The organism is Granulicatella sp. HMSC30F09, assembly GCF_001806915.1.
GTDB lineage: Bacteria > Bacillota > Bacilli > Lactobacillales > Aerococcaceae > Granulicatella > Granulicatella adiacens.
Map to the genome: position 1 here is coordinate 1 of NZ_KV786410.1, position 57671 is coordinate 57671.

53 protein-coding genes are annotated in these 57671 nt (G+C 36.9%); 11 read left to right on the forward strand and 42 right to left on the reverse strand.

Features of this window, described 5'->3' with window-relative positions; translation table 11 throughout:
* Positions 1–204: 204 nt before the first annotated feature.
* Both HMPREF3103_RS00990 and HMPREF3103_RS00995 read left to right on the forward strand, forming a co-directional pair.
* A complete protein-coding gene (locus HMPREF3103_RS00990; RefSeq protein ID WP_070436900.1) occupies positions 205–918 on the forward strand; it encodes a 16S rRNA pseudouridine(516) synthase in 714 nt (237 codons plus the stop codon).
* A 188-nt stretch (positions 919–1106) separates the two neighbouring features.
* Positions 1107–1475 (forward strand): EXLDI protein, encoded by a 369-nt coding sequence (locus tag HMPREF3103_RS00995; protein ID WP_049554753.1) that lies wholly within the window; start codon positions 1107–1109, stop codon positions 1473–1475.
* 100 nt (positions 1476–1575) lie between these two features.
* Here the strand turns inward: HMPREF3103_RS00995 and HMPREF3103_RS01000 are convergent, their stop codons facing one another.
* The 9 genes from HMPREF3103_RS01000 to HMPREF3103_RS01040 all read right to left on the reverse strand — a co-directional run bounded on the left by HMPREF3103_RS01000 (position 1576) and on the right by HMPREF3103_RS01040 (position 14404).
* On the reverse strand, positions 1576–2712 hold the full coding sequence (locus HMPREF3103_RS01000; RefSeq protein ID WP_070436901.1) for an acyl-CoA dehydrogenase family protein: 1137 nt from the start codon (positions 2710–2712) through the stop codon (positions 1576–1578).
* A 187-nt stretch (positions 2713–2899) separates the two neighbouring features.
* A complete protein-coding gene (locus tag HMPREF3103_RS01005; protein WP_070436902.1) occupies positions 2900–3832 on the reverse strand; it encodes a DUF4435 domain-containing protein in 933 nt (310 codons plus the stop codon).
* A complete protein-coding gene (locus HMPREF3103_RS01010) occupies positions 3832–5334 on the reverse strand; it encodes an AAA family ATPase (RefSeq protein ID WP_070436903.1) in 1503 nt (500 codons plus the stop codon). Before HMPREF3103_RS01010 ends, HMPREF3103_RS01005 begins: the two co-directional genes overlap by 1 nt.
* Positions 5335–5492: 158 nt before the next feature.
* Positions 5493–5867, reverse strand: coding sequence for a DUF6985 domain-containing protein (locus HMPREF3103_RS01015; protein ID WP_070436904.1), 375 nt, complete (start codon positions 5865–5867; stop codon positions 5493–5495).
* On the reverse strand, positions 5860–6561 hold the full coding sequence (locus HMPREF3103_RS01020) for an HNH endonuclease (protein ID WP_070436905.1): 702 nt from the start codon (positions 6559–6561) through the stop codon (positions 5860–5862). Before HMPREF3103_RS01020 ends, HMPREF3103_RS01015 begins: the two co-directional genes overlap by 8 nt.
* The gene (locus HMPREF3103_RS01025; protein ID WP_070436906.1) at positions 6561–10127 is read right to left on the reverse strand and encodes a helicase HerA domain-containing protein; all 3567 of its coding nucleotides are present in this window, start codon (positions 10125–10127) and stop codon (positions 6561–6563) included. The genes HMPREF3103_RS01020 and HMPREF3103_RS01025 overlap by 1 nt, the downstream gene beginning before the upstream one ends.
* A 3-nt stretch (positions 10128–10130) precedes the next feature.
* Positions 10131–12326, reverse strand: a complete 2196-nt coding sequence (locus tag HMPREF3103_RS01030; RefSeq protein ID WP_168132792.1) for a dynamin family protein — start codon at positions 12324–12326, stop codon at positions 10131–10133.
* Between the two features lie 122 nt (positions 12327–12448).
* Positions 12449–12703 carry a hypothetical protein gene (locus HMPREF3103_RS01035; RefSeq protein WP_070436908.1) on the reverse strand — a complete coding sequence of 85 codons (255 nt, stop codon included), beginning with the start codon at positions 12701–12703 and terminating at the stop codon, positions 12449–12451.
* 450 nt (positions 12704–13153) lie between these two features.
* A complete protein-coding gene (locus HMPREF3103_RS01040; protein ID WP_246826937.1) occupies positions 13154–14404 on the reverse strand; it encodes an acyl-CoA thioesterase/bile acid-CoA:amino acid N-acyltransferase family protein in 1251 nt (416 codons plus the stop codon).
* A gap of 238 nt (positions 14405–14642) precedes the next feature.
* Here HMPREF3103_RS01040 and HMPREF3103_RS01045 point away from each other — a divergent pair, with 238 nt between their 5' ends.
* Positions 14643–15185, forward strand: coding sequence for a TetR/AcrR family transcriptional regulator (locus tag HMPREF3103_RS01045; RefSeq protein WP_070436909.1), 543 nt, complete (start codon positions 14643–14645; stop codon positions 15183–15185).
* 112 nt (positions 15186–15297) lie between these two features.
* On the opposite strand, the gene HMPREF3103_RS01050 is transcribed toward HMPREF3103_RS01045, so the two are convergent.
* The 6 genes from HMPREF3103_RS01050 to HMPREF3103_RS09675 form a co-directional block, all read right to left on the reverse strand.
* Entirely contained in the window at positions 15298–15627 is a 330-nt protein-coding gene (locus HMPREF3103_RS01050; RefSeq protein WP_070436910.1) for a hypothetical protein, read from the reverse strand.
* Positions 15628–15766: 139 nt separating this feature from the next.
* Positions 15767–16333 (reverse strand): GrpB family protein, encoded by a 567-nt coding sequence (locus HMPREF3103_RS01055; RefSeq protein WP_070436911.1) that lies wholly within the window; start codon positions 16331–16333, stop codon positions 15767–15769.
* A 186-nt stretch (positions 16334–16519) separates the two neighbouring features.
* Positions 16520–16675, reverse strand: coding sequence for a hypothetical protein (locus HMPREF3103_RS09505; protein ID WP_168132794.1), 156 nt, complete (start codon positions 16673–16675; stop codon positions 16520–16522).
* Positions 16676–17490: 815 nt separating this feature from the next.
* On the reverse strand, positions 17491–18174 hold the full coding sequence (locus HMPREF3103_RS01065) for a Type 1 glutamine amidotransferase-like domain-containing protein (protein ID WP_070436913.1): 684 nt from the start codon (positions 18172–18174) through the stop codon (positions 17491–17493).
* Between the two features lie 16 nt (positions 18175–18190).
* Positions 18191–18733, reverse strand: coding sequence for a DUF4357 domain-containing protein (locus tag HMPREF3103_RS01070; protein ID WP_210387102.1), 543 nt, complete (start codon positions 18731–18733; stop codon positions 18191–18193).
* Positions 18730–18864, reverse strand: a complete 135-nt coding sequence (locus HMPREF3103_RS09675) for a hypothetical protein (protein ID WP_256365582.1) — start codon at positions 18862–18864, stop codon at positions 18730–18732. Before HMPREF3103_RS09675 ends, HMPREF3103_RS01070 begins: the two co-directional genes overlap by 4 nt.
* Positions 18865–19176: 312 nt before the next feature.
* Between HMPREF3103_RS09675 and HMPREF3103_RS01075 the strand changes: the two genes are divergently transcribed.
* From HMPREF3103_RS01075 to HMPREF3103_RS01090, 4 genes are all read left to right on the forward strand, one after another.
* Positions 19177–21048, forward strand: coding sequence for an Eco57I restriction-modification methylase domain-containing protein (locus HMPREF3103_RS01075; protein WP_070436914.1), 1872 nt, complete (start codon positions 19177–19179; stop codon positions 21046–21048).
* The gene (locus tag HMPREF3103_RS01080) at positions 21045–24293 is read left to right on the forward strand and encodes a DEAD/DEAH box helicase family protein (RefSeq protein ID WP_070436915.1); all 3249 of its coding nucleotides are present in this window, start codon (positions 21045–21047) and stop codon (positions 24291–24293) included. Before HMPREF3103_RS01075 ends, HMPREF3103_RS01080 begins: the two co-directional genes overlap by 4 nt.
* A gap of 380 nt (positions 24294–24673) precedes the next feature.
* The gene (locus HMPREF3103_RS01085) at positions 24674–26395 is read left to right on the forward strand and encodes an McrB family protein (RefSeq protein ID WP_070436978.1); all 1722 of its coding nucleotides are present in this window, start codon (positions 24674–24676) and stop codon (positions 26393–26395) included.
* Between the two features lie 3 nt (positions 26396–26398).
* Positions 26399–27700: a 5-methylcytosine restriction system specificity protein McrC gene (locus HMPREF3103_RS01090; RefSeq protein ID WP_070436916.1), complete on the forward strand. Its 1302-nt coding sequence runs from the start codon at positions 26399–26401 to the stop codon at positions 27698–27700.
* 290 nt (positions 27701–27990) lie between these two features.
* On the opposite strand, the gene guaA is transcribed toward HMPREF3103_RS01090, so the two are convergent.
* From guaA to coaA, 26 genes are all read right to left on the reverse strand, one after another.
* On the reverse strand, positions 27991–29544 hold the full coding sequence (gene guaA / locus HMPREF3103_RS01095; RefSeq protein WP_070436917.1) for a glutamine-hydrolyzing GMP synthase: 1554 nt from the start codon (positions 29542–29544) through the stop codon (positions 27991–27993).
* Between the two features lie 547 nt (positions 29545–30091).
* Complete coding sequence (locus HMPREF3103_RS01100; protein ID WP_070436918.1) at positions 30092–30826, reverse strand: MerR family transcriptional regulator; 735 nt, start codon at positions 30824–30826, stop codon at positions 30092–30094.
* Positions 30827–31493: 667 nt separating this feature from the next.
* Positions 31494–31820 carry an Imm59 family immunity protein gene (locus tag HMPREF3103_RS01105; RefSeq protein ID WP_070436919.1) on the reverse strand — a complete coding sequence of 109 codons (327 nt, stop codon included), beginning with the start codon at positions 31818–31820 and terminating at the stop codon, positions 31494–31496.
* Complete coding sequence (locus tag HMPREF3103_RS01110) at positions 31813–32142, reverse strand: Imm59 family immunity protein (RefSeq protein WP_070436920.1); 330 nt, start codon at positions 32140–32142, stop codon at positions 31813–31815. Before HMPREF3103_RS01110 ends, HMPREF3103_RS01105 begins: the two co-directional genes overlap by 8 nt.
* Before the next feature lie 3 nt (positions 32143–32145).
* Positions 32146–32484: an Imm59 family immunity protein gene (locus HMPREF3103_RS01115; RefSeq protein ID WP_070436921.1), complete on the reverse strand. Its 339-nt coding sequence runs from the start codon at positions 32482–32484 to the stop codon at positions 32146–32148.
* Positions 32481–34445 (reverse strand): glycohydrolase toxin TNT-related protein, encoded by a 1965-nt coding sequence (locus HMPREF3103_RS01120; RefSeq protein WP_083278685.1) that lies wholly within the window; start codon positions 34443–34445, stop codon positions 32481–32483. Before HMPREF3103_RS01120 ends, HMPREF3103_RS01115 begins: the two co-directional genes overlap by 4 nt.
* Positions 34446–34742, reverse strand: coding sequence for a TIGR04197 family type VII secretion effector (locus HMPREF3103_RS01125; protein ID WP_070436922.1), 297 nt, complete (start codon positions 34740–34742; stop codon positions 34446–34448).
* 12 nt (positions 34743–34754) lie between these two features.
* Entirely contained in the window at positions 34755–35177 is a 423-nt protein-coding gene (locus tag HMPREF3103_RS01130; RefSeq protein WP_070436923.1) for a YwqH-like family protein, read from the reverse strand.
* Between the two features lie 3 nt (positions 35178–35180).
* Positions 35181–35510, reverse strand: a complete 330-nt coding sequence (locus HMPREF3103_RS01135; RefSeq protein WP_070436924.1) for a DUF4176 domain-containing protein — start codon at positions 35508–35510, stop codon at positions 35181–35183.
* A 483-nt stretch (positions 35511–35993) separates the two neighbouring features.
* Positions 35994–36161 carry a hypothetical protein gene (locus tag HMPREF3103_RS09510; protein WP_168132796.1) on the reverse strand — a complete coding sequence of 56 codons (168 nt, stop codon included), beginning with the start codon at positions 36159–36161 and terminating at the stop codon, positions 35994–35996.
* Between the two features lie 14 nt (positions 36162–36175).
* Positions 36176–40567 carry a type VII secretion protein EssC gene (gene essC, locus HMPREF3103_RS01140; protein ID WP_070436925.1) on the reverse strand — a complete coding sequence of 1464 codons (4392 nt, stop codon included), beginning with the start codon at positions 40565–40567 and terminating at the stop codon, positions 36176–36178.
* Positions 40568–40581: 14 nt separating this feature from the next.
* Positions 40582–41703 carry a type VII secretion protein EssB gene (gene essB, locus HMPREF3103_RS01145; protein WP_083278686.1) on the reverse strand — a complete coding sequence of 374 codons (1122 nt, stop codon included), beginning with the start codon at positions 41701–41703 and terminating at the stop codon, positions 40582–40584.
* A gap of 17 nt (positions 41704–41720) precedes the next feature.
* Positions 41721–41975: a hypothetical protein gene (locus HMPREF3103_RS01150; protein ID WP_070436927.1), complete on the reverse strand. Its 255-nt coding sequence runs from the start codon at positions 41973–41975 to the stop codon at positions 41721–41723.
* Positions 41968–42429, reverse strand: coding sequence for a hypothetical protein (locus tag HMPREF3103_RS01155; protein ID WP_070436928.1), 462 nt, complete (start codon positions 42427–42429; stop codon positions 41968–41970). Before HMPREF3103_RS01155 ends, HMPREF3103_RS01150 begins: the two co-directional genes overlap by 8 nt.
* Before the next feature lie 3 nt (positions 42430–42432).
* Positions 42433–45666 (reverse strand): type VII secretion protein EsaA, encoded by a 3234-nt coding sequence (gene esaA / locus HMPREF3103_RS01160; RefSeq protein ID WP_070436929.1) that lies wholly within the window; start codon positions 45664–45666, stop codon positions 42433–42435.
* Positions 45667–45742: 76 nt separating this feature from the next.
* Positions 45743–46039 (reverse strand): WXG100 family type VII secretion target, encoded by a 297-nt coding sequence (locus tag HMPREF3103_RS01165; protein ID WP_039849004.1) that lies wholly within the window; start codon positions 46037–46039, stop codon positions 45743–45745.
* A gap of 115 nt (positions 46040–46154) precedes the next feature.
* Positions 46155–46454 (reverse strand): DUF4176 domain-containing protein, encoded by a 300-nt coding sequence (locus HMPREF3103_RS01170; RefSeq protein WP_070436930.1) that lies wholly within the window; start codon positions 46452–46454, stop codon positions 46155–46157.
* A complete protein-coding gene (locus HMPREF3103_RS01175; RefSeq protein WP_070436931.1) occupies positions 46454–47125 on the reverse strand; it encodes a DUF443 domain-containing protein in 672 nt (223 codons plus the stop codon). The genes HMPREF3103_RS01170 and HMPREF3103_RS01175 overlap by 1 nt, the downstream gene beginning before the upstream one ends.
* A 4-nt stretch (positions 47126–47129) precedes the next feature.
* Positions 47130–47912, reverse strand: a complete 783-nt coding sequence (locus tag HMPREF3103_RS01180) for a hypothetical protein (protein WP_070436932.1) — start codon at positions 47910–47912, stop codon at positions 47130–47132.
* Positions 47913–47914: 2 nt separating this feature from the next.
* Positions 47915–48610, reverse strand: coding sequence for a hypothetical protein (locus HMPREF3103_RS01185; protein ID WP_070436933.1), 696 nt, complete (start codon positions 48608–48610; stop codon positions 47915–47917).
* Complete coding sequence (locus HMPREF3103_RS01190; protein WP_070436934.1) at positions 48600–48935, reverse strand: hypothetical protein; 336 nt, start codon at positions 48933–48935, stop codon at positions 48600–48602. Before HMPREF3103_RS01190 ends, HMPREF3103_RS01185 begins: the two co-directional genes overlap by 11 nt.
* Positions 48928–49062 (reverse strand): TIGR04197 family type VII secretion effector, encoded by a 135-nt coding sequence (locus HMPREF3103_RS09725; protein ID WP_317629168.1) that lies wholly within the window; start codon positions 49060–49062, stop codon positions 48928–48930. Before HMPREF3103_RS09725 ends, HMPREF3103_RS01190 begins: the two co-directional genes overlap by 8 nt.
* Positions 49063–49382: 320 nt before the next feature.
* Positions 49383–49763: a methyltransferase family protein gene (locus tag HMPREF3103_RS01195; RefSeq protein ID WP_168132798.1), complete on the reverse strand. Its 381-nt coding sequence runs from the start codon at positions 49761–49763 to the stop codon at positions 49383–49385.
* A 286-nt stretch (positions 49764–50049) separates the two neighbouring features.
* The gene (locus HMPREF3103_RS01200) at positions 50050–50244 is read right to left on the reverse strand and encodes a helix-turn-helix transcriptional regulator (protein WP_005607997.1); all 195 of its coding nucleotides are present in this window, start codon (positions 50242–50244) and stop codon (positions 50050–50052) included.
* A gap of 6 nt (positions 50245–50250) precedes the next feature.
* Positions 50251–50580, reverse strand: coding sequence for a hypothetical protein (locus HMPREF3103_RS01205; RefSeq protein WP_005607999.1), 330 nt, complete (start codon positions 50578–50580; stop codon positions 50251–50253).
* Positions 50581–51120: 540 nt separating this feature from the next.
* Positions 51121–52044, reverse strand: a complete 924-nt coding sequence (gene coaA / locus HMPREF3103_RS01210) for a type I pantothenate kinase (protein WP_070436936.1) — start codon at positions 52042–52044, stop codon at positions 51121–51123.
* Positions 52045–52222: 178 nt separating this feature from the next.
* Between coaA and mvk the strand changes: the two genes are divergently transcribed.
* From mvk to fni, 4 genes are read left to right on the forward strand one after another with little or no spacing between them, the layout of a single operon-like run.
* Positions 52223–53194 (forward strand): mevalonate kinase, encoded by a 972-nt coding sequence (gene mvk, locus HMPREF3103_RS01215; protein WP_070436937.1) that lies wholly within the window; start codon positions 52223–52225, stop codon positions 53192–53194.
* The gene (gene mvaD, locus HMPREF3103_RS01220) at positions 53194–54216 is read left to right on the forward strand and encodes a diphosphomevalonate decarboxylase (RefSeq protein ID WP_070436938.1); all 1023 of its coding nucleotides are present in this window, start codon (positions 53194–53196) and stop codon (positions 54214–54216) included. Before mvk ends, mvaD begins: the two co-directional genes overlap by 1 nt.
* Positions 54194–55303 carry a phosphomevalonate kinase gene (locus tag HMPREF3103_RS01225; RefSeq protein WP_083278687.1) on the forward strand — a complete coding sequence of 370 codons (1110 nt, stop codon included), beginning with the start codon at positions 54194–54196 and terminating at the stop codon, positions 55301–55303. Before mvaD ends, HMPREF3103_RS01225 begins: the two co-directional genes overlap by 23 nt.
* A 9-nt stretch (positions 55304–55312) precedes the next feature.
* Positions 55313–56377: a type 2 isopentenyl-diphosphate Delta-isomerase gene (fni, locus tag HMPREF3103_RS01230; protein WP_070436940.1), complete on the forward strand. Its 1065-nt coding sequence runs from the start codon at positions 55313–55315 to the stop codon at positions 56375–56377.
* Between the two features lie 247 nt (positions 56378–56624).
* Here fni and HMPREF3103_RS01240 read toward each other — a convergent pair whose 3' ends face one another.
* Positions 56625–57611, reverse strand: coding sequence for a YeiH family protein (locus HMPREF3103_RS01240; protein ID WP_246826938.1), 987 nt, complete (start codon positions 57609–57611; stop codon positions 56625–56627).
* Positions 57612–57671: the final 60 nt, after the last annotated feature.

Consider the following 57671-nt stretch of genomic DNA (forward strand, 5'->3'; position numbering starts at 1 on the left):
TTCAAAGGTCAATCGTTGTTTTGCAACAACTTTGATATCATATCACGCGTTCATTTTCTTTGCAAGAAATATGATTCGATGTTTTTTAACATCTTGCGCGACAACGTTTAATAATTTACCACAGGAAGAAAGAGACGTCAACGAATAACTACTCGATTTTTGAAAAAAATTGTATAATCGAGAAAACGACTGCAAGGAGGGCCTATGAGACTCGAACATCTATTAATGAAACATCTGGTGCTGAGCCGCCGTGAAATGAAGAAACTCATCAAGAACGAAGCTGTCTTAATCGATGGTGTTTCGGCCACTCACGTCAGCAATAATGTCGACGCAACCCTGCAAGTCATCACGGTGAACGGTACTCAGATTCACGACGACAGCCAGAAGTACTACATGCTGAATAAACCTCAAGGCGTCATCTCCGCTACGACCGATAAGGAACATACGACCGTCATCGACCTCTTCTCAAAAGAGAACGTTGAAGGCCTCTACCCGCTTGGACGACTCGATGGGGATACCGAGGGACTGCTGCTTGTGACAAATAATGGTCCGCTGGGTTATCGCATGTTAAACCCCGACCAACATATCGAGAAGGAATATTATGTAGAAGTCAACGGCCCGCTTGACAAAGATTCCGTAGAAACCTTCAAACGCGGCGTCACTTTCCACGGTGGGTATCAATGCAAAACTAGTTCGCTTACGATAATAGAAAGTAGCGGCAGCTTAAGCCGTGCGACCGTCACAATCTCTGAAGGGAAATTCCATCAAGTGAAGAAGATGTTTCTATGCGTTGGTGTGAAAGTGACGTATCTTAAACGCATTCGCTTTGGAGAGTTTGTGTTAGATGAATCGCTGGCTCCTGGGGAATACCGAGAACTAAACGAAGCAGAACTTGAACTTGTAAAGACGTATTTCTAAAAAAGCAAAATGTAACATAAAAGTTACGTAACTTATATGTTACATTTCGGTTGTTCAACACTGAAAATTTCATCTTAGCCAATCTAACTACCCGTCTCATAATCATAAAGAGATAGACATCACTCTTAAAAAGTGGTTTAATAGAAGTAACAGCATATCATCCAGTTGACTATTTTGGAGGTAAGGTTATGGATTATGAAGTCATTAAACTTAACGTTTCAAAGGATAAAATTCGAGAATATAAGCAATTCGAGGGATTAAAATTATATTCAACTATTATTAAATCCCAAGATGAACGGACTCTGACGAATAAAAGAATTTACGTTACGAAAAAGAACAACTATGTTTATTACGAGCGAACCGATACGAATTGGAATTTTTGGTCAAATCCAAAAAATCATCAGTCTTCATTTATCCCAGTTGAAGAAAACCACCATATTCTCTTTGAAGTTGCACCTGACCTAAGTGCATTCTCCAAGTATTTAGGGGAAGAGCTGATTCAAAAAATTCAATCCAAACAACAGAATGGTGAAATCATCGAAAAATTAGATATTTAATAACAGTGGATTCACAAATACGGATACTCTCTCTGAACTTGTTTAAACACAAATAAGCTCGCCTGCACCACGCAAGCGAGCTTTTCTACTATATATAAAATTATTGGATAGGTCCTAAGAGAATATTCGCCCACGCATCATGCAATGACTCTTGGTCACTTGGTTGGAACAAGCCAGCCAACACGTCGCGGTATAAGCGAGATAATTCTGTACGGTTGAAGTACGAACTTCCGCCGCTTGCACGAACGATTTCTTCCACGGCTTTCTTCGACACTTCCACTGAACGGTTCTTAATAGAAGATAAACGAGGCAACCAGATGAAGCTGTATTCTGTGCTCGCTTCTAACGTATCACTCAACTCGTTAATTTGCGGTTGGATACCGTCTAGCATAATCGCCGCTTCCGCAATTCTCCAGCGAATGTTTTTATCGTTGGCATAAGGCGCATCATTGGATACAGAGTGACGTTTCTTCACTGTCTCTACCCCGATTTCTAGCGCACGTTTCCCGATACCGAAGTACGTTGCCGCCAGTAAAATTTCGAAGTATGCGAAAATACCGAATACCACTGGATCGAAGCTTGGTCCAGGAGCCACTTTCGTTAAAATTTGCTCTTCTGCTGCGAAGATGCCTTTCAACTCCACACTGTTTGATTGCGTCGCACGCATGCCCATTGTATCCCAGTCGTCTTTTACGATAAACGTTTCTTGGTCTGGTGTTAAATACGCGAACACTGATAATGGTGACTCCCCTGTATTATCTTGCCCAAATGAAACCAACTTGTCGCAATATTTTCCCATGGATAAGAAGACTTTCTTGCCGTAAAAACGATACGCGCCGCCCTCTTCTGGACGAGCCTCAGAAATCGAACCGAATAACACACGGTCGTTCGAAGGTTCAGAAATCCCAAACGCCAACAACTTTCCTTCTGCAGCATCGCGAAGGATTTGTTCCCCCTTCTTGTTGCCAAAACGAACCATGTGCTTGCCAAGGCCGACAATAATTTGGTGCATATTCACCCCAAGCGCTGTCCCTGGAGCTGCCATCGCTAAACGCGTTTGTTCTTGCGCAATCTCTTTCAGCGTGAGACCGAATCCTCCGTACTCTTTTGGCACGAACGCCTTCAAGTATCCCGCCTCTTTTAGCGCTGCATAGTCTTCAGCAGGCCACGCATTCTCTTTGTCGTAATGCGGTGCACGCTCATGAATTTCCTGTAATAACTCTTCCGATAAAAACATAAAAACCCTCCTTAATGGTTGTACATCGTTAGTATACGATTAGGGGCGGGTGGATGGCAAACGTAAGATAACGGTTGCAAGAAAATTTCGGCAATCAAAAAGCACATAACTTTTTCTTTAAGTTATGTGCTTTAATACATAGCAAATCGTTGGAAGTTTAGATAAATCATGCTACCTCAGCTATGTTTTAGCCCCCTATATTTTCACTTTCCTGTGTTACATCTCTAAACTTTACCTCTAAATATTCCAATAACTCCTTCGGTAACTCTGCATATGAGGACAAGTCCTGAAGCAACGTTAGAGCACTTGTATTCACCCTAAACTTCCTATTCTTGGAAAATTGACTATTTTCTTTTTTAGAAATTTCTGACCCTATTTCATTTATATATGATGGCATTTTTTCAAGAAAATATTTTCCTCTTATTAACCGTTCCGGGGAAGATTGGAGTCGATTACATTCAATATCAACTTCGTTTGCATCATCTAACTTGCAACTTTCCATTCTTTGATTGAAATCTGTCATATTTCTTATCATTCGTATATTGTTATATGTCTTTAACTCACACAACCCTTTTTCTTCTAATCCATTTTCCATAATCTTCTTTAACCCCAACGAATAACAAGCACAACCATAAATGATCTCATCAACAATTTGAGATCTTTTACTTTTTAAAAAATCTAACGCTATTTTTAAGTCCTTTTTATCGTTCTCATCCTCAAAGGATATTCCCATCTCGCATACTAATAATGCTTCTAATGCTTCGTCCGTAAAATATAAATTTTCTATGGAATATGTTGGAGTTATAAAGATATCCTTATCAATATTATTATTCATATCATAATCTTTATCTACGAAAAATAATGTAACTTCTCCTTCAACCTGCATTTTTTTGATCTGCTTTTGCAAGCGTAAAACACTTGTCTTACCATTACAAATAAAATTTTTATACCTTTTACTGCATTTTTTTAAAAATATTCTTATATGTTGATGATAGAACTTAGGGTCATCTTTACCTTCATAAAATATAAATACCATATTACTATTTCTATTCGTTAAGTAATCAGTAAGTATTGTTGCGTCACATTCCCCGCTTCTTTTCATTAGTAAAGGAGTAGTCATTACTTTCTCCCCCTCGTTAATGACGTAGTATACTCAAAATATTCATTATCAAATATAAACGGCGAATGAGTTGTAGCAATCAATAAATCTACTTTTCCCGACTCATATATATCTTTTAAAAATGTTCTTTGCCACTCTATAGACAATGATAATTCAGGTTCATCTATAATAAAAACGCATGGAGATACACATTCTAAATACACTTTAGAGAAAATTGAAATAATTTGTTTTTCACCAGAAGATAACCATTCTAAATCAATTACTCTATCATTGTTATCATAAATATTTAAACTTAATGAATTAACATCGTATTTCATAGTCTTGGATTCTAAATATTTAGTACAAATTTTGGCAAACTTCTCTAACTTATCATCTATTATTTTCTGATAATCATATATCTCTATTAACTTTGTAACGTAATATTCAAAGAAGACTTTTGTTTCATTGTTTTGTCTCTCGTAATAACTTTTCAACTCTCCTTCTTGCCATGCGTTATTCGGCATCGCTCGATTAACAATAACATCAATTTTATTAAAATCTATTGTATCCTCCTTACAAGATGAAATAGAAATTTTGTTTTTTATTAAATCTCTAAAGATATCTTCGCTCATTTTTCTATAACTAAAATTCGCTTCCATCCTTTGTTTATTTAATAAATTATCAATTGTACGCCTTACATCCCTCATCCCAAACTCTATGGGTTGCCCTGTAAAATTATAATTTTTGGATCTAAAATCAACTTTATAAATACTAGTATAATCATCTTCTACACGTCTATATGTAGGGCAAAAAATAATTTCCTTACCAAACGAAATATCATTTTTTATTGATACTAAAGATTCTTGTTTCTCCCTTAATTTTCTTAACAAAATCATTACTTCATCATGATAGTCTGTAGGAGCCTTAACGAACTTTTCTTCTATAAAATCTAATACTTCTAAGTCTAATATCAGGCTTTTTTTCAATTCATTCTCAACATTAATAAAATCCTCATAAGGTAACTTCCCTCTAAGTTTCAAAAATAGATTTTGAGACTGCACTCTCAAATCTTTAATATTCTCTTCAGTTTCAAAATCACTTTTATCGTAATAAATAAATTGTTCTCCTAACTTCAGACTTATTTTTTTAAACCTAACCGATCTTAAATATTTATAATTATTTTGAAGAAGCGCTATTAGTAGTTTCAATACTGTTGTTTTTCCAGCTCCATTCTCAGAAACTAAAATAGAAATATCATTCTTAAAATCAATCTCAATATCTTGATCCCCAAATAATCCCGTAATTCGAAATTCTTTAATATCTGAGTTATTTACATGATCTCCTTCTCTTTTCATTTTCAATTTTTCTATCGCAATTTTAACATCATTTTGCAACATATCAATTTTATCGTCGTCATTAAAAACCCACACTTTATTTTCACTCAAATGAATTTTTAATTGCTCGTTCGTAATTCCATATTCTCTAGCAATCTCGCTTATGCTCATTTTATTTACTTTATTCATTTGTCCATACTCCTATAATATGTTTTGTTTAATAATCCTTTTTAACCGTTCTAAATGCCTATCATTTCACAATCAATATCCCTTTTTATATATTTTCTGCACAAAAAGCTTAGAAACACGTAGTTTCTAAGCTTTCTCGCTTTATATCCCCCGTGTTCTTATAACACTAAGTCTTGATATCCGACTTCTTTGAATTTTTCGTTTTCAAAAACGATGGCTAAACCATTTTCCATGTCGAATTTAAAGTCGCACATTACGGCTACAACTCTCTCCTTAACTTGCGGAACAGAGATTGTTTTAGGAATAACATACTTGAAGATGTTATCTACCACTGTAATACCATTGTCCTTCAATCCGTTTTCTAAGATGTATTTCACAACTTCGGGTTTTGCAGCGTTAATCAATTGTAAGTTGTTCTTAAATCGTTCTACTGCTTCCTTTTGTGTTTCTGTACTATCTTCTCCACTAAACTTCTTCACGATGATTGGTAATTCAAACTCTCTACCCCAGATTTCAGCTTTAATCTTACTCATCGAATTCACCTCCGTTATTTTGAGCATCTCGAACTTTACATTCAGACACCCCACCTAAATGCTTGCAACACTGATGAATCTCACTAGGTACTAAATCCATCGTCTTTGTGTCACAGCGCTCATGCCAAGTGTATTTTTGCTCAGAATCTTTTCTGAAATTATAGACATCCTTGTCCGTCCAATCCGTTCTCCCATCTTTCCCTTGCGTATTCCATTGTTCGGCTAGTTTAGCATCCGCTTGAGAGAAGTTCCCGGCCTTCCATTCACCATCTTCTTGATAATCATTACGATTTGCCGTCATTTTATCGATTGTCACAGTAGCAGACGACACCTCAGAAAAATCAGGCTCAAGATTTTTATACTCAATCCCATCTTTGCCATATTCAGCGAGTTTCTCTTTACATGCCTCCCCGCGTTCTGTTGTATCTGATGGAACAAACTTAGAATGTCCTCGTTCTCCTTCGAAAGCTCCGTTTTCGCCGTTTTGCGGCACCTGATTTAGTCGAGCCTCATACGAATTATATTTCCCTCCAAATTCATACTCATCCGCTTCAATATTATCAACAGAAAACGACGCTTCTAAGATTCCTTTTGCTTCTTCTAAAGTCAGCCCTGATTGCGGTTCAATCTCAATAGATCTCTCGACAGCTGTCACTTTAATTTCTGCCGTTTCTAAAGATTTTATCTCATTCATTAGAACACCCTCCCTTTTTCTTGGTATACTTCCGTAAATCTCGTTAACACTCCATCGTAGGACGCATCCCGTAATTGTTGTTCATATAAAATTAACGCTACGGCTGTATTAATTTGCTTGTTTGAGTAAAGTTTTATCGACGGTTTTAACTGTTCAACAAGTTCACGTGTCCACTCAATAATATCGTTAGTGTGTTTTACTTTAATGATGGTGTTTTCTACAGAAAAGAAATCATAGACCAGCTGTCTGAAAGCAGCCCACGCCTCTTCTCCGTCTTTTTCAAGATAATCCATAAACTTGCACTTCACTTGTGTGTCTAAGTTTGAGTGAAGCATTTTCGATTTAATTGCCTTCAAATCTTCCTTATTCACTCTTCTGAAAATTCCTCGTTCCATGATGTAATCCAACAAGAACACTTCTACATCATTTCTGTAATTTCCATCAAGCTTCTTAGGAGTATATTGATATTTTTTTTCGTCGATATCGACTCTATCAACCTTACACAAGACAGGTTGCACCCATTCATTTTGGTATACAGCCCCGACCCCACAAGGAAGTTTTGCCAATTCTGTTATTTGATCTTCATTCAGATTCGCTGCTCTTCCGACCAACTCTCTATCCGTTTGGTCTGGAAGTCTGAGAATAATTTTCGTATTCGTATTTCGAATGACCGACATATCCATTAATCCTGGAGCCTGGTCGACAATAATAAATCCTTCTCCATACGTACGCATTTCCGCAATCGCATTCGAAAGCATCTCAACACTCTTTCCGAGTAAGTTGCTTCCTTCTGACGAACGTTCACTTGAAGTTCTTCTTAATAGATTATGCGCTTCTTCAAGGACTGTAATATGCTTCAACTCTGCATTCATTCCATTTGCTTGAGACATACGGTACTCTTGAAGTTTTAGCACCAGCATTCCCATAATTAGAGATTTTGTTTCACTAGATCCTACACGGCTTAGGTCAACAATGACATTTTCCTCAAATAATTGTGTCGCACTAATTTCATCCGAAACGAAAATCATTCCATTAATACCATTGCATAAAGACTCTAATCTTGTGAGCAATGAACCTTTATAGGCGCCTTTATTTTCCGCATCATATTCACTTGAATCAATAATGCTTTTCACATTTCTAGCTACATCCGCAAACGTTGGATATAACTCTTCATCATATTTGTTTTGGGATTTAACAAGATTCCAGCCACAATCTACGTATGACTTTTCAACAGCGCTCTTTAAAACCGCTGGCATTGCCGCATACATCGGCCAACAAACATTGAAGATTTCTACTAATCGATCCATATGTTCTAGAACATGAATGTTTTTAGGGAAACTGAATGGATTGATTCTTAGAAGTTGGCTGACAAGTGGATTCGTCCCCAACACTGTCACATCATTTCTATGACCAAACACATTCTTATATTCACCTTTAGCTGGCTCTACCACAAGGAACTTAACTCCTTGTTTTCTAGCGCGCTCAATCATCTGGTAGACTGTATTACTCTTACCTGAACCGGTACTACCTGTAATAAATGTATGTGAAGCTAATGATTGTTTAGAAAGAGCCACCTCAGTGTTTTCCATTCGATTCATATGGAATACATGACCGAGTTTAATTTCGGATTCACCTCGATAAACATCATCATACGTCACTACATTTCTTCCAAACTCAACACATTCTAGTACAGGAAGGCCTGCAACTGATTTTTGAGGGAAGTTCAATGAGTATGCCAATTCTTTGCCAGATAGACTCGTGGTTGCAGTTACAATCGGCGGATAAACGATAAATTCAGTTTCTTCGTCTACCTCAAGTTTCACTTCATTATCTTCTATCTTCCCTACCACTGCAGGATTTAATCCAAACACTGGATGACGAAGTGTCTTAATATACTCAGTGATTTCTTTTGCTTGCCCAGCCTCATCTTCAACATTTCCGCGCCAAGTATTGATGGCAGATTTAGACATATATGAATCTTCGCCAAGCGTTAATGCTAAATACGAATGAGCTACGTTATTCGCTACATTTGGATCTTCACTGATTACGTAAGCTGCAAAATCCCACATTCCAAGTGCCGTACTCTGTTCGAAACGTTTCATCTGTCCTTTAAGCATTTCCAACGCGTATTGAATATTAAAGTTCGTAAAGTTCTGTGTGATTCCTTCGTTTTTACCTAGCATAACTGTAGTCGTAGAAGAACGAGCAAAGTTCGCTCCAATATTCGCTCCAAATCCTACACTCTTAGTAGCGCCATTTGTCGCCGCAATCGAATTAGTCACTGCTCGACCTAGAGTGTTCGCAACCGCTGTTCCTACCGTTCTGCTAGTACTATCAGTCAAAGTCTTTGCAGTTCCTTTAGCAATCGTTTCGGCTGCAGTTTTTCCGAGAGATTTGGCTGTGCCACTATTCCAGCCTTCGCTATAGTTAACGTTGGTCCCGACATTCACACGAAATTCATCTTGCCCTACAGATACTCCTGCAGATCCTCCACCACCAATTGAATTAAACTGTCCCGTTGTATCTGTATTCGTTTCACTTGTACCTTCCGAAGTGCTATGCGTGTCACTTTCTGTATAAGATTCACCAGTCGTATCTGTATCACTTGCAGATTCGGTATCTGTACGGGCACTGCTATCTGACGTTCCTTGACTCTCTGTTATGGCAGTATTGACTCCGTTCTGCACTCCCGCACTGGCCCCAACATTGACACCAACAGTCGCAGATGAACTAACACTTTCGTTCTCTGTTCTTTGGAAATTTGTAGACCAGGAAGCATAAGGGGATAACCCAGAATAGAATTCTCCCAATTTAATTTTTCTATCTTCTACATCTAGAATTGGTGTTGCCAGAAGAATAATTGTATATTCTTTCTTTTTCGTTTCTGGAACAATTCCATCAATTAATTTTTCAATCGTCTGACTAATAAACTTCTCCGATTTTTCCGCTGGGATATTGGAAGCCGTTGCGACAGAATATTTTTTATCTTCGTTAAAGCAAGGTAATACGCCTAACCCCTCTTCCTTCCACTCAGCTCCAGGAAAATTACCTCTTATCGCTTCAACGATTTGATCCTTATAGTTATCAACATCAGTACTACTCGTTGAATTTTTATTGTTCACAACAGCCAGATACACATTAGTCGTATTCTGTTTACGATCAAAAACTAAAGCAATGTTGCAATCATCGTTAGAAAGCACTGCGTAGACATTAACCAGTTTCTCTAAGTTATTTTCTTTCTTATCTGTAACCCACTTTGTAATGTTGATATAGCGAATGTTATGCGCATCATCGAACTCTTTCCCAAATTCCGCCTCATTATTGAGTGGTAAATAAAGATCCTTAATCTGTGGAAGATAAGCATTGAAAATTTCGATACTACTTGCAGCCATCAAACGTTCCGTCAACTCACGCGCAGTAGCATCGTTTGGATTCGGAGTTTCAAGCAAGTATTTTTCACGAAGCAACTGTACATTTTCTAACTGCTCTGGACTCAAAGAAGATAACTTAGCAACTTGGTCTCCAGCTTTTCCAGCAATTTTCTTAATGGCATTTTTAATTCCCATATCCTATACCCCTTCCACTACTTCCCACGACATCAAACTTTTAATCGTTTCTAAAGAAGATCGTATCATCATTTGATTTTGCTCTAACGCGATAAGACTATCTGTCTCAAGACGAATTTTCTTAGTCAAATCTCTTAATTCTGGATTATACTCAGCAAGTCCTTCGTTAATTTCATCAAGAATTTTTTTCTCCCAATTTTTAAATTGCATAAAACAATATTCATTCATCTCTTGGGACATTTTCTCTACATTAGTCGTTATTTGATTATTATAGATTCTAGCTAGACGTCGAGTATTCAATTTTTCATCTTCAAAAAGATGAATTCCTAACACCATTCCTCTTAAGAATTTTTCTCTGACAAACACCGAATTAGCCTGCTCTTTAAAATTATTAACATCATAATTTTTTATTTTTTCCGCTATTTCTTCTCGCTGTGACTCTGTTAATGTATCCGATTCAGTCACTTTAAGAATTAGTTGTCTCTTAAACTCTCTTTCCTTTTCACGCCAATATTCGTCTAAATAGGTAGATAGTTTATTCTGGGCATCATCAATATTGTCTTGATAGGAATTGATAACGTATTTCATCGTTTTATTTGAAGCTAAATGATCAAGCATTTTCTCTTTTTCATTCTTTTTAGTTCTAGATTCTTGAAAATCTTTTACATCGCTTGCAAGATCATTTACCAACGTTTTTGCAGCATTTATAATATTCTGTTTGAACAACCCCTGGAAATTTTCTTGCCAATGTTCAAACCCTTTATCTGTAGCTTCTTGCAGTTCTTTTGCTGTAGTTTCATAATCATTTTGTTCAAAAATTTCTTTGCGGATATCGGCGTCTTTTTGCGCAAGTTGATTTTCGTCCATTGGATATAGAAGATTTTGATCAACGTACTCCTCTACAACCGTCTTAGAATCTTTTTCATTTGCTTTTTCCATATTTCTAGCAGACTCTTCGATTTCTTGCTTTAAAAGTAATGTTTTTTCATTTAATTTTTGCTCAAAATGCTCTCTTATTTCTTTTCTTGTCCGCTTTTTCTCTTCAATGCGCTCATTTGTCTTATCAATTACATTGCTAAGAAAAGATAACGCCATCTGACACTTGTTATATGCAGAGTGTTTACTTGCAAAAGTTTCAATTTCTTTTTCAATGCAGTACAGTCCACTATTCGAATAAATAAGATTTTCATTTTTCTGGGAATACTCAAGGGCATTTTGCTTCACTTGCGAAGGCATAATATTGTACTTGTATAGAGACATATAGTCGATATCTTCTGGATCTGAAAATGTTAAACTTTGTGTTCTAAATTTTTTTCCATAAAATCTGTCTACAAACTCTCCATGATTTTTTCCGCCTAAGCCAATGATCGATGAAACAAAGAAAATCCCGTTAGCATACATCTTTTCAATCGCACGATATTCTAAAATTTCGTTGACTTGTTTCTCGGTAAATCCGTCTTCTGGAAGGTCCGCATCATCTGCTTTGTTAAAAATAATCATGGTGAACCGTTTATCCAATGAATCAATTGCCAAAACATTATCACATAATTCGGCATTATCCTTTGTATCATGAGCGTCATACTGAGTAATCCAGAGTGGAATTCCGTTTGAAAATCCAGCAATCGCCTCAGCCAACACTTTTGAATGGTCCTCGTTTGAGTTTGAGTTTGACCCAGGAGTATCAAAAATAACAAATTTATTTTGAGACGTTCCAATTATCCCATTCGGAGAGAACGGAACGCTTAATGAAATGACGTTACCGATTTCAGTAACTTCTCTATCTCGCTTCTCAAAATTATTTATGATTTCCACCGCTATACGTACCATCGCGTATAACTCATACGTACCAGCGTTTGCGATTTCTTCCTTAATACTTTTGACGATTTCAAGCCCTGGATTGCCTTCGGATACTATTAATTCTTTACCTTCAATCGATAGTTTGATTCTTTCGTTATGAAATTTAAAAGTAATCTCTGCTTGATCCTGATGTTCAGACTTCGTAATTTCATAAATTTTAGCCGTAACCGGGTCACTTCCGCTCGGAAGAATTTCCACCCCTGTTAGGGCATTAATAAAAGTAGACTTTCCTGCACTATAATTCCCGAATACACACAGTGGAATCACATCATCTAAGGCTTTCGAAACTTTATTGATTCCCTTTATTACATCTTCGTCATCTTGCATAATCTGTTTAATCACTGGGTTCACTGTTCCAAATATCTCTTTGGTTTTCCCTTTAATAAAGCGGGCATTTTTAAGAATCGTATTCGAACGCATCAGGTCAATCTTTTCCTTAAATTCATCTGATTCACAAACTGAAGCTACTTCAACATACTCGTCCTGAGTTCCTTCAAATAGTAGTTGTACTTTTTCTCTTCCGACATAGTATTCTTTGACAATAATGCTAAGAATTTCCTTAATCTTAAAAGGTAAAAAAAGCGTTCTGAATCCGTCTCTCTTAGCCTACTTTTCTCATCGCTTTGTTTGATGTCAATCCAATCTTCAGTTGCTGCGTCAAATGTCTGATATGAAATCTCTCTATTATATGGATTGCTTTTAATCTTTATTTGTGTCATTCGCAGTACCTCCCAATTCTTCTCTATTACCAATGACGATTAGTGTCATTTTTTATCCTTTTCTTGACCTTAACCTTCTAAAACTATTTTATCCAGTCGCAAATTGCGACCATTTTTTTCATATTTTTACCACTTATTGAAAATTTATGAAGTAATTGAGTTCATTATATCATTTCCACTAATTAAATTTAAGCGTTTTTTGAAAACGATTTACTTTTTATTACTATCTACCTTTTTCTCTTTCTTAAATGATAGTTTTCAATATAAATTTCTCTTAAAATTGCTTAAAACAAAAAGACGCCCTATTCAGAGCGCCTCTCTTTCTTATACCCTTTTAAAGCCATTATAAAATCGAAGATAACAGGTAATAATGAATAGTAAAAAATTATCCCCCAAAAAATTTTCACTTTGTATTTTGCATTTCTCACTTTTTTGATAGTGTCAATACATTTATATCACGTTTTCCGTCTTAAATTCTTTCATTAAATGCTCAATAAACCAAGATACCGTACTTTCCCAAGATACTACTGCTTCCCCATATATTTTATCACTTCTATTATTATATCTTATATTTGGTAGATAGGAGATTGTGTTCATATGTCCTAGTTCTGTTGTAAGGACCAATTTTTTATTTAAAGAATTCACTTTAGTTAAGATATTCATTGCAGCATCAAAAGAATTCCACACTTCATCTCTAAATGAGCTAATCAATAATAACGGGCATTTCACTTTTTCTAATTCCATTATTCCCGTTTTATCCTTCATCGGAATTTTAAACAACTTATTTTTAATAACTTCAATCCATCTAAAAGGTTTATAAGGAACCTCCTTATCCTCATATGTCCAGGAAGAGTGTTTTGCATTCATTTTGCCTCTTATTCCTTCATAAACTCTATCGCTTGGTGAGTTTAAAACAGCACATTTTAACCCAGAATATTTTGTTAAGGATAATAAAGCTAACTCTGCTCCTTTAGATCGTCCATAAATCCCTATGTTTGATCCATCTACAAACTCCAATCGTTTTAAATACTGCACTGCTTCTTCTATACTTTCAATTGGAATTTGATTAAGATTCGAAGGTTGTTTACGCATTCCAAAGTAACTTATAGCCATAGTCACAAATCCGTAATTCGATAATAACATAGCAATATTTTGAGCTTTTTCAATCCCTCCATCACTTCCTGATAAAACTATAATTGCCGGTCTAGGATTATGGGGCTCCTCAAAAAACAGTCTTCCTTGCCATGTGTTTTTTATGATATCCATATATTGGATACTCTCTTTTTTATACCAACGGTCAAATGATTCTTGAGCAATGATCTTATTGGCTAATAAGGCTGTTATTTGATAAGTAACCTTTTCTTTTAATTGTACACGATTTAAATCTATCACTCTTTTCTGTTTCACTACTTCCATAGGCCGAAGTGTTTCAAACAAACCCATGTCTCTAACCCCAAGATAATCTCCTCCTATTGACGTTGAAGCATTTACGGACACAACACCTGATGCATCACTTAAGTAAATAGCCTCTGATTTCCAATATGTTGCCTCAGAAAAATTCAATGGGGCATTAATATTATAAAAGCACTTTGTTTCTAATATAATTGTTACTTTTTCAAAACCTTCAAACCCCTTTATATAGATATCTAATCTTTCATCCATGATTTGTTTAGGATCGTTAATCACAATTTCATAACTCACTAATATTCGCCCTTTCTTAAAATCCCTTATAATTTTTACAACCGTTGACATCTCTTAAAAATTTCAACTTATCTTTCATAACATCGTAGTGCCACTCTACCTATTGCACCAACGAAAATCAGCATTACACATTTGTGTATCTTTTTGAGTTATGCTACTCTATAAAACAAATAAAGTAAATAGATTATGAACAAGATACACAATCTTACAATTATGTGTATCTTATAAGGAGATTTTTATGAAAAAGACACAGCATCCTTCTGCTTTAAGATCCAAAAGAGAAATATCCGAAGCTCTGCTTAAACTGATGCAGCTATACCCCTATTCTGAAATATCTGTAAAGCAAATCATATTGGAAACTAATCTTGTCAGAAAAACATTCTATCTAAATTTCAATAATAAGGATGATGTACTTTATTCCATTATTGACAAATTAATTCTCGAATATACAGAGGAAAATTCTTCTTCCGATAATGATCCTATCTCAATTATTTTTAATTTTTGTAGTAGAAATAAAGAGTTTCTTTCATTACTCCATAAAAATAAAATGTTTCACTACTTCCTTCTAAGAATGAACGAAATTCTCCCTACCTTTATTAACCAGATTCATGACTCTAACAATCCGTTCAAAAAAGTAATCGGCGACCTCAATCCTGATTATCTAATTGCATTTAATATCGGAGCCATTTGGAATGTTATTTTTAAGTGGATTGATCGAGGAATGGTTGATTCTTTAGATACAATCAAAACATCTGTCAGTCAATATATAAAACGACTATAGAATAACTCCCGCTACAAGATTTAACGACACACAAAAACCGTAATCTGATATTCCCCTTACCAAGTGAATCAGTAAGGCCATATCAATTTACGGTTTTTCTATTATCTATTTTTTACCCCTCAACCCTCTTCGGTAAGTAAGGTTCGATCTCTTTTCGTAAGGCTTCGAGTGTTAGGTCATAGGGAATGGTAATGTCATCGATTGATTCGAGGATTTTTTCTAACTCCTCTTCGGCCCGCTCATCTAAATAGCGATCCATGTTTCTTCGAAGCGATAGCAGCTCCTGCACAACGTTCTCTTTTCCAAAGGTGATGGCTAGAGAATACGCATTGTTGTCGCTATCCTCTCTGGCCCCTGAGCGTTCTGCGATATACAGAATTTTCTCCATTAAGTACATCATCTCATAGAAATCTTGCTTCTTGATTTCAATCTTTTCGTCCATGATCGCTACTCCCTTCAAATACAGGCTTTCACCCCCAACAATAAAGGCTCCGGAAGTAAAATTCCGGAGCCTCTGCCATTATTTCTTTATCAAACATTATCTAACTATCCTAATCTCTTCTTACAAATGAAAAATTTGGTTAATATCTTTTTCCATATAAACTTTTTGCTAAATCTGTATATTTTCTTATAAAATCTGTTTTTGCCTCAGTATATCCATCCCTGTCATATTCAAATTTTTTCCAAAGCGATAGTTTTAAGACTTCGTATTCTTTGCCTATTTCCTTATGCTCATTCAAATAATCTCTAAAATACAGTTCATCATTATCTCCGACAATTCTAATATGAAGATGGAATACTCTTTCTGCAAATCCTTGTTCTGTGTATCCTTTGTTTAATGTAATGCGGGCTTCAGTCGTATTCATACATAGCCAACCCTTGTTTATTAGAATATTTTTAACAATATCTAAATCCGTCTTGTCGTTTACTTCAACTAATATATCCACAATATTTTTCGCCCATATTCCTGATATAGCCGTGCTTCCGATATGAGATATTCTTTTTGTGCATTTACTCGGCAATGCTGATAATATTGATTTTCTTTCTTCTTCATACCATTTTGTCCACTCTTTATTATGTTTGACTAAAAATATCGGAAACAGTTGCCAAAGCTCTTTTAAACTCATTTGCTCGAATTTTTTATTCATATCTAACCTCTACAATTCTAATTTATATATTTACAGCATCTCATAGAAATCTTGCTTCTTGATTTCAGTCTTTTCATCCATGATCTCTACTCCCTTTAAACACAGTCTCTCAACCCCAATAATAAAGGCACCGGAACTAAAATTCCAGAGCCTATCCCATTTATTTTTAAAAGTTAGCTTACTAAACTAGGTTTTCTTCCTACTAAAATAAATTGGTCCGTTAATAAGGAAAGCTGTTGGAATTGCCATATAGTTATATTCACCTTTTGTATAATAAACGGCATAGAATACGGTCACTCCCATAATTATACTTACAATAAGATATTTGAAGATACGATTCATTTCATTCATCTCCAGTCTATACGCTATTCAATCCTTTTGCTTAAAAACTTATCAAAATAACCTCTGTTTAAAAATATAGAAAATGACAAAAACATTAAGAATATGAATATAAATTTAAATTCTCGATTCCATTGTTCAAACCCAAAAAACAAATTAACAAACAAAAATAACGCTACGTGGCATAAAAAACCAAAGAGAAATACTTTAATACCGCTTAATTTTCTCATTTTAACAATCCCCTTTACTCTTTTCGACAATAACTATATAAAAACTACTCATACTAGTCCCTTTTTTCCTAATAAAATAATTTTTGGGGAATTATTTTTCTCCTCGCCAAACATAAATCATGAATAGAATATTGAAAATAAAAATTAAAGAATAAAATAGAGTTGAATTTGACATCACAAAAGCCACAAATTCTTTATTTTGTGCAAGTATAATACCTACTAAAAAAAATATAGTAGATATCAAAAAATGTAGTTGTAATCTTTTACTTCTAGTTTTCAACTGAAATCACCACCTATTTGTTTAGTGTGCTTAAGTCAAATAATTTATTGTGGATTCATCTTTTCTAGGACATTTACAACTCAAAAATTAACCGCTTTCATATACTCATATTGTACTTCATCTTATTGCGAATTACTATATTAGAGTTCGACTTATCTAACATTATTCTTAAAAATTTGGTGCAAAATGGGTTCTGCTTTATAATGAAGTGCACCCCAAAAGTTAGACAGAACATCTAACTTTTGGGGTGCACTTCATAGCCCTAGGGTGTTTTTATTTAATTCTCCTTTACGGGGGTCAGTTTCATCCTATAATAAAACTTCTTTATTCAAACCTGTATCACTCCAAGAAAGTTTATATGCGTTTTTATTAGGATTAGACTTAATAACTTTCATTTCATAACCATCCCAAACAATAGCTACTTGATTCTCAAGGGCAATGGCATCAGCAATCTGTCCGGAGTAAAACTCATCAAAACCTGCTCTTTCAGGCTCATCATAATGTGGACAATGTAGATAAGGAATTATACCCAGACCCTTAACCCATTTATATTTTGGATTCTCTCTACCCTCAATAAACTCACTATCACAATGACCCGCTATAAACCAACAGATAGAACCTGCACTTAAACCTGACAGCACCTTCCCACTTTTATAAGCTTTCAGTAGGGCCTTATCTACAGCATATTTTTGCCAAACTTTCATCATATAAGCAGTATTACCACCACCTACATAAATGATATCTGCATTTTCAATCTTTTTATTAAGTTCTTCCCTTTTTACTTCTACATTAGATAAATACAAGGTATCAGTTTTGCATCCTAAACTCCCAAAATAATCATTAATAGTCTCTATATAAGCCTCAGCATCTTTACTTGCTGTAGGTATAAATAAAAAGTTAGGATTTTCCTTTTTAGCTGACTCGACAATAAACTTATCTATTTCATAAGTTTCATTACTGACTATTTCTCCACCGCCAATTGCTATAATCATAAATTTTCTCCAATCTTTAAAATTTGTTTCTATAAATATCAATCTTGTTGCCGTTAGCGTCTTTCCACTCTACCCAGCCATTGTTCGCTTTACCAATCACCACGAAACCGGCTGCTGACGGTGAAGAGCAAACAAGGTCTACTTGTAAAATATGATCCTCAATTACTGCTTTATCGTAAATAGAAGGAACGGCATCAGTAGTCACATCTGCGCAGAGACTGCCTTTCAATAAGGTAAATACTCCTCTTTTTACCGTTGCTCGACCATTTACTTCACCGAACCCTTTAATTTTACGGTTCAAACGGTATTCCCCATCAGAAAGTAACTCAAGTCCTTCACGAGATTTTAGCTCTTCTGTTGCTGCTTCAAAAATCTCTTTCTTTGTTCTAGTCGTTGGATAGACTTGCTTTCCTTCTAGTGAAGATAAAAGAGAAGCTGCTGTCTCCATATCTGTCGCAAATAACTCCGAAGTCCCAACTCGACTCTTACTGAAAATATCGTGAATCAATCTCTCTTTGTCATCGTATTCGTCTACTTCAATCGCGAGCCTTCTCTTCAATCTGCTAACATTTGAATATCCATTTTTTCAAGGTAATTCATTCGGTTTTCAAACTGATCCATTCTTGTCTTTCCAATCTTAATAATCCCTTGAACCACGGTTTCCATAATATAAATAATCCCTTTTGCCATAATTGCCTCCCGCTAAAATTCTTCCTCTCAAGTATACCACGTTCCAAATAGAGAAATATTACTTTTTAATTAATTCAGATATATTTTGACAATTGATCTTTCCTACTAGCTTTTTTCCTTTTACAATCATTTTTTTCGATTTTGATTTGTCTGTTTTAAAAGCTTAACACTAAATAATTTTACTAAAATCAAATTCTCCTAATACGCATCTTAAATTTTTGATTAAATCTATTTTGAATAAAGGAATTTTAACTATATTTTTTTTGAACAATAACATGATATAATGAATAAAACATGGAAGAAAGGAGACTTATGACAATAGATATTAGTGAAGATAAGTTAATTAAAAGGTCTGCTGATTTATTGAAAATACTTTTGAAAGATCGTACGACCAAAAAAAACATTGTTTGGGCAACACATTCTTATGAATTACTAGGAAATGAATTTAGTTCTCGCGAACAAATCACTCTAAGTAAGCTTACCGGAAAATATGTAAACTTGATTCAACCTCGAGCAGAAAAGTCTAAGTATGAACAAAAAAATCGAACCAAGATTAAAGCCGAAGTTTTTACACCAACTTGGTTAGTTGAAAAGCAAAATAGCTATGTGGAAGCTGAACTTGAAGCTCTGGATCTTGAAGATTATATCCAATTGCGCTGGCTAGAGATTACCTGTGGTGAAGCACCTTATATGGTTACTCGCTATGATACAGTGACTGGTGAGGAAATTCCATTATCTGAGCGAGTTGGTTTTGTTGATAGAAAATTGCAGCGCATTAGTCGTGATGTTTCGGACGAGGCTACCTTCTATGAATTTGTAAAAAAAGCATATCGTGCTTCTTATGGTTATGAGTATCAAGGAGACTCTCTCCTTTTGGCGCGTGAAAATCTTTTAGCAACATTTGAGGACTACTATCTTGCAAAGACTGGAAATCAACCAAGATTAGAGCAGAAGAAAGAAATTGCGACCATTATCTCTTACAATGTCTTTCAAATGGATGGACTGAAAAAAAGTAGTCCTTACTCAGCTAAACAAAGTCCATTTCAACAATTAAGTTTGTTTTCAGATGAGCTAGAAGTTCAAGAAGTAGAAGAATCTAAAACCAAAATCAAAGACTGGAAAAAGAATAAGATGATAGGTTTTGAGCGCCTATCTAGTGAGGAAAGTGAAATGAAATTTGATGTCGTGATAGGAAATCCGCCATATCAGGAAACAGGAGAAGCTAGGGATGAACCAGTTTATCACTTTTTTATTGATGAAGCTATTAAAATCGCAGATAAATCGATACTAATCACTCCAGCAAGATTTTTATTTAAAGCTGGTCAAACCCCTAAAAATTGGATGGAAAAGATGCTTGAAGACAAGCATTTAAAAGTTCAATTCTATGAACTTAAAAGCGGTAAAGTATTTACAGGAACGGATATAAAGGGTGGAGTAGCAATAACTTATCGTGATGCTGATAAAGATTTGGGCCCAATCGGAGTATTTACTATTTTTGAATCTTTGAATAATATTGTAAAAAAAATCGAAAAACATCCAGACTTTAAAACTTTTTCTGATTTAGTTTATCCTCAAGGTATTTATAGATTTTCAAATCAACTTTTTTCTGATTATCCAAATGCTGAAAATCTGCAAGGAAAAGGGACAAAAAATAAAATTGTTTCGAAATCACTAACTCAGTTAGATTTTGTTTTCAAAAACAAAGAAGAAAAAGACCATGTTGCTCTACTTGGAAGAATTGGTTCCGAACGTGTTTATCGATATATTAATAAAAAATATTTAGATTTACCGGAAACATTCGAAAATTATAATGTTTTTGTACCAGAAGCTAATGGAAGTGGTGCCTTAGGTGAAGTCTTATCAACACCCCTAATCGGGGAACCCCTAATCGGGCATACAGATACTTTTTTATCTATTGGTAATTTTAAAACAAAATTTGAAGCCGATGCTTGTATTAAATTTATTAAAACTAAATTCGCTAGAGTATTATTAGGTGTTTTGAAAGTTACTCAGCATAACTCACGCAAAACTTGGTATTACGTTCCACTCCAAGACTTCACTGTCAATTCGGACATTGATTGGACGCAATCAGTGGCTGATATTGACCGTCAGCTCTATCAAAAATATGACCTTTCTCCTGAAGAGATTGCCTTTATTGAGACTCATGTAAGGGAGATGGATTGATGGTAGAAATTAAAACTTCTAAAGAGATTCATCCTAAAATCTATGCATACACCACCCCTACGGTAACAAGTAATGAAGGCTGGATTAAGATTGGTTATACGGAGCGTGATGTGACACAACGAATTAAAGAACAAACGCATACTGCTCATATAGCTACAGATGTCCTATGGACTGGTGATGCAGCTTATAAGGAAGAACCTGATAAAGGAAAGACTTTTAAAGACTATGATTTCCACCATTTCCTTTCTTTCCACGATGTGAAACGTCGTCCTAAGACGGAATGGTTTTACTTTAATGGAACTCCTGAAAAATCTAAAAATCTTTTTGATAAGTTTGTTCAACACGATTTGTCAGGTTATCAGCCCGGCCAAGGACAGGACTATACTCTGCGACAAGAGCAAGAAGAAGCGGTTTCTAAGACCTTATCTTATTTCAAAAATCACCCAGGAGGTAAGTTTCTCTGGAATGCTAAGCCACGCTTTGGTAAAACCTTATCTACCTATGACTTAGCTCAGAAGATGGATGCTGTCAACGTCCTGATTGTAACCAATAGGCCTGCCATTGCTAATTCGTGGTATGATGATTTTGAAAAATTCATAGCAGGACAAACGACTTACAAGTTTGTTTCAGAATCGGATAGCCTTAAAAATCGCCCAACCTTGTCACGAAAAGACTTCCTCGATATTTTAAATGAGGATATTCGACAACTTGCTTTTATCAGTCTCCAAGACTTGAAAGGTTCTGCTTATCTAGGAGGAGAGCACAATAAACTTAAATGGGTTACTGACCTACATTGGGATTTGTTGGTTATTGACGAGGCTCATGAAGGAGTTGATACCTTCAAGACAGACCAAGCCTTTAATAAGATTCGTCGAAACTTTACCTTGCATCTTTCTGGAACTCCATTTAAAGCATTGGCAAAGGGAGATTTTACAGAGGTGCAAATCTACAACTGGTCTTACGCTGATGAGCAGGCAGCTAAAACAACTTGGTCGCCTGAGCAAGAAGAGGAAAATCCATATGAAAGCTTACCTCAGTTAAATCTCTTTACCTATCAAATGTCTCAGATGATTGGTGAGGAGTTAGAAAAAGGTGCTCAACTAGATGGCGAAAATATCGACTATGCTTTTGACTTGAGTGAATTTTTCGCTACAGATGATAAAGGGAAATTTATCCATGAGCAAGATGTTAGAAACTGGTTAGATACTCTATCAAACAATGAAAAGTATCCATTTTCAACCAAAGAACTCCGGAACGAACTCAAGCATACTTTTTGGCTATTAGAACGTGTAGCTTCAGCTAAGGCCCTAAAAGCATTACTAGAGGAACATCCCATCTATGAGAACTACGAAATTGTTCTAGCTGCTGGTGACGGGCGTATGTCCGAAGAAGATGATAAGGTCAAACTCAAATCCTTAGACTTGGTTAGAAAAGCGATAGCAGAGAATGACAAAACCATTACCCTCTCCGTCGGTCAGTTGACGACAGGTGTGACGATTCCTGAATGGACAGGCGTATTGATGTTATCAAACTTGAAATCACCTGCTCTTTATATGCAAGCTGCCTTCCGTGCTCAAAATCCATACTCATGGAGCGATAGCAAAGGAAATCACTTCCGCAAAGAAAAATCCTATGTATTTGACTTTGCGCCAGAAAGAACTCTGATTCTCTTTGATGAGTTTGCGAATAACTTATCACTTGCAACTGTAGGAGGTGGTGGAACTTCCGCAACTCGCGAAGATAACATCAGAGAACTCTTAAATTTCTTCCCTGTCATAGCAGAAGACCGTGCTGGTAAGATGGTTGAAATTGATGCTAAGGCAGTTCTGACTATACCACGTCAGATAAAAGCTAGAGAAGTCCTCAAACGAGGATTTATGTCCAATCTCCTTTTTGATAATATCAGTGGAATTTTCCAAGCTAGTCAAATAGTTCTAGACATTTTAAATGAACTACCAATTGAAAAGGAAGGGAAAATACAAACACCATCTAATCTACTAGACTTTTCAGATGTTAAAGTAGATGATGAGGGCAATGCAGTTGTTGACCATGAAATAGTGGTTAATCAACAAACGCGACTTTTTGGTGAAAAAATTTATGGACTTGGTGAGTCTGTTGCTGAATTAGTCACAAAAGATGAGGAACGAACTCAAAAACAGCTGGTCAATGACTTGAGCCAGACAGTTTCTTCGGTAATTGTAGAAGAATTGAAAGCAGGATATGATCTGAAAACCCGTGAAACAGACCACATCAAGAAACAAATTGCAGTAACATTTGAGAATGAAGTTCGAAAAAATGAGATAGAACGCAAAATTACTGAAGCTCATATCAAGGAAGAGTTGCAGCAACAGCTCAAGGAAGTAAATGATAAGGATCAGAAAGATAAGATTCAAGAAGATTTTGAAAGACGAATAGAAGAAAATAATCTCATTCACAAAGAAAAACTAGAACAAACACTCAAAAAAGAAGTGGAAAAAATGCCTGAGAAGTTTATCGAACAGGTTGAGATCAAACGTGTTGAACAGTTGAAACAATCAGCTCAAGATGAGATTCGGGACCATCTGCGAGGATTTGCAAGAACAATTCCAAGTTTTATCATGGCCTATGGTGATCAATCTCTAACACTTGATAATTTTGACACCTTTGTCCCCGAGCATGTCTTCTTTGAAGTGACTGGTATTACGATTGACCAATTTCGTTATCTAAGAGATGGTGGACAAGATTTTGCAGGACATCTCTTTGATCGAGCAACATTCGATGAGGCCATTCAAGAATTTCTTCGCAAGAAAGAGGAGTTGGCGGATTATTTTAAAGATCAAAAAGAAGATATTTTCGACTATATTCCACCTCAAAAAACCAATCAGATTTTCACTCCTAAACGAGTAGTGAAAAGAATGGTAGATAATCTTGAAAAAGAAAATCCAGGAATCTTTAATGATCCATCTAAGACATTTATTGATTTATACATGAAATCAGGCCTCTATATTGCAGAACTTGTTAAAAGACTTTATAATAGCAATGGCTTAAACGATGCATTTCCAAATCCTGAAAAACGCTTAAAACATATCTTAGAAAATCAAGTTTATGGATTTGCACCGTCTGAAATTATCTATAACATTTCCACTAATTTTATCTTTGGAAATCTCTCTCAAGATATCAGTAGAAAGAATTTTGTTTTAGAAGATACCATTCCAGCTGCCAAAGAAGAACGCATCCAAGAATTGGTGGATAAATACTTTGGATAGGATAATTGTAATTAAAACTTATGAACTGAACAAAGATTTTTTGTCTCTAAAACATGAAGTGAATAGAAAAAGAGGTCAAATCAAAATGTACTGACCCAAAAAAGTTAGACAATTAATTTATTCAAAGGATTTAGTTCTGTATTACACAGGGCTAAGTCCTTTTTAGTTTATTTTTAAATTAGGGTTTTATTGGTTATTAATTATTTAAGAAACTAAGAAGATAATTATGATAACAAAATCATTTAATTTGTTGGATGTTCAATTTAAGATTACTTATCTTAAGGTTCCAATGTTTGTAAATCAAAATTCAATTTATTTTATATGATATAATCAGTATATAGAATAAAAAATAGTAGTATAAAAGGAGGTAATGTGTGAATATGGGTATATTAGAAAGATATGAATTAACAATATCTAGTAATGAGATTAAGTCAACGGATAGTCGATTTACAATGGATAATTTAACTTTAGGGGATGATTACAAAATTATAGATGTTAAATTTGAAACAGCAGACGGACAAATCATTAACAGGAGGTTAAAAAAATTTGAAAGAAAAATATCTAATCAAACTTTACCTCGTTTAACTTGTCAAATATTTGAAAAACAATTACTTGCACTTTCAGAGGAAGAACGGAAGAAATTTCCAATATGTCAATATAGGCCATCAGAAGACATGATTCAGGGAATTTTTTCTAGTATTGAAGATTTCAAAGAATATAGAAATACACTTGAATACTTAACCTATAAATGTAAGGATGGCGAATCTTTAGTTTTTTACTGTTGGAACATATTTTCAACTCTAATATTTGTAAAGGAATGTTTAAACAGATTTGGTACTGAAGGTGATAAATTTATTTTAGTTTATAAAAATAAAGATGGAGAGAATGAAGTTATGGAGTCTAATTCACAAACAATGGCTATAGAAGAACATATAAGGAGTTATTCCGATCTTTTATTATCTTCAAAAAACATAGTATTTCGAGGAGCACCGGGAACTGGTAAAACCTACCTTTCTAAACAGATTGCAGCAAATATTGTTTCTAACGGTAGAACTAGTGATATTAATAGCCTTTCACAGAATGAAATCAATCAAATTGATTTTGTTCAATTCCATCCTTCATATGATTATACTGATTTTATTGAAGGATTTCGTCCTTCAGAGGCAGAGAATAATCAAATTGGCTTTACTCTAAAGCCTGGAATATTTAAAGAATTTATCGAAAAAGCCCAAAAATTTGAAACTGCAGATCGTCAAGATAACTTTGCTCAGGCATGGGGGAAATTTTTTCAAGCAGTTACTGAAGCGATGGAAACCTCACAAGGGTATAATGGATTAAAAACATTGACTGGTAAGCCAATGGGGAATATAGTTTCTTATGATAACAATGGTGTACAAGGCATCTTCAAAAAAGGTAGCACTCAATATCTTAATTATAACCAAATATATAATGTTTACAGAGGTTTACCAGGTGTACCAGAAGGAGGATTTGACAATTATAGAAAAGCAGTTGTTAAACACTTGAAAGAAAAGTTTGGACTTGAAGATTATATTGTTGGTGAAGTTAAGAACGATAAAGATAAGTTTGTCTTTATCATTGACGAGATAAACCGTGGTGAAATTTCAAAGATTTTTGGAGAGCTCTTCTTTTCTATAGATCCAGACTATCGTGGAATTAAAGGAGCAGTAAGCACACCTTATAATTCTGAGGAAAAGTTATATATACCTGAAAATGTTTATATTATAGGGACAATGAATGATATAGACCGTTCAGTTGAAACATTTGATTTTGCAATGAGACGTAGATTTACTTTTGTGGAAATTACAGCAGATAATTCTGCTCAAAATATGGGTCTTAATGAAGAAACAAAAGAAATAATGCATCGATTGAATAATGCAATTGTTGATCAAGGACATTTAACTCAAGATTATCAGATTGGTGCTAGTTATTTTAAGACTCTTGATGAAGGCACGCTATCAATAAAAAATCTTAGGGATTATAAGTTAAAACCACTATTAAATGATTATTTCCGTGGTGAAAGATTAGCTAATGATAAGATGAGAGCCTTGGAAAACGCTTATTTTGGAACTAGTGAGGACTAGTTTATGCTTAAAATAAGTGATAACGCAGAGATTGACCAAAATAATGTAGGTCATTCGATTATTAATGAACTAGCAAATAAATCTTTGTCTACTTTAGATCAGGAAAGATTTATAATTTTCCCACCATTACTAAAGGATTCGGATGATTTGGATGAGGATAATTGCATATTTAAGACGTTTAATGGTAAAACTAGGACTTGTAATATAGTAGGATTTTTGAGCGATGGCGAGAATGAAATCCATATTCAAAGTCGGTTTTTTGAATCGCAAGATGAGGATTATTTTTTAAATTATATGTTACAAAAAGTGCTTCACTATAATGTAACGATTAATGAAATTTCATCATCTGACAATCATTCTTATTATGATTTATTAGTGTATTTGTTCCCTTATTATTTAGAGGAGGCTATGAGAAAAGGTTTCTATAAGGAATATGTTTATCATTCCCATAATGATAGTAATGTTCGAGGTCAGATGGATATCAACAGACATATTAGGCAGAATGTGCCTTTTGTTGGAAATATTGCATACAATACTCGGGAGTATTCGTTCGACAATAAATTAAATCAATTGATTCGACATACCATTGAAAAAATTGAAGTTACAAGACCTTTTTTACTAAATGAAAGTTCAACTATTCGTAATAATGTTAAGAGGATAAAAGAATTGACCCCAAGTTATTCTCATTATGATTTAGAAAATGTGTTGTTTGAGAATAAATTTAATATTATTAAACATGGATTCTATGAAGAATACACTCAGTTGCAGACTCTATGCCTTCAAATATTGACTGATGAAAGGATTGGCTTCGGAGCTAACGAGCAGAAAGTACATGGAATCATTATAGATATTGCTTGGTTGTGGGAAGAGTATCTAAACTTATTAATAAAAGATCGCTTTTATCATCCTCAAAATAAAGTAGGTACTATGCCTCACTATTATTTCAATAATAGTAACGGAAAAATTTATCCAGACTTCATAGGGAAAACACCAGATAATCGTGTAGTTGCAGATGCAAAATATAAACCTCAAAATAATATTAAAAACAACGACTACTCTCAGATTTTATCCTACATGTTTCGATTTAATTGTAAGCAAGCATATTTTTTACATCCTTCAAAAGAGGAACAGCATATAATACTTTATTTAATGGAGGGAGTAAGTGCTGAAGCACCTCCTACAAAAAAGATAGATGTACGAGTAGAAAAAATTGGACTTAAAATTCCAAAAGCTACTAGATACGAAGAATTTGTTGAGAAAATTAAAAAGACCGAAAAACAATTTTTGGATAAATTAAACATTTAAACACTCAGTTTCTTTACCTACAATTTTGTTTTATTAACAAATATAATAAGGATAAAATTATTTGCTTAAAAGAGTTTTACTCATAGAAATTTAAGAAGTGATCAAGGCTATTTTTTGAAAATAAAAACGAAGTATTTATTAATAGAAAACGAAAATTTAATATAAAAAAACCTCACCAGAAAAATTCTGGTGAGGTTTTTTGGTGGAGAATCCATCAATTTTTGATTGATTTTTAACCTTTTTTAAGAACGGAAAATGCTGTTAAAACAACTTTTTCACTTCAAATTAAATTACTCCCACTCAATCGTAGCCGGCGGTTTGCTCGTGATGTCATAGACGACGCGGTTGACGTGCGCTACTTCGTTCACGATACGGGCGCTGATCGTTTGTAGCACTTCCCACGGGATGCGAGCGAAGTCACTGGTCATGCCGTCGATACTGGTTACGGCACGGATACCAATCGTGTAGTCGTACGTTCTGCCGTCCCCCATTACCCCAACGCTGCGGATGCCTGGAAGAACCGTGAAGTATTGCCATACGTCGCGTTCAAGGCCGTTTTTGGCAATTTCTTCGCGTAAGATGGCGTCTGATTCGCGGACGATTTCAAGTTTTTCTTCGGTCACTTCTCCAAGCACACGGATTCCAAGTCCTGGTCCTGGGAATGGTTGGCGCCATACGATTGAGTCTGGCATGCCAAGCGCCGTTCCAAGAGCGCGCACTTCGTCTTTGAAGAGCGTGTTGAGCGGTTCGATCAGCTCGAACTGCATGTCCTCTGGAAGTCCCCCTACGTTATGGTGAGACTTGATGGTTTGAGCTGTTTTCGTTCCAGATTCAATGATGTCTGTGTAAAGCGTTCCTTGCGCAAGGAAATCCACGTCCGTGAGTTTTACCGCTTCGTCGTCGAATACGTACACGAACTCATTTCCGATGATTTTACGTTTTTGTTCAGGGTCGCTCACGCCTTTTAGTTTCGATAGGAAACGTTCCTGAGCGTTCACGCGGATAATATTGAGGCCAAATTTACCAGAAAGGCTCTCCATCACTTGGTCGCCTTCTCCTTTACGAAGCAATCCGTGGTCTACGAAAATACAGATGAGTTGGTCGCCGATTGCTTTTTGCAAGAGAACCCCAACCACACTAGAGTCTACTCCGCCAGAGAGACCAAGTAAGACTTTCTTATGGCCCACTTTTTCGCGAATTTTCGCAATTTCCATTTCAATAAAGCTATCCATTGACCAGTCGCCTGTTGCCCCACAAATATCGAACACGAAATTACGAAGCATTTCGTTTCCATGAATACTGTGGCGAACTTCTGGGTGGAACTGTACGCCGTAGATGCGACGTTCTTGATTTTCAAAAGCCGCAAATGGCGTGTGCGCATTCGAAGCCGTCACGCTGAAGCCTTCAGGAATCGCTGTAATACGGTCGCCGTGGCTCATGAGTACCTCTTCCTCTTCAGCTAACCCTTTGAAAATGCCTGAAGTCGTGTTAAAAACATCGACTTTCGCAGAACCATATTCACGCGTTGTAGACGATTCTACCTTCCCACCGAACAGATGCGTTGTCAGTTGCATCCCGTAGCAAATCCCAAGCACTGGAATTCCCAATTCAAAGATTGCAGGATCCACGGTAAAAGCATCCTCGGCATAAACGCTATGTGGTCCCCCTGAGAAAATAATCCCTTTTACGTTGCCATGTGCCTTAATTTCTTCGGCTGTAATGTCGTTGTGTAGCAACTCGCTGAACACACCGAATTCACGAATACGGCGCGTAATCAACTGGTTGTACTGACTACCGAAGTCGAGCACGATAATCTTTTCTAATGAAGTGGTTTGAGCTGTCATAAGAGGCCTCCTTAGTTTTAGTTCTTTTTCATTGTAACAGAAAAGCCCGAAAATTACTTAAAAAAATAGAATTTTTTGTTCGGATTTTTTGAGCCAGTTTTCCGCGCCACACCAAGCTTTCATTCGGATATATAAATTAGTATATAGAGTGTACACTCGCTACTCTCTCCTGCCAAAAACATTGTCACATCAACGTTTCTAACTGTTGACACTCCGCTTAAAAATTGTGTTTTTAATTTTTGAAAAGTAGCATATATGCTACAGTAGCAAATATGCTACTTTTTGATTTTTTAAAAGAGGAAAAGGGCTTACCGTTTCTTATCGTATATGCTAAACTGTGCACGTCATCGGTAAGTCCCATGACAAAACCTTCTTAGTTCTTTCGATGTTGTTTATAGACCACATATGAAACTTCACTAAGGAGGCTTGTTTTCTATTATCAGACTGCGAAGCTTTTTGATTCGTGACCAATCCAGGGCAGCATTAAAAAAACAAAAAACAGTAAATCCTTTTTTGATTTACTGTTTCTTGTTAATGATTTTTTATCCTATTTTTCTTTCACATATTCCTGAATGGCATCGCATATATACTGTGCTGTTCCATCACCGAATTGATCTAAGTTGTTTTTAAATTCTGCATTTTGAACATATCCATACCCAATGTTTGAAAATACATCGATTGGGCATTCGAACGAGTATTTGCAAATATGTTTATGAAGTTTCTCTGCTAAATCTACATTTTCTTTAGATGTTGCGCTCATTTCATTTGATCTATTTTCAGAGAAAGCGAAGAATATTTCGTTAAAACCATCCGTCAATTCTTGTTCCTTTCCCTTTTGTTTTTCAATGGCTTCTTCAATAACTTCCTTCCCGTACATATCGATTGCAGCTTGCTTGTATTTTTGATTATCTTGGTATGTGAACCCATTAAATTTTTCTTTTGTTGACATTGTAATTTTCCTTTCTTCATAATCAATCGTTTTTCGTAATGTTTCCATCAATGTTAAGAGTCTCTCGTTTTCCTTTTGCATTAAGGTCAACTGTCTTTTCAAGTGAGTTAGTATTTCGGTATCATCTTTTGCCATTAGTGATTTAATTTTTTTAAGTGGAAATCCTAAATATTTGTAAAAAAGTATGGTTTGCAAGCATGCCATATCTTCTTCTGTGTAACACCTATATCCATTCTCTGATTTCTGGGGAGATAATAACCCAATCTCATCATAATGGTGCAACATTCGTACCGACACACCACTAATCTCACTTGCTTTTTTTATCATGTACATGTATCTACCTCCTAACAATTTACATTCTAAACCATGACACAATGTTATAGTCAACACTTTTTACAAAATATTTTTTTAATTATAATGCAATGCCCTTTATAGCTTATCTTTAGATGTTTCTTTCCAACTTACACAATAGATAGTCCAATGGTATTTTACTAACCTGTATACATGATTCACACATTTTTTGATTATGCTCAACTATTGCCATTCATACATTCTACTGTTACCTGTCCTCTTAGATTACTTTTCTTTTATATTTTGGAACAAAAACGTTAGGTTCCTTACTTTTCCATTTCGTATATGCTAAACTATGTACGTCATCGGCAACTCCCATGACAAAACCTCCTTAGTTCTTTCGATGTCGTTTGCAGACCACATACGAAACTTCACTAAGGAGGCTTATTTCTTTATTACACTGCTAAAGCTTTTTGGATTGCCAATCTGCTTTGTGGGACCTTAAACCAATTCTTCAATAGATAGATTTAAATCTGAAAGTTAACTTTTTTTCATCAATAGAAGTCATTCGGGATTGGGCGGAGGAGATGCTAGAGTAGTGTTGATTCACTCTACCTTGAAGAGAATTCTATTAAAAGCAAGAGTTTACCAATAAAACATTAGTAAACTCTTGCTTGATTTATTCTATCATAAAAGGGGGAGTTATTTGTTATTCTGTGACATCATCCCAGAGGGGGGAGGAATAATCCGGGGTTTCCCCTATCTTTACTTTGAATTGATTAGATTTTACAAAATGTTCTAATTTTTCCAAAAAAGCTATTTTTGCATCTTCAAAACTAGTAAACTCTATCGTATTCCCAATAACATATGATCTATCATCTCGACCATTAATCATAAATATACCATCTTTATAGAATAAGTGAAATGCCCATGGAAGACGTTTAGTTTCGTCAAACAGAACATAATGTAAGCTCTCAAAATGACGTTTTTTAATTTCTTGTTCAACTATGCATTTCATATTCTTAATATCAATCATCGATTTTATCCCATAATGGAGAGGAGTATTCAGGAACCTCTCCACTTTTTATAGAAGCTCTATTTATTTTCACAGTGAGGTCTAGTTTCTCTATAAATTTATTTTTTGCATCCTTAAAATTATCAAATTCCAATTTTTTGTTATAACTTGCTCGATCCATTGTGGCGTAGACAAAATAATGTTCACTAATAGAATCAAACTCAATTCGAACTTCCCATTCACTTGGTCTATGATCGTTGAAAATGGAATATCTTAAACTTTCATATCCTAAATCTCGAATGGCTAATGAAAGTTCAGAACGTTCTTTAACTTCGTCTCTCATCTTCTAGTGCTCCTCTTTTTCATCCCATAATGGTGATGGATAATATGGAGAAAATCCAACTTTAATTCCTTTCTTAGTCGATTCTACAAAGTTCTCTAATTTACTTATAAAAGCAGTCTTCGCCTCTTCAAAACTAGTAAACTCTATCGTATTCCCCATCACATATGATCTATCATCTCGACCATTAATCAAAAATTTACCATCTTTATAAAATAAGTGAAATGCCCATGGTAACCGTTTGTTTTCATCGAATAAAACATAATGTATACTTTCAAGTTTCTTTTCTTTAATTTCCTTTTCTACATCTTGTTTCATAAATTTAAAATCTAATATATCTTTCATTTTATTACCTCTTTTAAAAATCCTAATTTTTCATAAATGTCTATCGATAATTTAAATTGAATTTGTATTCCTCCGCCTTGACCAAATATTTTAGCAATTTGACCTTGCTTAATATCAGCTAAATCTTCAAGGGACAGATTAAAATCTGAAAGTTTACTTTTAATTGCATCCTGCATTTCTAGCGATGCTTCATTATATGCTTTTAAAATATTTTCCTTTGTAATATCCTTCACTACTTCATACTGATGGTATTCTTGATATCCCTCAGGATAAGGCAAGCCTCTAGTGTTAAATGCTAATTTCTCTCCGTTATTAACTGGACTGGTGAAGCGTCCACCATTTGATCCAAAACGGTCAAGCACTTGTCCGGCTTTTAAATTAGCCAGCTCTGTAATGGGGGTTCCAGCACTATCTACAACAAAGCCATCTGTTCCTTTTGGTGGCCATTTGATGTGACCCTGTGCATCCACAAAAGATCTTGATCGAACCGGAATTTGTTTACCTTCAAAATAATCTGCTGAAAGATAAGCTGTTTTCCCATTTGGCATACTTATGCGCTCTGGAAAATACTTCCCTTGTTGAGCATATTCTTGTCGTAAATAATTATCAAACTTCGAACTTTCTCTCGCTGTCTTACTTAATTTTATATTCTCCATTACTCGGTTTTTCACTTCAAGTGCTGATTCAACTTTTGGCGCAGTCTTTCCATTCAAACTAAAGTTCTTAACTGCTTTAGAAGCATAGTATCCACCAATAAAGTTTCCTAACAAGTTCATCAACTGTGCGGTTTCTTCGTTTCCACCAAGAAGCTTTGTACCATGGTAGGCTGCTTGACCTGTTGCTAAACCTCCGACTGTTCCCCAGAAGAACTGCGAGAGTCCTTGGGCAATACTTTTTGTCTTCGCAATCGGTATGAACACCCCTGTTGTTAAGGTGAAGACTTGTCCAAATCCGTGGTATAGCTCGCCATTTCCTAAGAAAATGGTATCTCGAATCAGATTCATCGCAAAGGATTTTCCATCTCCAGACAATCCATAATAAATATTCCATCCAGCTTCGATAGAATTCGAAGCCCCATACATGAACATGCCAACTCCCGCAATCTTAAGCATCGGTGCCACAATCGGCAAGGCAGTCCCTCCGGACATGGCTAGCGCCGAGAAACCGGCTAGAACCGTCAAGACACCAAATACAAGATTCATGAGCCCTTGCTTGGTTCGTTCTTCTGCGTATACACGCACTTTTTCCCGATCTTGCGCCGCTTGAATCTGAGGCATATGATCGTTCAAATAGATTGCAGATTGTTGCACAGCCAACATGAATCGATTCATTGACGGCAACTGACGAAAGTCTCCTACTTGATAACTTCTCATACTGCGGTCTCTACTTGAATGCTCTGCCAATAAACTCTTTGTTGCTGCTAGCAATTCCTTAAACGCCTGCAAATCTTGGCGAGCATGCATCTCTTCATATTGTGTAATAGATTCGTCTAGATGCTTAATATCCTTCATCAGCTTCTCATACGTGAATTTCGTCTTTGTATGACTAGTTCCTTGGTAATTCACTAACCCCGCGACTCTGAGCTTGGCAGTTGTTAACTGCTCCAACTGTTGTTCGAATCGTTGCTTAGATTTTCCTAAGTCCGAGTGAAGACCCTTGTAGACATCTTCAGGCAATGCCGCATGGTTATGCGTATCAATTTGATAGTAGCCATCTTTATACAGTAAGAAACTTGTGATATACTCATTCATTAACAGCGTCAGCGTCTGTATGAATGTTCCATGAACTTCTGTCATATAGCTCTTCGCACTCGTCATCGCTTTCCCTTGAAGCTCACTCTGGTTTGCGAGGAGGGCAATCGACTCTTGTAGATTTTTTAGTGATTCTCCCCATTGTTGGATGGTTTGATTCGTTTGGCCCTGCATGGAGGTAATGTCGTTAAATTTTACGTAATAACTCATTTATCGTCCTCCTAGCAGAGTTAGTCCCGACAAAACATGCCCTAGTCCTTGGTCTGTCTGTTTAAGCTCTTGTCCTGTTTCCGCAAACTGAGCAATATCTTTTTCTAACAGCGCATTATAGTTCACTACTAATTGATATAATTCTTCAAATTGCTCCTGATAAAGATCCAGAACTGCAGATTTGGATGTTTTTTGTAGGTTTGGTTTATTTACACTCACTAAGCTATTTTTTGAATTAGAAAGAGATAGAATATGCATTCCAAAAATAACTTCTGATAATTGAATCGTTTCGTACATATTTCTCCTCCCTTAATTTAATAACTTTTCAATAAAATTCCCAAGATTGTTAATTTGCGCTTGGCACCAACCAATGAAGCCCTGTTGGTCTAATTTTTGATTTTCTAGACGTGTAATCTCATCACAAATCGCATCGTGAAACGCATCTAGTTCTCGTTGGCAAGCACTAAAATCCTGCCTGAACCCCTCCCATTGATGCCCAAAGTTTTCCTTTTGCTGGCCATTCCATTGGGGTTGGTCATCTTGAACCATCACAGAAATCTTAATCTCATGGATTTCGCTTCGGATGTTCCCAACAGATTGTTTGGCTGAACGGAGTTTTGCCAACTTGGCATCAATCGAACTTATCGTTGCGGTAGCTTTGGAAATACTATTATAATGGGAGCTGACTTGGCCTTGAAGGTCCTCAATTTCGCGGTAGTCAATTTTCCCCATAAATTATCCTCCAATACCATTAGATTCTTTTAATGCGGCTACATTCCCTTTTGGAATATCTGTTTGCTGCAACATCGCTTCGATATTCTCTAACATGATTTCATTGTCATCATCTGTGTATCCTTCTTGAACCACCTTAAAGATATCTTCCTGATTGAAATAGATTAAGCTGTCTCCAACCATTCCTTCTGGATAAAGGCAAGCACCATAATCGAAACGATACACTTGTCCTTTTACAGGCAATGCAATTAACCGAGCAATAATCATCATTTTCTTGACGTTCCCTTTTAGAATAACTACACTCCCCAAAGGTAACATTTTAGCTTCTGACATTCTTTAACCTCCCTGAATATAACAAACTTTTTTATTATTTCTTTGCATGATTTTCTTTATTATAGCATAAGCACATTCACTAATTCATCCGTATTCCCCGCTATAATTCTCAAAATACACAAAAATAATTCATTGAAATAATCTTATCTCTTAGATTTACAATATACTTAAGTATAACATCATATATTTGTTGTAAATCGTATTAATATAGTTCTTCCTCAATTGACTGATTTTGCTTAATTATATACTTAATAAGACTACCGCTTTTTGCCCCCTAATGAATCTCTATAAAAAACACTTTATCTTAAAAAAGTTTTTAATTACAATTTTTGTATCAAAAATGATACATTTGCAATTTTGGTTAATTCCAAAACCAATAAAGATCTATCGTTATGGTATAAATACAATAATCTAATCATCGCTTGATAAGTTATAAAAAAGAAGGAATTAAACAGATCGCTTAATCCCTTCCTTGTTGTCTTGCTAATTTAAAGTAAAAGTCGCTTCGGTATTTGGACCTGCGCTTGAGACTACATAGTCACTAAATTCATTATCTCCGAAACAGTCATTCACAAATCGTACATAGTATCTAATTAGTTGATGTGTTTGCGAAAGTTTTGCTTTCAATGTAGAGATTGCGCTAGCTTGCATTCTTTCCGCCTCCTCTATTCTTCTATACTCATTAATTGTACAAATTCATAACCTTCTGCATCAACAATATAGCCTTCGTTTGGACGTGGAGATTTTTCGTTTGAGATATACGGGAAGCGAACATATTCTTGGTCGCTGATACGCATTCCCATGAACACCTGTGTCGTCAATTGTCTGTGTAAAGTGACAAGCGTTGAGTAATTCGTCATTAAGTCTTTATAGTTCCCTACAAACACTGGCGTAATGCCGTACTTAGGTCCTTCTAACAGAAGCTCTTTGAACTGATTTTCTGTAATATTGAGACTTTGACCAAGGATTTGGATGTCCGGAATGATAATGAGTGATTGCGTATACTCGCCAGGTTGCGTCATCCGTTCCTTCAAGTTGTCTAAGATGATATTCATCCCTTCTTTAGCGCTCAGTGTATCACTGAAACGATGCGCTTCCTTAAATTGATCTAATGGTACTAATCCTAATGGATCCACAATCACCACTTGAACAGGAGTCGTATATTGTTTCAACTGGTAAGCTAATACTTTGTAGAACTGAGTAACACTTCGAACATTATCGCTAACTAAGGAGATGGCTTTATCTAATGTAAATGAAGCGACTTCGACCATTTCTCTCGTTAACCCGAGTAATACTTGATGGTTTCGTTCTGATCGGTCTACTTGCGCTTCCACCATTTCTGGTGTCACCACTTCTGGCAACATTGGAATTGGTTGTGGTAATGCCCCTGTCCAACACTGTGACATCTCCTGTGCTTCTGCTTTCACTTGCTGAATCATGGATGAATTATCTTCCACAGCATAAGGCACACACACTTGGAATGAAACGACTGTATCTTGCTTCATTAATCCGCGTCCACGGATATCCAAAAGCACTTGGTCTGTACGCCCAACAATACTTGTAACATCGCTCTGTTCGAATAAGTAAAGCGCAATTTTTGTTTTAAAGTTTGCTTGTAATTGTACACGCATAGCATTGAAACGAGACATCGTTGTGATGAGGTAGATTCCTAGAGAGGCTCCCTCACGCGCTAGAATATTAACTGTTTCGTTAAAGGCTTCGCTGAAAGTAGCGTCACTCACACCATCAAAACTATCGATTGCAATAAATAGCGAAGGGAATGGTGTTACGGCATCTCTGTTGTATTGTTGCATATTACTTGAACGTGCTTCACTAAGAGCTGCCTTTCGTACCTTCACTTCTTTTTGAAGGCGTCGTAATGACTTCATCACTTTCTCATTATCATCTGCTGTAAAGTAGTCCGCCACATGTGGAAAATCCACTAAAGAAATTAATCCACTCGTTCCAAAGTCATATAAATAGATATGCGATTGCTCTGGCGTTGTTTTACGCATTACATCAATCAATGCATTTTGAATAAAGGTAGATTTCCCATATCCTGGACTTCCAACGACCAGAATATGACCACAATCGTTGAAGTCAACTGTCAACGGTAATTGCGCTTGTTGTTCCGGAATATCTTGATATCCCAATAAAAACTCAGGGTGTTTATTTTCACCCCAATAATGTTTAAATTGAATATCTTGGATATCTTCCGCCGCAATTCTCTCTTTTAACGGTGGAAGCCACGGACTTGCGACCTTTGGAAGATGTAGCGATTCGAATACACGTTTTGCTTCTTGAACGACCGCATCCAATTGTGTTGGCAATCGTTTCTGATTCCCACTATCATCTAATCCACTTAAGTCTTTATTGATCGCTTCATACTGGCCATTATCTTTAATGGCATACACTGTCGTATCTCGATGTGTAGAACGTACCGCTTCTGGTTCATAATCGGCTCCACTCCATGCACTTTGGAATAATTCATAGATTTCGTTATTTCCAACTTGTAAGTATCCACGACCTGTCTGTGTAATTTCTGCAGCATCTGGCGTTTTAATAATTTCACGCGAATCGGCTACATCTTGTACTTTCAACGCAATCTTAAACTTCGAGTTAGACCAGATCTGGTCATCCACAACTCCGCTTGGTTTTTGAGTCGCTAAGATTAAGTGGATTCCGAGCGAACGTCCGATACGCGCTGCAGATACTAACTCTTTCATGAAGTCCGGTTGGTTCGTTTTCAATTCTGCAAACTCATCCGAAATCAAGAATAAATGAGGCATTGGCTCAGTGGCTACACCCTCTTTAAATAATTTCATGTACTGATGAATATGGTTTACATCATATTCTGCAAATAATCTTTGACGTTTCTTCAATTCTGCTTGAATAGACACTAGGGCACGATTGGCTTGCGCCACATCTAGGTTGGTAATCGCTCCAACTAAGTGCGGTAGGTCCGCAAATAGGTTCGCCATCCCCCCACCTTTGTAGTCAATCAACAGAAATGCCACTTCATATGGATGGAAATTCACCGCTAATGAAGCAATATATGACTGCAAGGTTTCAGATTTCCCAGAACCTGTTGTCCCTGCCATTAGTCCGTGAGGTCCATGCGCTTTTTCATGTAAATTCAACATTAATAATTCATCACGGCCACGTAGCCCTAATGGTACTGCCATCGTTTGATACGTATCATTCGTTGCCCAACGATGGTTCATATCTAATGCTTCTACAGAATCAACACCATACATCTCTAGGAATGTAACGCTATCTGGAATCGCGTTACGTAATGTTTGAACATGCGTCACTTGAGCCAAGTCTCTTGCAAATTGTTCTTTGGCTTCAGTAGATAGCTTCTCAAACGTCACAAATGGTTTATCCATATATTCGCCATTATGGAGTCGTAATGTTCCTTGACGGTTTCCTTTAAAATCCACAACAGTATTTACATGTTCTGGTAGGCTTTCAATCACATCTTCTACAAAAAGATAGCTAATTCCAAGGTGTGATAAATCTTCGTTAATAAACTCCATAATATTATGGTCTAGCATCAGAGACAAATCCGTAATCACGAATACGTAATGAGGAGTAAAGGTGAGTTGTTTGTTACTTCCTGCTTGTTCAGCCGCTTGTTTACGTTCTTTGATCATTTGATAGAGCGACGTTAACAATTGATCGCGACTCCGTTGATGATACACAAAACTACGGCAATTGAACTGCTGAAGTTTCATATGCGGTAACCAACGACTCCATTCCCACAATGGAAGTTCTTCTTCACGAAACACTGGAACAAATTGCACATCATAGTAACTATGGAAAGTAGCCAATTGCATCATCGCTTGTTGCACTTGCTCGATGACTGTTCGACGGGAACCGATATATCCTGTAGGAGCTGATAATAGATCATTAGTAATAGGTAGATTTTCCAAAAATTGATAATGAGCCACTAATTCCGTTACTTGTTCACTGATGGCTTCATTGTATTCTGTTAACTCAGATTTCTTATAATCGATTTTAAAGCTAGGAATGATTCGTCCTGTTCCTAGACGGTACGTTAGAAAATCAAAGTGATGAGGTGTCTTTTCATAGAGACGTCTATCAGTATTTTTGGCCATTTCCATGACCTGCTCCATGCTTGGATAATGATAATTCAACGCTTCTTCCTGCTCTTTAGATAAGTCATAAAGCTCTTTATATTTCTCATTCAAATACGCTTTATAGTTTTCCATCTTTTTAGCTTTCAGACGTTTATTTTGTTTTTTGTCTGAGAAGAAACTATGGACTGAGGTGATTAAAGTAATGACCGACATTCCCATCATCATAATCATCATACCGCCATTTCCTGTAAGAAAATGCGTTGCTACCGTAAGCCCAATCATCGCAAGCGGCATGATAATTAATTTTAATAGCGATTGCTTCTGCATATTATCTTCAGTTGGTGGAGCTAAGATGCTCACCACATCATCTGGCTCACGTAAAATGAAACGAGGGGAACGGTGGAAATCACTGAATTTATCTTCCCCGTTCTCTTCAAAGTCCAATTGTATTAATTCTGATTCAATAGGATGAATACTAGCTATGAGAACTCGTTGCCCATCGATTTTGACTAAATACCCACTTGATGAAAATACACTGTCTCCTTCAGTCATTTGAATGGACGCGTTCACTTTTTGTCCATTTAAGAAGATAGGTTTGGAAGATACAACTTCGTATCCAGTAGGGATTTGTCTGATTAATAACTCATCACTTTCCACGATTCGAACTGTATGAATAGCCTCTAGTCCAATCGTAATAGGCACGTTCGTCATTAATGTTTGTAACGTGTATTCAAACACAAATAATTCTGCATGTACGTCATCACTCAAAGAAATTGCATGCTTCCCGTAAGAATACGTTTCATGATTATACGTCACTAGTCCATTCTTGACGGTTAGTTTATCCGCATAAGAATTTTTAATGACAATATCATCATTCATAAATGCACCTACACGGTAGGGTCTTTCCTGTGAAATGTCGTATATCGTATCTTTCAGTTTAATTAAACAAATCATCTTACTCCTCCGTGTTAGTTTTCTTTCGTTTTTTGTTGTGTTGGTAAATATTGTTTTTTGAGTTCTTCTAACTTACCTTTATAACGATTAATTTCTTCCGTTCTTTTTTCAGAAGTTAAACTTGGATCTCGTTGGATATCATCGATTTTCTTCGTTAAACCGTACATTAATAATTGCGGGTCATCTAAATAACTCGCAATATCCATTGCTTCATCAATCTTATTCTGACCGATAAGAACCCAATAACGTAGATAGTCTTCATTCGTTTGAGTCGTAATTTTTCCTAGCGTTGTTTTTTGAGCGTCCGTTAACGGTTCTGTCATTATTACAGAGTACGCAACGATATACTTGTCTTCTGGCGATAAGCTTTTACTATCCATATTTTTAACGGAAGATACTACCTTAGAATAGTCTTTTTGGATGAAGGATAAGCGTACATTCGCAATCGTTTGCTGTTGTGGTTGAGTCACAAACATGTGATATCCTAAAAGACTGGCAAAGATTACCGATAATACTCCAAATAGAATCCCTGTTAATTTCCATGTGAATAATCTCTTACGAGGGACACGCACCATTTCTTTTGCCACGCGTTGCTTTTCATACTCCAAGTGCTCATTTAGTAAACTTACAACCTCCTCTATGGTTTCTGCAGAGAGGATACTCTCAGTAAATTTATGTCCTTTATAAAATTCGAGTTTTCCTTGTGCGAGTTCTTCATACTTTGCTTTTGTATCTAAGACAGAAATAATCATAGATTTATAATGTTTTAAGAAAGTTGCTTCCGTTATTTCTTCATAGGGAGGAACTTGACCTTTGACCCCACGGAAGATGAGTTTGGCAATCCCATTTTGAGTGAACACAAGATTATCAGGGGTTAACGAATACGTGTAGGCACTTGTTCTTAGTGCTTCATACAAGTGACCAATATTCATTAGATACCGTAGTTGTTCTTCTAAAGGAAGCTGATATACTACACCGTAATCTTGAACGGTATCTGTTTCAGCATGAAACAGATAGGCGCTTTCTGTTTCTTCAATTTGTAGAGATACTGCTTCTGGAATGCTCACTTCTAATAATGTTAAAGCCAATGCAATATTGCCTTTAAATTCTTCTTTCGTTACTTCAAGAGTTTTCAATTTCGTTCGCTCGCTTTCTATAATGTTTCAACCATCAGTTGGATTCCGTCATGTAAATAGTTCACATCTTCAATTCTTTGTAAAGCTGTTAATACAATTCCTTTTTCATGAATGCGGACACTTGGAGTATTAACCTCAAACGCTAACTGATAGGCATCCTTCACAATATTTAATAATTCCTTCATACTTATTCCTACTGGGATTCGAAGATCATATTTCCCATAGGCAAACTTTTCTAAATTCAATGTGATATTAATATAGGTATTACGCATGATGAGTTTTCCTTTTCTTCAAAAATTGATAAACCGATACACCACTAACCAAAAATCCCAAACCAATGAACGCTATCACAAACCACGATGACTCTTTTTGAGGAGGCCGTAATGTCACTCCTTTAGAAGGAGATGCTGTGCTCTGTGTAAGAAAGAATTGAGTAGTATCTATTGGATTTAATTTTTGTGGGCTTGTCGATAAAAAAAGAAGAGCATTATCTTCTGTTCCAGATAATGACTCTTCTGCCTGTTGTTTTGAAATCATTTGAGACAAAGAGGCATCAAACAGTTGTTTTAACAAAACGTCTTGTTCAAAATATGTCTTCTCTGTTACTTGTGGTGTGACAGGTACATCAACATTAATTTTTAATGACCCTGTTTCTGCCCAAACTTTGCCCGTGAGGACAACTATCATGCCAAGTGTTAACAATAGCACTCGACTGATTATTTTCATTGTCTACTCCTTTATTGTTTGATTATTTTTTCTATAAAATAACATACTACCTATAAATCCTAAAATTCCAACAAGAGAAATAATAAGAACTGAAATCCATGAGGTAGGTTGTTGATTAATAACCGTATGCAGCATTTCTTCTGCAGATATAAATGGTGTGAGATACGTTAAGAGTGGCGAAACACTACCATAGTACGTATCAAACAATTGCCCTAGTGAAATTACATAGATTACAACAAAAGCTAAACTTACTAATAAGCCATAAGCTTTTAACCATGTCATCAGTGCATGATGCATAAATATGATACTTACACCAATAACAAGGGACACACCGCAGAGTACAAATAATTGGTCTGCTGGAAGGTTCAACTTCATCCCTACCACAACACTTACAAATAGTCCGATAAGTGCTCCGATACCCGCTAACAACGCTAACGGTAGGAAGTTAACTGTAGGCTGATTTGATAGGTACTTGTTGGTTTCGAGAATTTGCCAATTACCGTGTTGTAACATATATACAAACGCTAAGGTCATTACAGCAATAATCAGCACCATTAATACGCCTGTTCTGTTATCGGTTTGTTGACGAGAATTGCTAGAAGAACGAACATCCGCAATTGAACCATCTACTGGATGTGACAAATAGTCATATACTACCGTATTAGCCGTATTTCCTGACTGAGTATTTGACATTACTTGAGTAAATTCTTTTAAGAATGAACTGTTTGATTCATACTCTTTTGCCATCACTTCATCCATTGTTGCTACGGAATTTTTATACTCAGTCCCTTTATTCTCTAGCGATTTCACATCTTCATTTAATCGATTATATTCTTGACGAATAGAGGTCGCAATTTGCTGATGATTCTTCGTGTTATCCATTAACGAACGACTAGCCTGCATTAGTGTAGCTAAATCTTTGTTAATCGCTAATCCAACATTCGTTAAATCCGTGTTATCTCGTTTTTCAGAATCTACAAAGATTGGTTTACTTTCAAGAGTTTCTTTAACTTTTTGAGTTTGTGCTACAGCCTTTGTTAATTCTGAGTTGACATCCCTCATTAATTTTTGATAGGCGTCTATATTATTTTTTAAAACCTGAACATCTGTTGATAAAGCACTTGTTTCCGTTGTAAATTCTGACGGAATCACTAATTTATCTTTTACATCATTCGTAAGAGTATTCGTTACTAAATCAACTAACACTTCATCCAGTCTATCTAACGCTAACTGTGCATATAAAGAATCCGAAGCTGGTTGTTTTGGATCTGCCTGTCTATTGGAATATAAATCAACCCCATAGACTGCCTTCACCTGTCCAGCAAACTCAAGGTATGATTTCACATCATTGAATACAGCTGAAGAAAGCTCTCCTAAAAACTGCTTAGAATCCGTAAATACTGTTCTCGTATCACTCTCTGAATAGATTCTTTGAATGGCTTGTTCGCTAGCATTTACAGTCACACTATTTTCATCTAAAGCATTTAATGAGTTGAATTTTTGCGGAGTTGCTGCTCCAGATTCTTGATACGTATTAAAAGCCTGAATAACTTTATTGGATTGTTTAATACTTTCATTGAGTTTAGAAACATTGCTCAACAATGCTTGTTTTTGAGCATCACTCAAGTGAGCAATCGATTCTTCTGTTATCACTTTAACATTCGAAGCAATTGGAGCGAACCATCCTGCGTCCGAAATCGACTCATTTTTATGTTTCAACTCATACGCAACTCTTAATTGTTTTGCAGAAGAATTGAATCCCGAAGTCACTTCAACGGATGGCCCATTCTGAGTAAATGAAACATTTTGCCCATCAATTGTTAGGCTTTGTAGGGTATAGTGACTATCCACAGTAAATACTATTTTTTTCACTTTTCCAGCGATGTCACTAATCGTCATTGCTCCAGAGATTGGTTTATTCTTGATTTCATTCTGTTTCGTATTTACAAACTCATCCTTACGACTGGTTTGAACGGTCGCACTAGGATTAACTTTTTGAACAAAATGAACAGTATTTTTCAAAAATTGCTTATCTGCTTCTGGCAGGGCCATCCGGTCAATCGTAGCATCATCATAAAGTGAGATTTGCTTTGCACTAGAAATGACTTGTTTGTCAATATTGTTACGAAGCTCTGATACCATTAAACCTAATGTCTTTTTCGTTTGATTACTATTATCTGACAACGATTCCGCTACAGCTTGTCTAATCTTTTCTTTGTAAGTAGTTGATAAATAAGTGCTAATTTCTTCATTTCTCTTTTTGATATCTGTAAGAAAATCGTTTAAGCGTTGATTTAGCTGATTAGAATTTTCTAGAATCTTTGTTAAATCTTGGCTGTTATTCAAATTTGGTAAATTTTTGGAATTAATGTCTTGCATAATCTTTAAAGGATCATTCACTGTCAAACTAGAAATTCCTTTATCATATACCGCTAATTCATTTTCACGTTTTAAAACAGACTGTGTCCAAGCGTCTTGAAGTTGCTTAATTCTAGCGATTTCTTCATCATAAGTCTTATTAACAGAAATAATTTGTGTAAAAGAAGTATTCGTATTTTGGATGACAGTATTAAAGTTCTCCATTACTTCTGTTGCATTTTTCGAAGAATTGGATAATCCTGTGAATTGTTGAGAATACTGTGTCAAAGGATTCAAAAGGGTATCTTCGAACTGACTCACTGTATCTCCTTGATTTTTAACAACTCCCATTACCTGATTCTGAGCAGTCTTTAAATTAGCAATGACACTACTAAAATAGATTCGAATCATATCCTGATTAAATGCTTGCTTCAAATCAGATACTGCTTGTTCCGCCTGCTTCACTAACACTTGCTTATCCGCATTAACTTTATATTGAAACAATGCGCGTTTTGGTGCGGTCTCTTCTAAAGAAAGTGCGTCTTGAGAAAAATGACTTGGCATTATCACCATCACCTGGTAGTTACCGTTTTCTAATCCTTTTTCTGCTGTTGAGCGAGAGACAGTTTCCACTTTATAAGGAGTTGTTTTGGCAAATGACTCAATGAGAACATTGGCCATTGACACTTGATCTCCATTGTATGTCGTTCCACTATCTTCATTCACAATGGCTATCGAAACATCATTTTTTGCAGATGAATGTTCTTGAGTGGACGATGTTCTAGAAGTGTTTTGCGGCTTTACAATCCCAGCCAGAGCTAATAACAATACTAATACTAAAAGAACCCCTGAAAATAGGAACACTTTTTTATGTTTCATAATCTTCTCCCTTATTGTTTTTTAAATAGAAAAAGGTGGGATCTTCTCCCACCTTCAAGGATAGATGGTCTATCCATTAATTTAAGCCAAATTTTTGAGATAATGCTTGGTCGTGTTCTTCCATCGCACGAGCAGCGCTTACTAATTGTAAATTGATTTGTTCTAATAATTCAGCGAATTCTCTTACTTTTGGTTTTAGTTCATTGAATTGACGATCAAACCCTTGGAAAGCTTGACCTTCCCATTCTGATGCTAATGTTTGTTGTAAACCAGTTAAGTTTGATAAGATGCTGTTCACTTCGTTTGAAGCTTTATTATATTCACGTGCACGTGTTTGTAACGTTTCTGGTGATACTCTAATTTGTCCCATAATCTTGAACTCCTTAAAATTAAATTTTTGTTACATTTATACGTCGATAGTAGCATATTCATAAATATTTAGCAATATATAAATGAATATTTCATGACGTATATCAATGTTATTTCTATTAATGTGTTTTTCCTATTTTTAAATTCGCTTTGTTTTCTTCAAACCATTTTTTATATAATTCTACAAAACGTTCTTCATCTAAATCTGTATATCCCTTGAATACTACTTTATCAATGTCTTCTTGATTAAAGTAAAAGATTTGTTCCGGATTTAATCCAACAGGATATGCAGCTCCTGAATATCCAAAAAATACAAGTTCATTATCTTGTTGTAATTGGCAACCTCTACTTAAAATCATCACTTTTTGCTGACCTTCTTTTAAATAGATAATTGAGCCAATTGGTAATACATCATTCATTATTTAACCTCCTCGATTTTTTCTTCAATAGATTTAAGCATCATAAAATTGTTCGTATAATTATAATCAACAGGAACCATGCCTAACCAAATAATAAAAAACAACAACGATAGTAGTGAAAGAGGCACCAAAAAACCTCCTTCACTCCCATTATTTGTATTCATAAATAAAAATACAAAAATAGCCACAAGTCCTATTACAAACCAATAAGAAAAATCTCTTCTTTTGCTAAACGTGAATGTTGCAGTGTATCGCTTTGCATTTTCTGGCAATCTTTCCGCAACTTTCTTCTGAGCTTGTTTGATGTAAACTTTTGCGAGTAAGTATGAAATAAATATTGTTAAAGCTACGATTCCCCATTTTAAAAGAGCTTGCTGATGAATATTATACTTTAAAAAAATATTCTCAAACATCTTAAACGTTATCGTAGTAAGCGGTTGTGTCGCCGCTACTGCCCCCACGTACTTTGGTGATGGTTTAGCTTTAAATTCAAAGTTTTGATCATGATAGCCAAACTCCACCATGTCTACACTCACTTGAGTTGGAATAATCCCAAAGCCATACACATTCGGTCTGATGGTACTCGTATCCATAAGATATTTTTTCCCTTTCGAGTCCGTTACTATTTTATGGCATGTAGACATCGAATTTTTAAAAGTTAATTTATTCATTTATTCACCATCCAAAACTATATTGTAAATATTCTATACTATTAGTTATACTTTGCCCTACATAATCAATAATATCTCTCATATACACAAAATTATTTTTATATCCTTCTTCTATCAAATACGTTACCGCAAAGCTGGACAATATTGCCCAACCAATTGGATGAGATGATATCACACTTTGAAGAGGTGATAAAACTTGCATTATCAATGGATTACTAAATAAAGTTGAAAGTCCACCCTTAATTAAATTAACTCCTATATTGGTTAATTTTGCTGTAGTTAACGTATGAACTATCGCTGTGCCTATTTTCTCCTCTAGAGAGTTTAAATACATATCAATTCCTAAAAATACAGATTTGAGTCCCGAGATTCTAAACGTAAAAGCCCTTCCTACATTGTCTCCTACGTAATACCCTAATCCTTTTGCTACATCTGCCAGAGAAATCTCTACTTCTCGAACAAATCCCTTCCCTAAGTTTTTCAACATATACTTTTCAACATCTGAAATATATTTACTAGCGTCAAAAGAAAATCCAATATTCTTAAAGGTTTGGCTATTCATAGAGAAATTAAAATACTTCAACCCTCGAGGAATTGTAATATGTAGTTGGTTTAATAAATTCTTGATTACTTCTTCTGTTGTATTCAACGCAAGATTAATACCTTTATCATTACCCCACTTCACTATTGGATATAGTTTTATCAAATTGATACCTTCATTATAAAATGCGACTTTAGGATGGCCTTCCAAATATCTTTTTAATCTTTCAAACTCGTCCTCAGACATCTTCAGCCCTTTTTTACTATTTCAGCCATTTGAGCCATAATATAATATGAAGAGTTTATCCAATGTTGATTGATTGATTCCATCCAAGTTTCTATAGCTTTTTCATTTAATAGATAACTACGACCAACTTCACTCCATGAATGAGTTGCTTCATTAATTCCCTTTTGAACCAATTGATAAAGTTCATCTACTTTAGCAAACACTGCCCTTGAGTTGCTATTAAAAGCTCTTAATTTCGCTAGTTTTTCCTCAAGCAATCGTTTGGTCTCTAGATGATTGTCTTCGATATGTTGTAAATTCCTTAAATAAGTAGCATTAGGATGCTCATTTCTAAACTCTAATGACATCAGATTTCTTGCTTGATTCGCAAAAATTTCAACGCGATTAATTTTATCCAAAAGCTCTGATTCTCGTAGATCAACCGTGTCTACTTCTTCTCGATATTTTTTAGTAAATGCTTCACAGCTTTCTTTAACAGCTTCATCCAATAACATACCTGCTTTAATCAGTGGTATTAAAATTTTTTGGGAATAATTTTTAGCAGAGTCGTAAGTAACACCTGACAAAAAAGGAGAAGACATATGGAACTGTGCCAAGGTCCTTTTTAAGTCGTTATAATGGTTATCTCTTGATTTGACAACTGAACTAACACTCTGATTTTGCCTATCAGAATCTCCAAGATACATATCAATGCTCATTCAAATCCTCCTTTTTATGATGTAATCGATCGAATTCTTCTTTTTCTAGTAAAAGCTTTTTCCGTTTGAATTCTAGTTCATTTTCAATGTCTGTTAATTGCTTTTTAACTATTTGGTTAAGCTGCTTTTGCTCCTCCATCAAGTTTTCCACTCGTTTGCTATCTCTAGACTTTTTCAAATATACCGTCATCTCTTCTAAAAATAACTGAGATTGTTTTGAAAATTCCAAAAACTCATCTTTTCGAACAGCGTTTTCTTTCGCTTCTATTTTAATCTGTTTCATTTCTGATGATAAATTTTCTTTTCTTTGACGCATTTCATCCATTTAACGTAAACTCCGTCTTTATAAATTCATTTCCAATTTTATCATCTACAGCTTTGAATTCTTTTGTTACGCTATTGAGATTTTTTGACATATCCGCAATAACCTGAGCAATCTTTTCAGATACCATTTTTTATTGATCAATCACTCGACTGGCCTCATTATTTCCTACTACAGTTGTGCGATTATCTTTCACAACGTTTGAGACATTTCTTAAATGATTGATAATCCTGTAGAAATTTTGCCTTCCCCTGATAAGTCAACTTTTATTTCAACCATAATTATTCTCCCTGCCTCAATCCAATCTACTTTTCTATCACTCACAAAATATTGTTTACAGTATACTGTATTTCCTAGAAATTTACCCATATTTTTCATATTTAATTAAAGTACAAAAAACTAGCCAATAGACATGCTACTGGCTAGTTTCTACAAATATGTTTAGTTTGGTTACTTAATTTTCTTAATCGGAATCCATCGATTCACTCTCGCACAATAGTCCTTATAGGCTTCTCCGTGCAGTTCGTAGAGCCATTTTTCATCGGTAATACGAATTACGACGGTTAATAACACCCACTGAATCGGAATCAGAATCAGCAACCACATATTATGCAGGGTTAGGGTAATCCCGATGCCGCTGAGCCACCACGAAAAGTAAATTGGATTGCGAGTGCGCGCGTAAATTCCTGTTGTCTTGAGTTCGCTAGTTTGGATACTTGTGCTAATAAACGACTTCACCCCGCTGAGCCTCGCTGCAACGACCATTAAGAGGAAGCCAATCAGATAAAACAAATCTTTAAAGCCACCCTTTAATAGTCTACTCTGGAGCACTGACTGACTCAGCAGCAAACCAGTCAAATTCAGCACAAGCATAGTTATGAATAGGTAAGGCGCTGCTCCATAAGTCGGTATTTTTTGATGTTTTTTTTGATCACTTTTTAAGTACATGTTCTCACCTCATTGTTCAAGAAACCATACTACAAGCTACAATTTTTCACCTACATTTTACCACTACTATTCCGCGTTTTAAACAGTGTTCTATAGGATTTTACAAAAAAAGAGATTCCCCCACGAATAGGAATCTCTCTTCATTTATTGAGTATTCAGTTATGTCTTTTTAGTCCTCTAACACAAAAATCTCTTCAACATTGAGCTGGAGTAACCTTGCAATCTTCATTGCAAGTTCAAGGGTAGGATTATATTTATCATTCTCAATGGCAATAATGGTCTGTCTGCTTACACCCAATGTTTTTGCCATATCCTCTTGTCGCAATCCTGCTGCTTTTCTTAGCTGTTTTATATTATTTTTCATATGCCATCACGCTTTCTGGAAAAAATACACGCCAACAGCCAATACCACGATAACAGCGACAACTGCTAGAATGACTCCTTGAACAAGTTTATTTGGTTCTTTATACTCTTCATCACCAGCAATCATATTGCGTTTCATTGCGGTTTGAGCAAATCCTTGCACACTTACAGATAAGAGCAAAATCAAGCAAGGTAGCATTTCAAGTTTGCCACCACTAACAAGTGCTTGATAGATATTAAATCCTGTCCATGCACATAAACCCAAAAGCGCTGTTTTATAGCCCCACGCCTCAGAACGCAACTGAATATCTCTGTCCATTTCATCCATCTTTTTCATGGCTTTGTTCCTCCAAATTTTCGTAATAATGTCAAGAGCTCTTTACATTTAAAATTATACTCTCCTACCTAAAAATGTCAAGAGGTTTTTACATTTTATTTTTTTGCAATGAACATAGATGTATTCCTTCTTACGATTCCCCGTACTCTTACTAAGAATCCCTTACCGCTTCACCTACAAAAACAGGGCACACATAGACTCTTTCTATAAAAAAATCGATTACGAAAAATCAAGCGGATTTTATAATCGCAGTAATGGGGGATAGCAACCAATGTGAATTACTGACTCTAGGGTAAAACCCGTAGAGTCAGTTTGAAGCTTGGTAGAGATTGAGACCTAGGCTCAATCCGGTGCCCCATTACAGTGATTATAAAAAAATCCGCAAGGATTTTAAGTAATCGATGTATAAGCATTTTTTATGAAGTTGAACTCGACCTCACAGAAATGGCGTGCGTTTCCCGAAACATCCGCACGACTCGTTCCGAGTCCCTTGCGTTGTTCCGGTCCAACGTTCCATTTCTGAGCGTTCGGTCTCGTATCCTAATATTTTTTAATCTGCACAAAATCAATATGATGTCCCACTGTTTTATGGAGGATGAAGTCGGCGCGGGTTTTCGTTGGTAAGATGTATTCCTTAAGGTTCTTCAGGTTAGTCTTCTTCCACACATCTTTCGCCATCGCAATCGCGTCCGCACGATTCCCAATCGCATATTGATAGTAATAGTTATCCGGCTGTGTTTTCGCACGGTCCATCAAGAGTTCAAAACGCTCCAAGTACCATTGCTCAATCAGCGTTGCATCGGCATCTACGAAAATCGACCAGTCGAAGAAATCACTCACGTAAATTTCACGATTGGGTGGCAGTTGCAACACATTAATCCCCTCTACAATCAAGATATCGGGCGACTCAATCGTCTGCACTTCCCCTGGAACAATATCGTAAATCTCATGCGAATACACCGGCGCATCCACGCTTGGATTTCCGGTCTTCACTTCGAGTAAGAAATGAACGAGAGCTTCCATGTCGTAACTTTCCGGGAATCCTTTACGGTCCAAGATGCCACGTTGAATTAACTCTTTTGTTGGAAGCAAGAATCCATCCGTTGTCATTAGCGCCACACGTTTACTTGGGTAGCGTTGTTGTAGCATCGTTTGCATTAAACGAGCCGTTGTACTCTTCCCGACAGCCACACTTCCTGAGACTCCGATAATAAACGGCACCGTCTTCTTCTGTTGATTCAGGAATTGTTGCTCCTCAGTATGTAATTCAATATGTTTTTTAAAATATACATCAAAATAATCCAGCATCGGCACATACACTTCTTGCACGTCCTGTAGGGAAATGCGGTCATTTAATGACGTTAAGTGCGCAAGTTCCGCGCTTGTCATCGTGAATGGATGCATGCCTTTATATTGGCTCCATTCACTTCTTTGAATCTGATAATACGTCTCGTTTTCTCTCAACGGATTCGTCTCCTTCAGTTACAGGTTTACTATTCTTGAATTGTACCATAAGTAGCACACTGTTTCTATGATTCGTTTCTTTATAATCTTAAGTTTTTCCCATGAAATCAGCATGCTTGTTTACGAAGGGGAACGAATCTAGTAGAATGTGAATTGAAAACGAAGAAAGGGATGTCGTATGAAACTACAAAAGGGAACAGGCCTCGCCAATGGAAAAATCATTTTAGCCGGTGAACATGCCGTCGTCTATCATAAACCAGCTATTGCACTACCCATTAATGCGGTGTTTGTGAAAGCCGATATCGTCACTGCACCCAAAGGCCAAACGATCGAATGCGAACTATACTCAGGGGACCTTCAAAGCATGCCCACTTCGATGGTAGGATTGCAGTTTGCGATTCAAAAAGCATTTTTACTTGCCTCTTCAAAAGAAGTCACGAGTCATGCTTTCGTTCTCTCCATCGAGTCAACGATTCCAGCGGAAAGAGGCATGGGATCCAGTGCTGCAGTAAGTGTGGCGGTCGTGCGTGCCATTTTTGATTTTTTTAATACGCCTTTATCCGATGCCACTTTATGGGACATCGTACAGGGAGCTGAAACCATTTCGCATGGCAATCCAAGCGGTGTCGATACAGCTACAACAAGCGGCACTCGTCCGGTCTTTTTCCAAAAGGAACAAGAACTTCAAACACTTGAACTAGATATGCCAGCGTATCTCGTCATCGCAGATTCAGGTGTGACCGGGAATACGAAGCAAGCGGTCCATCATGTAAGCACCCTGCAAGAACGCATCATCGACCCTACCACTAACGAAACTGGTTCAGACGCGGTTCAATCAATTGGCGCTATCGTGCAAGATACAAAGACCGCCATCGAAACCAAGGATCCTCTAAAACTCGGTCAGCTAATGAATTCTAATCACGACCGCCTTAAAAAATTAGGGGTTTCGCATGATATCATTGAAGCCCTCGTCAGTACCGCTCACGAAAATCATGCACTCGGGGCAAAAGTCACAGGTGGTGGCCTAGGCGGTTGTATGATTGCCCTTGTAGCTACAGAGAACGACGCCCTTCATTTACAAGAACAATTCATGAAAAAAGGAGCGCAAGCGGTCTGGATTCAGTCGCTCGCCAAAAAGGAGAAGAGCTAATGACCACATCGATTGGAATTACGCGTGCGCATACGAATATCGCGCTCATTAAATATTGGGGAAAAGAAAATAAGGAGCTCTTCATTCCGATGAATAGCAGCCTTTCTTTAACCCTTGAAGCCTTTTATACCGATACAAAAGTCGAACTTTCAGATGCGTTAGCTGAAGACGAGTTCTATCTTAATGGCGCCAAACAAGACGAAGCAGCAACCGCTAAAATCACGCGCTTCTTAGATTTATTCCGCGCTGAAACGGGAGACTCGCGTCGTGCTCGTGTCGAGAGCCTAAACTTTGTCCCAACTGCAGCAGGTCTTGCGAGCTCTGCTTCCGCCTTTGCGGCACTGGCAGGTGCGATGAACGAGGGTACTGGTCTTCATATGCCTGCCCAACAATTATCGACTTATGCGCGTCGTGGGAGCGGTAGCGCCACTCGTAGTCTCTTTGGCGGATTTGTCGAATGGAATAAGGGAGACTCCAACGAAAACAGTATGGCGATTCCCGTGGACGATGCCAACTTTGACATTGGGATGATTATTATCGTCGTGAGCGCGGCCGAGAAGAAGATTTCAAGTCGTGCCGGCATGGAATTGACCGTTTCGACTTCTCCATTTTACGAAGGCTGGGTTACTTCTGCGGTAACCGATTTAGCCGACATCAAGCAGGCTATCAAGGACCGCGACATTCATCGTATCGGCTCTATTGCGGAATTTAATGGCATGAAAATGCACGCTACGATGCTAGCAAGTAACCCTCCATTCTGTTATTTTGAACCGGAGAGTATTATCGCCCAACAAACAATTCGCAAGATTCGAGAAGAACGAGGCATTCCGGCCTACTTCACGATGGATGCGGGACCAAACGTCAAAGTCATCTGCAAGGCAAGTGATATTCCTGCGATTATGGAAGAGCTTAGCAAAGAATTCCCGAGTGAAAAACTCATCCCTACGCTTCCAGGAGAAGGCATTCGCACGCTAACGGAAGACGAATGGAACGCTTCTCGTGCAGCTTTCGAAGGGAAGTGATCGCGTGACGATTACTTCAAAAGCTCCCGGTAAACTCTTTATTGCCGGAGAATATGCGGTTGTCGAACCTGGTCATGGCGCTATTGTTGCGGCAGTGTCGCGCTACTTGACCGTCACAATAGACGAATCTACTAGTGTAGGAACTTTAACCTCTACTCAAAATCCAGACGTGATTGTGGAATGGACTCGCGAAGGAGAACATTTCTGCGCAAAGGCAGACCATCCCTACGGCTTGGTTGAAGAAGCGATTTTGGTCGCAGAGCAATATGTTCGAGAAACTGGCACGCCAACAAACGCCCTCTACTCGCTTTCGATTACAAGTGAACTCGATGACGCTAAACGTGGCATTAAATACGGACTCGGTTCCAGCGGAGCCGTTGTGGTCGCAACGATTCAAGCCGTTCTTGATTTTTACGAGACTCCGCGCACACCTCTACTCGTCTATAAGCTGTGTGTGTTAACAAATCTCCGACTATCCCAACGTGGATCCTTTGGAGATATCGCCGCCTCTTCTTTTGGAGGACTGGTATATTACACAAGCCCAGACCGAAGCGAATTACTCGAGCAATTACAAACTAAATCGATGAAAGAAATTTGTGACACCGACTGGAAAGACCTTACGATTGAACGTCTTCCAGAAATCTCAGACTTCACCCTTTTAGTCGGATGGACAGGCCAAGTCGCGATCACCGATTCACTCATTCAAGCAACCGAGAAGAAACGCAAAGTCGCAACCGATAGTGACTTTTACAAAGAATTTCTCAAAAAGAGTCACGTCGTCGTTCAAGTCCTACAAATAGCTTGGAACAAACAAGATATCCCAGCCTTACAAGAAGGAATCCGCGCTAACCGTGCGCTCTTAAATCAATTTGCAAAAGTAATGCAGCTGGAGATTGAAACCCCAGCCCTTCAAATGCTTTGCGACCTCGCAGAACAAGTCGGTGCCTGCGCGAAAACATCTGGCGCTGGCGGTGGCGACTGCGGTATTTGCTTTACACAAAACGAAACTCAACGACAACAAATTGAAACCCAATGGGCAAAGGCTCAAATTCAAGTGCTTCCGCTGACCATCGCTGAAGCCTGGTAAAGGAGATTAATGATGGATTTATTTCAACAACAAATGAATCGAAAGGACGAACACGTAGGTCATGCGAACCAGCAATATCGTGCAACGAGCGCTCCCGAATTCGTGGAAACGCGCTTCGTGCATCATCCCTTCACGACCGTTGATGTGGCTGATGTGTCGCTGCAGACAGAGCTTGCCGGGCTCACCTTCGACGTTCCATTCTTCATCAATGCCATCACGGGTGGAAGTCCGCTCACGACTGCGTTAAACCAACGCTTAGCCATCTTGGCGCGTGAAACAGGCATGGCAATGGCGACTGGTTCGATGAGTATCGCGATGAAATTTCCTGAAAGTGCGGAAAGCTTCAAGGTGATTCGCCTGGAAAATCCAAACGGCATCCTCTTTGCGAACCTCGGTGCACATTATGACGCTGAGGCTGCTAAACGAGCTGTCGAACTCATCGAAGCCAACGCGATTCAAATTCACGTCAACCGTGCACAAGAACTTGTCATGCCAGAAGGTGACCGCGTCTTTAGCAATTGGCTTAAAAATATCGAGGAAATCGTCAAAGCGAGTGCCGTTCCCGTCATTGTCAAAGAAGTCGGATTTGGATTTAGCCACGAAGCCATCGCACAACTGGAAAGTATTGGCGTCGCTGCCATCGATATTAGTGGTACTGGCGGTACGAATTTCGCAAAAATCGAAAACGGCCGTCGCAAGGAAGATAAACTCGATTTCCTAGAAGACTGGGGCCAAACTACTTTGACGTCGCTCATGGAAGCCCAAGGAAGCCACACACCAATCATCGCTTCTGGTGGTGTGAAGACGCCACTCGACATGGCTAAATGCTTCGCTCTGGGGGCCAGCCTGGTCGGATTGTCTGGTGAAATGTTGCATCTAGTACGGAAAGACGACTCCCTTCCAGACACAATTCATACGGTCCAAACATGGAAAGAACAACTGACAACGATTTTAACGCTTGTCGGTGTCGGAAGTATTTCTAGTCTCCAACAAGCCCCTATCGTAGTCGCACCAAGCATCCAAAACTGGTGTGATGCCCGCGGGATTGATTGGAAACATCTTGCACAACGTTAAACACAAAAATAGCTTAGGCGATTGCCTAAGCTATTTTCTATGTTTAAGGGAAAAATAAGAAATGGATAATGCGCAGTACGTAGAAGAAAATCCCCACGATCAGTAACAAGACCATCGCGACATGCACATAAGGTCCTACTGGTGTGTTCACGAAGGCTTGTAGCGCTGGGAGTTTCGTATATAAAACAAAGTACAAGGCGCTAATCCAGAACCCGAGTCCTAATAATCTTTTCATGAGATGTCCTTTCTATAAAACGAAGTACTGCATGATTAAGCTAGAAACAGCCACCATAAACCAAGTTGCTAACCCAGTTAAGATTGGTTTTGCCCCTGCTTCTTTGAATTGTTTGAAAGAAACTTGCATTCCGATACCTGCTAATGCCATCGCCATCAACCATTTAGACGCTAATTTTGCATACGGTACAAGGAAATTTGGGAATAAACCCACACTTGTAATAATCGAAGCGACCATGAACCAAATGATAAACATTGGCACGATTTTCTTCCATTGTACAGTTTGTCCTTCTTGTTTCATACGACGAGCTTCCACTAAAGATAACACAATACACGCTGGAACAATCATCAATGCACGAGTCAGTTTTACGATTGTCGCGATTTCTAGGGCTTCTGCACTGTAACTTGCGCCGGCTGCGACCACGCTGGATGTATCGTTAATCGCTGTTCCTGCCCAAAGCCCGAACTGCGACGCGTCCATGCCCATCATATGTCCTAAGAATGGGAATAAGAATACCGCCATTACATTGAAAAGGAAGATGGTTGAAATCGACAACGCTACTTCATCGTCTTCCGCCTTAATGATTGGTGAAGCTGCAGCAATCGCGGAGCCCCCGCAAATGGCAGTCCCGAATCCAACAAGAATCTTCAATGGACGAGATAATTTAAAGAAGTTCCCTACAAATAGCGCTGTTAAAAATGCAATCGAAATCGTCACAATCGTCACTGGGAACGATGACGCACCTGTTTGGCTCACTTGCGCAAACGACATTGTAAATCCAAGCGCAATAATCGAATAATGTAATAATTTTTTCGCTGAATAGTTAATTCCCGGTCTAAAATCACTTGGGATTTTCCAAAATTGGTTTAAGACCATCCCTAAAATAATGGCAAATACCGCACTCCCTATAACTGGGAATAGCTTATCGAGCATCACTGAGACAACCGCAATAGCAAATGTACAAAGCAGCCCTTTTCTTTTTTCCATGAATGATGACATTTCATCAGATCCTTTCAGTACTAAATCTTTACTAGTATAGCACAATCCGCCTTGATTTTC

Coding starts and splice junctions, on each gene's coding strand:
- HMPREF3103_RS00990 (WP_070436900.1), top strand. CDS start 205: ATGAGACTCGAACATCTATTAATGAAACATCTGGTGCTGAGCCGCCGT.
- HMPREF3103_RS00995 (WP_049554753.1), top strand. CDS start 1,107: ATGGATTATGAAGTCATTAAACTTAACGTTTCAAAGGATAAAATTCGA.
- HMPREF3103_RS01000 (WP_070436901.1), bottom strand. CDS start 2,712: ATGTTTTTATCGGAAGAGTTATTACAGGAAATTCATGAGCGTGCACCG.
- HMPREF3103_RS01005 (WP_070436902.1), bottom strand. CDS start 3,832: ATGACTACTCCTTTACTAATGAAAAGAAGCGGGGAATGTGACGCAACA.
- HMPREF3103_RS01010 (WP_070436903.1), bottom strand. CDS start 5,334: ATGAATAAAGTAAATAAAATGAGCATAAGCGAGATTGCTAGAGAATAT.
- HMPREF3103_RS01015 (WP_070436904.1), bottom strand. CDS start 5,867: ATGAGTAAGATTAAAGCTGAAATCTGGGGTAGAGAGTTTGAATTACCA.
- HMPREF3103_RS01020 (WP_070436905.1), bottom strand. CDS start 6,561: ATGAATGAGATAAAATCTTTAGAAACGGCAGAAATTAAAGTGACAGCT.
- HMPREF3103_RS01025 (WP_070436906.1), bottom strand. CDS start 10,127: ATGGGAATTAAAAATGCCATTAAGAAAATTGCTGGAAAAGCTGGAGAC.
- HMPREF3103_RS01035 (WP_070436908.1), bottom strand. CDS start 12,703: ATGACACAAATAAAGATTAAAAGCAATCCATATAATAGAGAGATTTCA.
- HMPREF3103_RS01045 (WP_070436909.1), top strand. CDS start 14,643: ATGAAAAAGACACAGCATCCTTCTGCTTTAAGATCCAAAAGAGAAATA.
- HMPREF3103_RS01050 (WP_070436910.1), bottom strand. CDS start 15,627: ATGGACGAAAAGATTGAAATCAAGAAGCAAGATTTCTATGAGATGATG.
- HMPREF3103_RS01055 (WP_070436911.1), bottom strand. CDS start 16,333: ATGAATAAAAAATTCGAGCAAATGAGTTTAAAAGAGCTTTGGCAACTG.
- HMPREF3103_RS09505 (WP_168132794.1), bottom strand. CDS start 16,675: ATGAATCGTATCTTCAAATATCTTATTGTAAGTATAATTATGGGAGTG.
- HMPREF3103_RS01065 (WP_070436913.1), bottom strand. CDS start 18,174: ATGATTATAGCAATTGGCGGTGGAGAAATAGTCAGTAATGAAACTTAT.
- HMPREF3103_RS09675 (WP_256365582.1), bottom strand. CDS start 18,864: ATGGCAAAAGGGATTATTTATATTATGGAAACCGTGGTTCAAGGGATT.
- HMPREF3103_RS01075 (WP_070436914.1), top strand. CDS start 19,177: ATGACAATAGATATTAGTGAAGATAAGTTAATTAAAAGGTCTGCTGAT.
- HMPREF3103_RS01085 (WP_070436978.1), top strand. CDS start 24,674: ATGGGTATATTAGAAAGATATGAATTAACAATATCTAGTAATGAGATT.
- HMPREF3103_RS01090 (WP_070436916.1), top strand. CDS start 26,399: ATGCTTAAAATAAGTGATAACGCAGAGATTGACCAAAATAATGTAGGT.
- guaA (WP_070436917.1), bottom strand. CDS start 29,544: ATGACAGCTCAAACCACTTCATTAGAAAAGATTATCGTGCTCGACTTC.
- HMPREF3103_RS01100 (WP_070436918.1), bottom strand. CDS start 30,826: ATGTACATGATAAAAAAAGCAAGTGAGATTAGTGGTGTGTCGGTACGA.
- HMPREF3103_RS01105 (WP_070436919.1), bottom strand. CDS start 31,820: ATGATTGATATTAAGAATATGAAATGCATAGTTGAACAAGAAATTAAA.
- HMPREF3103_RS01110 (WP_070436920.1), bottom strand. CDS start 32,142: ATGAGAGACGAAGTTAAAGAACGTTCTGAACTTTCATTAGCCATTCGA.
- HMPREF3103_RS01115 (WP_070436921.1), bottom strand. CDS start 32,484: ATGAAAGATATATTAGATTTTAAATTTATGAAACAAGATGTAGAAAAG.
- HMPREF3103_RS01120 (WP_083278685.1), bottom strand. CDS start 34,445: ATGAGTTATTACGTAAAATTTAACGACATTACCTCCATGCAGGGCCAA.
- HMPREF3103_RS01125 (WP_070436922.1), bottom strand. CDS start 34,742: ATGTACGAAACGATTCAATTATCAGAAGTTATTTTTGGAATGCATATT.
- HMPREF3103_RS01130 (WP_070436923.1), bottom strand. CDS start 35,177: ATGGGGAAAATTGACTACCGCGAAATTGAGGACCTTCAAGGCCAAGTC.
- HMPREF3103_RS01135 (WP_070436924.1), bottom strand. CDS start 35,510: ATGTCAGAAGCTAAAATGTTACCTTTGGGGAGTGTAGTTATTCTAAAA.
- HMPREF3103_RS09510 (WP_168132796.1), bottom strand. CDS start 36,161: ATGCAAGCTAGCGCAATCTCTACATTGAAAGCAAAACTTTCGCAAACA.
- essC (WP_070436925.1), bottom strand. CDS start 40,567: ATGATTTGTTTAATTAAACTGAAAGATACGATATACGACATTTCACAG.
- HMPREF3103_RS01150 (WP_070436927.1), bottom strand. CDS start 41,975: ATGCGTAATACCTATATTAATATCACATTGAATTTAGAAAAGTTTGCC.
- HMPREF3103_RS01155 (WP_070436928.1), bottom strand. CDS start 42,429: ATGAAAATAATCAGTCGAGTGCTATTGTTAACACTTGGCATGATAGTT.
- esaA (WP_070436929.1), bottom strand. CDS start 45,666: ATGAAACATAAAAAAGTGTTCCTATTTTCAGGGGTTCTTTTAGTATTA.
- HMPREF3103_RS01170 (WP_070436930.1), bottom strand. CDS start 46,454: ATGAATGATGTATTACCAATTGGCTCAATTATCTATTTAAAAGAAGGT.
- HMPREF3103_RS01175 (WP_070436931.1), bottom strand. CDS start 47,125: ATGAATAAATTAACTTTTAAAAATTCGATGTCTACATGCCATAAAATA.
- HMPREF3103_RS01180 (WP_070436932.1), bottom strand. CDS start 47,912: ATGTCTGAGGACGAGTTTGAAAGATTAAAAAGATATTTGGAAGGCCAT.
- HMPREF3103_RS01185 (WP_070436933.1), bottom strand. CDS start 48,610: ATGAGCATTGATATGTATCTTGGAGATTCTGATAGGCAAAATCAGAGT.
- HMPREF3103_RS01190 (WP_070436934.1), bottom strand. CDS start 48,935: ATGGATGAAATGCGTCAAAGAAAAGAAAATTTATCATCAGAAATGAAA.
- HMPREF3103_RS09725 (WP_317629168.1), bottom strand. CDS start 49,062: ATGGTATCTGAAAAGATTGCTCAGGTTATTGCGGATATGTCAAAAAAT.
- HMPREF3103_RS01200 (WP_005607997.1), bottom strand. CDS start 50,244: ATGAAAAATAATATAAAACAGCTAAGAAAAGCAGCAGGATTGCGACAA.
- HMPREF3103_RS01205 (WP_005607999.1), bottom strand. CDS start 50,580: ATGAAAAAGATGGATGAAATGGACAGAGATATTCAGTTGCGTTCTGAG.
- mvk (WP_070436937.1), top strand. CDS start 52,223: ATGAAACTACAAAAGGGAACAGGCCTCGCCAATGGAAAAATCATTTTA.
- mvaD (WP_070436938.1), top strand. CDS start 53,194: ATGACCACATCGATTGGAATTACGCGTGCGCATACGAATATCGCGCTC.
- fni (WP_070436940.1), top strand. CDS start 55,313: ATGATGGATTTATTTCAACAACAAATGAATCGAAAGGACGAACACGTA.
- HMPREF3103_RS01240 (WP_246826938.1), bottom strand. CDS start 57,611: ATGTCATCATTCATGGAAAAAAGAAAAGGGCTGCTTTGTACATTTGCT.